Source organism: Streptomyces sp. 5-10, from assembly GCF_014712245.1.
GTDB lineage: Bacteria > Actinomycetota > Actinomycetes > Streptomycetales > Streptomycetaceae > Streptomyces > Streptomyces violaceusniger.
On record NZ_JACVYG010000029.1, the window covers coordinates 55,872 to 112,490 of the forward strand.

General features: G+C 70.5%; 49 protein-coding genes and 1 pseudogene (2 of these 50 running past the window's edge). 23 read left to right on the plus strand and 27 right to left on the minus strand.

The features are described 5' to 3' along the window. On the minus strand, positions 1 to 996 hold the 5' portion of the coding sequence (locus IEJ02_RS28120) for an epoxide hydrolase family protein (RefSeq protein ID WP_191067392.1). It extends 129 nt beyond the left edge of the window; 996 of the gene's 1,125 nt are visible here — the first part of the coding sequence; the start codon lies at positions 994 to 996; the stop codon falls past the left edge of the window. 524 nt (positions 997 to 1,520) lie between these two features. Here IEJ02_RS28120 and IEJ02_RS28125 point away from each other — a divergent pair. The 5 genes from IEJ02_RS28125 to IEJ02_RS28145 are packed head-to-tail and all read left to right on the plus strand — an operon-like array spanning position 1,521 to position 7,266. Further along, the gene (locus IEJ02_RS28125) at positions 1,521 to 3,248 is read left to right on the plus strand and encodes a peptide ABC transporter substrate-binding protein (protein WP_223864530.1); all 1,728 of its coding nucleotides are present in this window, start codon (positions 1,521 to 1,523) and stop codon (positions 3,246 to 3,248) included. A gap of 3 nt (positions 3,249 to 3,251) precedes the next feature. Beyond that, positions 3,252 to 4,175: an ABC transporter permease gene (locus IEJ02_RS28130; RefSeq protein WP_137979392.1), complete on the plus strand. Its 924-nt coding sequence runs from the start codon at positions 3,252 to 3,254 to the stop codon at positions 4,173 to 4,175. Continuing rightward, complete coding sequence (locus tag IEJ02_RS28135) at positions 4,168 to 5,220, plus strand: ABC transporter permease (protein ID WP_191067393.1); 1,053 nt, start codon at positions 4,168 to 4,170, stop codon at positions 5,218 to 5,220. The genes IEJ02_RS28130 and IEJ02_RS28135 overlap by 8 nt, the downstream gene beginning before the upstream one ends. 2 nt (positions 5,221 to 5,222) lie before the next feature. Continuing rightward, positions 5,223 to 6,236: an ABC transporter ATP-binding protein gene (locus IEJ02_RS28140; RefSeq protein WP_223864531.1), complete on the plus strand. Its 1,014-nt coding sequence runs from the start codon at positions 5,223 to 5,225 to the stop codon at positions 6,234 to 6,236. A gap of 4 nt (positions 6,237 to 6,240) precedes the next feature. Continuing rightward, positions 6,241 to 7,266 (plus strand): ABC transporter ATP-binding protein, encoded by a 1,026-nt coding sequence (locus IEJ02_RS28145; RefSeq protein ID WP_191067433.1) that lies wholly within the window; start codon positions 6,241 to 6,243, stop codon positions 7,264 to 7,266. A 253-nt stretch (positions 7,267 to 7,519) separates the two neighbouring features. Here the strand turns inward: IEJ02_RS28145 and IEJ02_RS28150 are convergent, their stop codons facing one another. Continuing rightward, positions 7,520 to 7,726, minus strand: coding sequence for a DUF397 domain-containing protein (locus IEJ02_RS28150; RefSeq protein ID WP_191067394.1), 207 nt, complete (start codon positions 7,724 to 7,726; stop codon positions 7,520 to 7,522). 12 nt (positions 7,727 to 7,738) lie between these two features. After that, on the minus strand, positions 7,739 to 8,629 hold the full coding sequence (locus tag IEJ02_RS28155; RefSeq protein ID WP_191067395.1) for a helix-turn-helix domain-containing protein: 891 nt from the start codon (positions 8,627 to 8,629) through the stop codon (positions 7,739 to 7,741). A 156-nt stretch (positions 8,630 to 8,785) separates the two neighbouring features. Here IEJ02_RS28155 and IEJ02_RS28160 point away from each other — a divergent pair, with 156 nt between their 5' ends. Continuing rightward, positions 8,786 to 9,223, plus strand: coding sequence for an ATP-binding protein (locus IEJ02_RS28160; protein WP_191067396.1), 438 nt, complete (start codon positions 8,786 to 8,788; stop codon positions 9,221 to 9,223). A 195-nt stretch (positions 9,224 to 9,418) separates the two neighbouring features. Here IEJ02_RS28160 and IEJ02_RS28165 read toward each other — a convergent pair whose 3' ends face one another. The 7 genes from IEJ02_RS28165 to IEJ02_RS28195 form a co-directional block, all read right to left on the minus strand. After that, a complete protein-coding gene (locus tag IEJ02_RS28165) occupies positions 9,419 to 10,576 on the minus strand; it encodes an ABC transporter ATP-binding protein (RefSeq protein ID WP_191067397.1) in 1,158 nt (385 codons plus the stop codon). After that, a complete protein-coding gene (locus IEJ02_RS28170) occupies positions 10,569 to 11,627 on the minus strand; it encodes an ABC transporter ATP-binding protein (protein ID WP_191067398.1) in 1,059 nt (352 codons plus the stop codon). The genes IEJ02_RS28165 and IEJ02_RS28170 overlap by 8 nt, the downstream gene beginning before the upstream one ends. A gap of 11 nt (positions 11,628 to 11,638) precedes the next feature. Beyond that, positions 11,639 to 12,619 (minus strand): ABC transporter permease, encoded by a 981-nt coding sequence (locus IEJ02_RS28175; protein WP_191067399.1) that lies wholly within the window; start codon positions 12,617 to 12,619, stop codon positions 11,639 to 11,641. Continuing rightward, a complete protein-coding gene (locus tag IEJ02_RS28180) occupies positions 12,612 to 13,538 on the minus strand; it encodes an ABC transporter permease (protein WP_137980914.1) in 927 nt (308 codons plus the stop codon). The genes IEJ02_RS28175 and IEJ02_RS28180 overlap by 8 nt, the downstream gene beginning before the upstream one ends. A 149-nt stretch (positions 13,539 to 13,687) precedes the next feature. Then, positions 13,688 to 15,331, minus strand: coding sequence for a peptide ABC transporter substrate-binding protein (locus IEJ02_RS28185; protein ID WP_191067400.1), 1,644 nt, complete (start codon positions 15,329 to 15,331; stop codon positions 13,688 to 13,690). 637 nt (positions 15,332 to 15,968) lie between these two features. Continuing rightward, the gene (typA, locus tag IEJ02_RS28190; protein ID WP_191067401.1) at positions 15,969 to 17,864 is read right to left on the minus strand and encodes a translational GTPase TypA; all 1,896 of its coding nucleotides are present in this window, start codon (positions 17,862 to 17,864) and stop codon (positions 15,969 to 15,971) included. Between the two features lie 1,606 nt (positions 17,865 to 19,470). Then, the gene (locus tag IEJ02_RS28195; protein WP_191067402.1) at positions 19,471 to 21,612 is read right to left on the minus strand and encodes an ABC transporter family substrate-binding protein; all 2,142 of its coding nucleotides are present in this window, start codon (positions 21,610 to 21,612) and stop codon (positions 19,471 to 19,473) included. A gap of 307 nt (positions 21,613 to 21,919) precedes the next feature. On the opposite strand from IEJ02_RS28195, the gene IEJ02_RS28200 reads away from it, so the two are divergent. The 4 genes from IEJ02_RS28200 to IEJ02_RS28215 all read left to right on the plus strand — a co-directional run bounded on the left by IEJ02_RS28200 (position 21,920) and on the right by IEJ02_RS28215 (position 25,869). Then, positions 21,920 to 22,204: an Rv0250c family protein gene (locus IEJ02_RS28200; protein ID WP_137979382.1), complete on the plus strand. Its 285-nt coding sequence runs from the start codon at positions 21,920 to 21,922 to the stop codon at positions 22,202 to 22,204. Positions 22,205 to 22,279: 75 nt separating this feature from the next. Continuing rightward, positions 22,280 to 23,131 carry a succinate dehydrogenase subunit SdhC gene (gene sdhC, locus IEJ02_RS28205; RefSeq protein ID WP_191067403.1) on the plus strand — a complete coding sequence of 284 codons (852 nt, stop codon included), beginning with the start codon at positions 22,280 to 22,282 and terminating at the stop codon, positions 23,129 to 23,131. A gap of 15 nt (positions 23,132 to 23,146) precedes the next feature. Next, positions 23,147 to 25,102 carry a fumarate reductase/succinate dehydrogenase flavoprotein subunit gene (locus IEJ02_RS28210; RefSeq protein WP_191067404.1) on the plus strand — a complete coding sequence of 652 codons (1,956 nt, stop codon included), beginning with the start codon at positions 23,147 to 23,149 and terminating at the stop codon, positions 25,100 to 25,102. After that, positions 25,099 to 25,869 (plus strand): succinate dehydrogenase/fumarate reductase iron-sulfur subunit, encoded by a 771-nt coding sequence (locus IEJ02_RS28215; protein ID WP_191067405.1) that lies wholly within the window; start codon positions 25,099 to 25,101, stop codon positions 25,867 to 25,869. Before IEJ02_RS28210 ends, IEJ02_RS28215 begins: the two co-directional genes overlap by 4 nt. Positions 25,870 to 26,355: 486 nt before the next feature. Here the strand turns inward: IEJ02_RS28215 and IEJ02_RS28220 are convergent, their stop codons facing one another. The 6 genes from IEJ02_RS28220 to IEJ02_RS28245 form a co-directional block, all read right to left on the minus strand. Next, positions 26,356 to 29,055 carry a SpoIIE family protein phosphatase gene (locus IEJ02_RS28220; protein WP_191067406.1) on the minus strand — a complete coding sequence of 900 codons (2,700 nt, stop codon included), beginning with the start codon at positions 29,053 to 29,055 and terminating at the stop codon, positions 26,356 to 26,358. A 244-nt stretch (positions 29,056 to 29,299) separates the two neighbouring features. Continuing rightward, on the minus strand, positions 29,300 to 29,728 hold the full coding sequence (locus IEJ02_RS28225) for a (deoxy)nucleoside triphosphate pyrophosphohydrolase (protein ID WP_137979379.1): 429 nt from the start codon (positions 29,726 to 29,728) through the stop codon (positions 29,300 to 29,302). A gap of 201 nt (positions 29,729 to 29,929) precedes the next feature. Next, the gene (locus IEJ02_RS28230; protein ID WP_046090308.1) at positions 29,930 to 30,115 is read right to left on the minus strand and encodes an SPOR domain-containing protein; all 186 of its coding nucleotides are present in this window, start codon (positions 30,113 to 30,115) and stop codon (positions 29,930 to 29,932) included. Positions 30,116 to 30,262: 147 nt separating this feature from the next. Beyond that, positions 30,263 to 31,921 (minus strand): APC family permease, encoded by a 1,659-nt coding sequence (locus IEJ02_RS28235; RefSeq protein ID WP_191067407.1) that lies wholly within the window; start codon positions 31,919 to 31,921, stop codon positions 30,263 to 30,265. A 144-nt stretch (positions 31,922 to 32,065) separates the two neighbouring features. Next, positions 32,066 to 33,832: a purine-cytosine permease family protein gene (locus tag IEJ02_RS28240; RefSeq protein WP_223864532.1), complete on the minus strand. Its 1,767-nt coding sequence runs from the start codon at positions 33,830 to 33,832 to the stop codon at positions 32,066 to 32,068. Between the two features lie 203 nt (positions 33,833 to 34,035). Then, positions 34,036 to 34,788: a GntR family transcriptional regulator gene (locus IEJ02_RS28245; protein ID WP_191067408.1), complete on the minus strand. Its 753-nt coding sequence runs from the start codon at positions 34,786 to 34,788 to the stop codon at positions 34,036 to 34,038. 401 nt (positions 34,789 to 35,189) lie between these two features. Here IEJ02_RS28245 and IEJ02_RS28250 point away from each other — a divergent pair, with 401 nt between their 5' ends. Both IEJ02_RS28250 and IEJ02_RS28255 read left to right on the plus strand, forming a co-directional pair. Then, positions 35,190 to 36,632 (plus strand): M1 family metallopeptidase, encoded by a 1,443-nt coding sequence (locus IEJ02_RS28250; protein ID WP_223864533.1) that lies wholly within the window; start codon positions 35,190 to 35,192, stop codon positions 36,630 to 36,632. Positions 36,633 to 36,684: 52 nt separating this feature from the next. Next, entirely contained in the window at positions 36,685 to 37,275 is a 591-nt protein-coding gene (locus tag IEJ02_RS28255) for a Uma2 family endonuclease (RefSeq protein ID WP_191067410.1), read from the plus strand. A gap of 66 nt (positions 37,276 to 37,341) precedes the next feature. Here IEJ02_RS28255 and IEJ02_RS28260 read toward each other — a convergent pair whose 3' ends face one another. From IEJ02_RS28260 to IEJ02_RS28275, 4 genes are all read right to left on the minus strand, one after another. Continuing rightward, entirely contained in the window at positions 37,342 to 37,968 is a 627-nt protein-coding gene (locus tag IEJ02_RS28260; protein ID WP_137979375.1) for an NADPH-dependent F420 reductase, read from the minus strand. A gap of 100 nt (positions 37,969 to 38,068) precedes the next feature. Further along, complete coding sequence (locus IEJ02_RS28265; RefSeq protein WP_191067411.1) at positions 38,069 to 38,440, minus strand: DUF3140 domain-containing protein; 372 nt, start codon at positions 38,438 to 38,440, stop codon at positions 38,069 to 38,071. 333 nt (positions 38,441 to 38,773) lie between these two features. Beyond that, positions 38,774 to 40,672 carry a propionyl-CoA synthetase gene (locus IEJ02_RS28270; RefSeq protein ID WP_191067412.1) on the minus strand — a complete coding sequence of 633 codons (1,899 nt, stop codon included), beginning with the start codon at positions 40,670 to 40,672 and terminating at the stop codon, positions 38,774 to 38,776. 43 nt (positions 40,673 to 40,715) lie between these two features. Next, complete coding sequence (locus IEJ02_RS28275) at positions 40,716 to 41,438, minus strand: creatininase family protein (RefSeq protein WP_263407988.1); 723 nt, start codon at positions 41,436 to 41,438, stop codon at positions 40,716 to 40,718. A gap of 186 nt (positions 41,439 to 41,624) precedes the next feature. Here IEJ02_RS28275 and IEJ02_RS28280 point away from each other — a divergent pair, with 186 nt between their 5' ends. From IEJ02_RS28280 to IEJ02_RS28300, 5 genes and pseudogenes are all read left to right on the plus strand, one after another. Beyond that, positions 41,625 to 42,281 carry a TetR/AcrR family transcriptional regulator gene (locus tag IEJ02_RS28280; RefSeq protein WP_191067435.1) on the plus strand — a complete coding sequence of 219 codons (657 nt, stop codon included), beginning with the start codon at positions 41,625 to 41,627 and terminating at the stop codon, positions 42,279 to 42,281. A gap of 335 nt (positions 42,282 to 42,616) precedes the next feature. Further along, a pseudogene (locus tag IEJ02_RS28285) lies at positions 42,617 to 42,724 on the plus strand (cold-shock protein); the annotation flags it as partial. Positions 42,725 to 42,881: 157 nt separating this feature from the next. After that, entirely contained in the window at positions 42,882 to 44,399 is a 1,518-nt protein-coding gene (locus tag IEJ02_RS28290; protein WP_191067414.1) for a DEAD/DEAH box helicase, read from the plus strand. A 48-nt stretch (positions 44,400 to 44,447) separates the two neighbouring features. Further along, positions 44,448 to 44,846 (plus strand): CBS domain-containing protein, encoded by a 399-nt coding sequence (locus IEJ02_RS28295; RefSeq protein ID WP_223864535.1) that lies wholly within the window; start codon positions 44,448 to 44,450, stop codon positions 44,844 to 44,846. A gap of 46 nt (positions 44,847 to 44,892) precedes the next feature. After that, complete coding sequence (locus tag IEJ02_RS28300) at positions 44,893 to 45,201, plus strand: SCO5918 family protein (RefSeq protein WP_191067415.1); 309 nt, start codon at positions 44,893 to 44,895, stop codon at positions 45,199 to 45,201. Positions 45,202 to 45,338: 137 nt separating this feature from the next. Here IEJ02_RS28300 and IEJ02_RS28305 read toward each other — a convergent pair whose 3' ends face one another. Next, positions 45,339 to 45,713: a GvpU-like protein gene (locus tag IEJ02_RS28305; protein WP_164429824.1), complete on the minus strand. Its 375-nt coding sequence runs from the start codon at positions 45,711 to 45,713 to the stop codon at positions 45,339 to 45,341. A gap of 628 nt (positions 45,714 to 46,341) precedes the next feature. Between IEJ02_RS28305 and IEJ02_RS28310 the strand changes: the two genes are divergently transcribed. After that, positions 46,342 to 46,680 carry a helix-turn-helix domain-containing protein gene (locus tag IEJ02_RS28310; protein WP_164429822.1) on the plus strand — a complete coding sequence of 113 codons (339 nt, stop codon included), beginning with the start codon at positions 46,342 to 46,344 and terminating at the stop codon, positions 46,678 to 46,680. A gap of 254 nt (positions 46,681 to 46,934) precedes the next feature. Here IEJ02_RS28310 and ychF read toward each other — a convergent pair whose 3' ends face one another. Continuing rightward, a complete protein-coding gene (gene ychF, locus IEJ02_RS28315) occupies positions 46,935 to 48,023 on the minus strand; it encodes a redox-regulated ATPase YchF (protein WP_191067416.1) in 1,089 nt (362 codons plus the stop codon). Between the two features lie 202 nt (positions 48,024 to 48,225). Between ychF and IEJ02_RS28320 the strand changes: the two genes are divergently transcribed. After that, positions 48,226 to 48,906: a DUF6542 domain-containing protein gene (locus IEJ02_RS28320; RefSeq protein WP_191067417.1), complete on the plus strand. Its 681-nt coding sequence runs from the start codon at positions 48,226 to 48,228 to the stop codon at positions 48,904 to 48,906. Here the strand turns inward: IEJ02_RS28320 and ppgK are convergent. Both ppgK and IEJ02_RS28330 read right to left on the minus strand, forming a co-directional pair. Continuing rightward, positions 48,812 to 49,603 carry a polyphosphate--glucose phosphotransferase gene (gene ppgK, locus IEJ02_RS28325; RefSeq protein ID WP_191067418.1) on the minus strand — a complete coding sequence of 264 codons (792 nt, stop codon included), beginning with the start codon at positions 49,601 to 49,603 and terminating at the stop codon, positions 48,812 to 48,814. The genes IEJ02_RS28320 and ppgK overlap by 95 nt on opposite strands. Then, on the minus strand, positions 49,600 to 50,661 hold the full coding sequence (locus IEJ02_RS28330) for a 4-hydroxy-3-methylbut-2-enyl diphosphate reductase (protein ID WP_191067419.1): 1,062 nt from the start codon (positions 50,659 to 50,661) through the stop codon (positions 49,600 to 49,602). The genes ppgK and IEJ02_RS28330 overlap by 4 nt, the downstream gene beginning before the upstream one ends. 85 nt (positions 50,662 to 50,746) lie before the next feature. On the opposite strand from IEJ02_RS28330, the gene xseA reads away from it, so the two are divergent. The 3 genes from xseA (at position 50,747) to IEJ02_RS28345 (ending at position 53,693) form a co-directional block, all read left to right on the plus strand. Further along, a complete protein-coding gene (gene xseA, locus IEJ02_RS28335; RefSeq protein ID WP_191067420.1) occupies positions 50,747 to 51,967 on the plus strand; it encodes an exodeoxyribonuclease VII large subunit in 1,221 nt (406 codons plus the stop codon). A gap of 10 nt (positions 51,968 to 51,977) precedes the next feature. Next, the gene (locus IEJ02_RS28340; protein WP_191067421.1) at positions 51,978 to 52,292 is read left to right on the plus strand and encodes an exodeoxyribonuclease VII small subunit; all 315 of its coding nucleotides are present in this window, start codon (positions 51,978 to 51,980) and stop codon (positions 52,290 to 52,292) included. Positions 52,293 to 53,102: 810 nt separating this feature from the next. After that, entirely contained in the window at positions 53,103 to 53,693 is a 591-nt protein-coding gene (locus IEJ02_RS28345) for a malonic semialdehyde reductase (protein WP_137979365.1), read from the plus strand. 170 nt (positions 53,694 to 53,863) lie between these two features. On the opposite strand, the gene IEJ02_RS28350 is transcribed toward IEJ02_RS28345, so the two are convergent. Then, positions 53,864 to 54,403, minus strand: a complete 540-nt coding sequence (locus IEJ02_RS28350) for a DUF4245 domain-containing protein (protein ID WP_137979364.1) — start codon at positions 54,401 to 54,403, stop codon at positions 53,864 to 53,866. Positions 54,404 to 54,591: 188 nt separating this feature from the next. Between IEJ02_RS28350 and glpX the strand changes: the two genes are divergently transcribed. Continuing rightward, on the plus strand, positions 54,592 to 55,623 hold the full coding sequence (glpX, locus tag IEJ02_RS28355) for a class II fructose-bisphosphatase (protein WP_020868721.1): 1,032 nt from the start codon (positions 54,592 to 54,594) through the stop codon (positions 55,621 to 55,623). A gap of 86 nt (positions 55,624 to 55,709) precedes the next feature. On the opposite strand, the gene IEJ02_RS28360 is transcribed toward glpX, so the two are convergent. Both IEJ02_RS28360 and IEJ02_RS28365 read right to left on the minus strand, forming a co-directional pair. Then, positions 55,710 to 56,066, minus strand: a complete 357-nt coding sequence (locus IEJ02_RS28360; RefSeq protein WP_191067422.1) for a WhiB family transcriptional regulator — start codon at positions 56,064 to 56,066, stop codon at positions 55,710 to 55,712. A gap of 178 nt (positions 56,067 to 56,244) precedes the next feature. Further along, a protein-coding gene (locus IEJ02_RS28365) for a DUF1707 SHOCT-like domain-containing protein (protein ID WP_191067423.1) crosses the window boundary here: on the minus strand, positions 56,245 to 56,619 show its 3' portion. It continues 327 nt past the right edge of the window; the window shows 375 of its 702 coding nt (coding positions 328-702); the start codon falls outside the window, past its right edge; its stop codon occupies positions 56,245 to 56,247.

Below are 56,619 nucleotides of genomic sequence, written 5' to 3' on the forward strand. Positions count from 1 at the left end.
GCGGATCGCGGTGTCGCCCGCGAAGACCGCGACGCCGGTGGGGACCCCGGAGCGCTCGGGCGGTGCACCCCAGGCCGAGGCGGCCTCCTTGTAGAGGCGGGCCGACGGGCCCGCCGTGTTGGTGAACCAGTACAGGGAGACGTTCGTCAGGACGGCGTCGCGGTCCAGGGCATCGGGCTTGTCGCCGTGGGCGGCGAACCAGTCGGCGTTCCAGGCCAGCTGACCTACGGGCGAGTCGGCCAGGCCGTAGGACAGGGTCTGGGGGCGGGTGCTCTGGATGGCGGCGTAGCCGGACAGCTCGCGGCGCCAGCGTTCGAGCCCGGCGAGGCGTGAGCGCTCCGCCGGGGTCGGGTCCTCCAGTCCGGCCGGGTCGGCCGACCCGGCGGTCACCAGGGCGTTGAGGTGGACGCCGACGACCCGGGACGGCGCCACCCGGGCCACCTCGGGGGAGATCAGCGAGCCGAAGTCGCCGCCCTGCGTGCCGTAGCGCTCGTACCCCAGGCGCCGCATCAGCTCCGTCCACGCGGTGGCGATGCGGCGGATGCCCCAGCCGGGCTCGCGCGGCGGGGCGGAGAAGGCGAAACCGGGGAGGGACGGGATCACGACGTGGAAGGCGTCGGCCGGGTCGCCGCCGTGTCCGCGCGGATCGGTCAGCGGGCCGATGACCTCGGTGAACTCCGCGACCGAACCCGGCCAGCCATGGGTGATCAGCAGCGGCAGGGCATCCGGCTCGGGCGAGCGGGCCTGGAGGAAGTGCACCCGCTGCCCGTCGATCTCGGTCGTGAACTGCGGGAACGCGTTCAGCCGCGCCTCTCGCGCCCGCCAGTCGAACTCGGTGGCCCAGTACGCGGCCAGCTCGCGGACGTGGTCGAGCGACGCCCCGTCGGACCAGCCGGCGCCCGGAAGCCGCTCCGGCCAGCGGGTGCGTTCCAGGCGTCGGCGCAGATCGTCGAGGTCGGCTTCGGGGACGGCGATGCGGAAGGGACGGATCTCCATGGGCCGCACGGTAAGCGCGGTCGCGGACGGGGAGTGTCCGCGACGCCCGGCGCGGGCGGCAGTTCGTCCGTCGCGTACGACAGGGGAAGTGTTGTGCGGCGTCGGCGTCGGCGTCGCCCGAGGCTGGGGTGAAGCGATGAAATCTTCGGTAACAGGGCTTGAAGGAGAGCCCGTTGATACGGGAAAGTGTTCGAGAAAGCGCTTGCCGAGCGCGGGACGTACCGCTCGGCTCGCGCTTCACCAAATCTCCCTCGCCTCCGGCCTCGCCACCCCGGACAGCGGTCATCGACGTGCGCCGCCGCCGCGGCGGATGTCAGATGGGCCTAGGTGGTGTCCGACGGATCTTGCCGCCTACGGCGGGCTGCTCCCCCTCCCCGCCCCTTCCCGCAGCATGCATGTGCGGCTCCGCCGCGTGGCAGGGACTCCGCCCCTGGCCCCCGGGTCAGGGCGGAACCCCAGTTTCGGGGAAGGATCCGCCGGATGCCCCATAAGGCCGATCTTGGACCGGATCGTCGGGAGGCGCCATGCGTCGCGGAACCCCGTATCCCCCGCATGCCCGGCCGTCCCCGCATGCCCGGCCGTCCCTGCGCGCCCGGCATCCCCTGCGCGCCCGGCATTCCGTGCGGGCCCGGCATCCCCTGCGCGCCGTCGTCCTGATCGTGACGGCCGCGACCACCGCCACCACCCTCACGGCCTGCGGCGGCGGGGACGGCGGCGCCGACGCCGGGGTCGTCCGCTCGTCCTGGGGCGATCCCCCCAATCCGCTGGAGCCCGCCAACACCAATGACGTCCAGGGCGGCAAGGTCCTCGACATGATCTTCCGGGGGCTCAAGCGCTACGACCCGAGGACCGGCGAGGCCGAGAACGCGCTCGCCGAGCGGATCGAGAGCTCCGACCAGCGGAACTACACCATCACCCTCAAGAAGGGCTGGCGGTTCGCCAACGGGGAGAAGGTCACCGCCGCGTCCTTCGTGAACGCCTGGAACTACGGCGCCCGGATCGACCACAAACAGCGCAACGCCTACTTCTTCGAGTACATCGAGGGCTATGACAAGGTCCACCCCGCCTCCGGCGGCGCCCCCACCGCCAAGACCCTCTCCGGGCTGCGGGTCAGGAACGACCGGACCTTCACCGTCCGGCTCACCCAGAAGTTCTCCACCTGGCCCAAGACGCTCGGCTACAACGCCTATGTGCCGCTGCCCCGGGCGTTCTTCGAGGACCACGCCGCCTGGCTGCGGAAGCCCATCGGCAACGGCCCGTACCAGGTGCGGTCGTACGCCAAGGGCTCGGTGATGAAGCTGCGGGCCTGGGACGGCTACCCCGGCCCGGACAAGGCCCGTAACAAAGGCGTCGACCTACGCGTCTACACCGATAGCAACACCGCCTACACCGATCTCCAGGCGGGCAATCTCGATCTGGTCGACGATGTCCCGGCTCAGCAGCTGAAGTTCGTCCGCTCCGATCTCGGCAACCGCTACATCAACCAGCCCGCCGGGATCATCCAGACCCTCACCTTCCCGATGTACGACCGCGCCTGGAGCGGCCCGGCCAGGGCCAAGGTCCGCCGGGGCATCTCGATGGCGATCAACCGCGCGCAGATCACCGAGCGGATCTTCCAGGGCACCCGCACCCCCGCGACCGACTGGACCTCGCCGGTGCTGCGCCGCCAGGGCGGCTATCAGCCGGGTCTGTGTGGGGACGCCTGCCGCTACGACCCGGTCCGGGCGCGCAAGCTGATCAAGGCGGGCGGCGGGCTGCCCGGCGGCCGGATGACGATCACGTACAACGCCGACACCGGCTCCCACAAGGACTGGGTGGACGCGGTCTGCAACAGCGTCAACACCGTGCTGCGGAGCGACCGGGCCTGTGTCGGCAAACCGGTCGGCACCTTCGCCGACTACCGCAACAAGATGGCGGGGAAGAAGATGACCGGGCCGTTCCGGGCCGGCTGGCAGATGGACTATCCGCTGATCCAGAACTTCCTCCAGCCGCTGTACTACACCGGCGCCTCCTCCAACGACGGCCACTTCAGCGACACCGGCTTCGACCGGCTGGTCAACCAGGCCAACGCGGCCTCCGCCGACGGCCGGGCCATCGCCGGTTTCCGGGCCGCGGAGAAGATCCTCGCCGAGCAGATGCCCGCCATTCCGCTGTGGTACCAGAACGGCAGCGCGGGCTATTCGCAGCGGCTCAGCGAGGTGGCGCTCAATCAGTTCAGCGTGCCGGTCTACTCACAGATCAGGGTCGGCTGAGCCATGGGCCGCTATACGCTGCGGCGGCTGCTGCAGATGATCCCGGTCTTCATCGGCTCCACGTTCCTGATCTTCTTCATGGTGTACGCGCTCGGCGACCCGGTGGCCGCGCTCTTCGGCGACAAGGCGCCCGACCCCGCCACCGCCGCCCGGATCCGTAAGGACCTCTACCTGGACGAACCGCTGTGGCGGCAGTACGCGCACTACATGGGGCAGATCTTCAGCGGGCACTTCGGTACGGCCTTCAACGGGCAGCCGGTGACCGAGCTGATGGCAAGCGCTTTCCCGGTCACTCTCCGGCTCACCCTCGTGGCGGTCGCCTTCGAGATGGCGCTGGGGGTCACCCTCGGCGTCCTCAGCGGGCTGCGCCGGGGCCGGGGCCTTGACACCTCGGTGCTGCTGCTCACCCTGGTCGTGGTCTCGGTCCCGACCTTCGTCAGCGGCACGGTGCTGCAGTATCTGTTCGGCGTGAGCTGGGGCTGGACCAGGCCGTCGGTCTCGCCGGAGGCGCCGCTGGACGAGCTGCTGCTGCCCGGGGTGGTGCTGGGGCTGGTGTCGCTCGCGTACACCAGCCGTCTCACCCGTACCTCCGTCGTGGAGAACGCCCGCGCCGACTACGTCCGCACCGCCGTGGCCAAGGGGCTGCCGCGCCACCGGATCGTCACCCGCCATCTGCTGCGCAACTCGCTGATCCCGGTGGTGACCTTCATCGGCACGGACATCGGCGCGCTCATGGGCGGGGCCATCGTCACCGAGCGGATCTTCAACATCCACGGTGTGGGCTACCAGCTCTACCAGGGCATCCTGCGCCAGAACTCGCCGACCGTCGTCGGCTTCGTGACCATCCTGGTGATCGTCTTCCTGCTCGCCAATCTGCTCGTCGACCTCCTCTACGCCGTGCTCGACCCGAGGATCCGGTATGCCTGAGCCCTTCCCTGAGCCCTTTGACACGCGCTACGACATGACCGAGGCGATCGCACCGGCCGGCGGGGGCGGCGGCGGTCCGATGCAGCCCGCCGCCTCCGGCCCACAGAGCCTGAAGGGCGGGCCACGGCGCGGCCCCTGGCGCCTCCCGCACCCCTGGCGCGGGGAGCCCGGCCGCCGCTCCGGCGGACCGGCCGCGCCCACCGGGCGGGGGCTGTGGACCGACGCCTGGCACGATCTGCGCCGCAATCCGATCTTCATCGTCTCCGCGCTGATCATCCTCTTTCTCGTCGTGATCGCGATCTGGCCGCAGCTGATCGCGAGCGGAAACCCGTACCACGGCGACCTCGCCAAGGCACAGGACGGCCCGGCCCCCGGCCACCCCTTCGGCTACGACCTCCAGGGCCGCGATGTCTACACCCGCACGGTCTACGGCGCCCGCGCGTCCATCACCGTCGGCATCTGCGCCACCCTCGGCGCGGCGCTGCTGGGCAGCATCCTGGGCGGGCTCGCCGGGTACTTCGGCGGCTGGTGGGACGCGCTGCTCTCGCGGATCGCCGATGTCTTCTTCGGCATCCCGATCCTGCTGGGCGGGCTGGTCTTCCTGTCGGTGGTCACCAGCGGCTCGGTCTGGCCGGTGGTGGGCTTCATCGTGCTGCTGGGCTGGCCGCAGATCTCCCGGATCGCGCGCGGCTCGGTGGTGACCGTCAAGGAGCACGACTACGTCCAGGCGGCGCGGGTGCTCGGCGCGAGCAGCGGGCGGACGCTGCTGCGCCATATCGCGCCCAACGCCGTGGCCCCCGTGATCGTCGTCGCGACCATCGCGCTGGGCACCTACATCTCGCTGGAGGCCACGCTGTCGTTCCTCGGCGTGGGGCTCAAACCGCCCACCGTCTCCTGGGGGATCGACATCTCCTCGGCCGCGACCCAGATCCGCAACGCCCCGCACATGCTGCTGTGGCCGGCCGGGGCGCTGTCCCTCACGGTCCTCGCGTTCATCATGCTCGGCGACGCGGTGCGCGACGCCCTCGACCCCAAGTTGCGCTAGCCATGGCTGCGCCAGCCATGACGGCCCGCCTGCTGGACGTACGCGACCTGCGCGTGGAATTCCGCACCCGGGACGGGATCGCCGAGGCCGTCGGCGGTGTCTCGTACGCCGTCGACGCCGGTCGGACGCTGGCCGTGCTCGGCGAATCGGGGTCCGGCAAGTCCGTGACCGCCCACGCGATCATGGGCATCCTCGACTCCCCGCCCGGCCGGATCACCGGCGGGCAGGTCCTCTTCCAGGGCCGGGACCTGCTGACGATGGGCGCGGAGGAGCGCCGCCGGATCCGGGGCGCCGCGATGGCGATGATCTTCCAGGACGCGCTCTCCGCCCTCAACCCGGTGCTTCCCGTGGGCGCCCAGCTCGCCGAGATGTACGAGGTGCACCGCGGGATGTCCCGCAAGGACGCCCGGCGGCGGGCGGTCGAGCTGATGGACCGGGTGCGCATCCCGGCGGCGGCGCAGCGGGCCGGGGACTATCCGCATCAGTTCTCCGGCGGGATGCGCCAGCGCATCATGATCGCCATGGCGATGGCGCTGGAGCCGGACCTGATCATCGCCGACGAGCCGACGACCGCGCTGGACGTCACCGTCCAGGCCCAGGTCATGGACCTGCTCGCGGAGCTGCGCCGGGAGTACGCGATGGGGCTCGTCCTCATCACCCATGACCTGGGCGTGGTCGCGGACGTGGCCGACACCATCGCCGTGATGTACGCGGGGAGGATCGTGGAGACCGCGCCGGTACGCGACCTCTACCGCCGCCCGGCCCACCCCTACACCCGCGGGCTGCTGGACTCCGTGCCGCGCGTGGACCATCAGGGCGAGCGGCTCTACGCGATCAAGGGCGCGCCGCCCAGTCCGCTCGCCCTGCCGCCCGGCTGCCCCTTCCACCCCCGCTGCCCGCGCGCCCAGGAGGTCTGCCGCGTCGAACGGCCGCCGCTGTACGAGGTGACGGAGGACGCCGGGGCCGACGGACGGACCAGCGCCTGCCACTTCTGGAAGGAGGAGCTGCATGCCTGAGCACATGCCCGAGCCGGATGGGCCGGTCCTGGAGGTCCGCGACCTGGCCAAGCACTATCCGCTGACGCGGGGGGTGCTGGTGAAGCGGCGGATCGGCGCGGTCCGGGCGGTCGACACGGTCTCCTTCGCCCTGCGGCGCGGGGAGACCCTGGGCATCGTCGGCGAGTCCGGCTGCGGCAAGTCCACCGTCGCCAAGCTGCTGGTCAGTCTGGAGCGGCCGACCGCCGGGACGATCCACTACCGGGGCGAGGACATCGCCCGGCTGTCGGGCCGCGCGCTGCGCGCCGTACGTCGCAACATCCAGATGGTCTTCCAAGACCCGTACACCTCGCTCAACCCGCGGATGACGGTGGGCGACATCATCGGGGAGCCGTTCGAGATCCACCCCGAGGCGGCCCCGAAGGGCAACCGGCGGCAGGCGGTCCAGGACCTCCTGGACGTCGTGGGGTTGAACCCCGAGCACATCAACCGCTACCCCCACCAGTTCTCCGGCGGCCAGCGCCAGCGCATCGGCATCGCCCGGGGCCTGGCGCTACGACCGGAGATCATCGTCGCGGACGAACCGGTCTCGGCGCTGGACGTCTCCGTCCAGGCCCAGGTGGTCAACCTGATGGAGGCTCTACAGGACGAGTTCAACCTCTCCTACATCTTCATCGCCCACGACCTGTCGGTCGTCCGCCACATCTCCGACCGGGTCGCCGTGATGTACCTGGGCCGCTTCGCCGAGACGGGCACCGGCCGAGAGATCTACGACCACCCCACCCACCCGTACACCCAGGCCCTGCTGTCGGCCGTCCCGGTCCCGGACCCGGAGCCGCGCGCCCGCCCGACCCGCATCCTGCTGACGGGCGACGTCCCCTCCCCCGCCACCCCGCCCTCCGGCTGCCGCTTCCGCACCCGCTGCTGGAAGGCGCAGGAGCGCTGCGCGGTGGAAGTGCCGACGCTGACGGTCCCGCCGGGACTGTCGGGCCCGGCTGCTCATGCGTCGGCGTGCCACTTCGCGGAGGAGCGCGCGGAGGTCAGCGCATGATGTCCAGCACGGCAGTCACGCCACGACCCTATGAGGCGCGGCGCGGCGCCGTCTCGCGCCTTCGGCGCAATTGAGCATGGGTCGGGGGGTGGGGGGCGGGGCGCCGTCGCCGGGCGCCGGCCTCGGGGGGTGAGCGCTGGTGGCGGCGCCCGTGCCCGGGGGTCGAGGCCGTCGCCGGACCGCCGGGCCGACTCCGGATTGCCGGGGGTGGGGTACCCGTCCGGAAAACGTTTGACGAATTAGTTGCGCCAGATCAAGCACTTTCGGAAGGGCGGTCCAGTGTCCCCGCCCTCGCGGCCCGCAGGAACGCGCGGAGCGCGGCGGGAGTCGTGGATATGACGACCTCCGGGTCGTCGCTCTCGCGGAGGTGGGGGCGGCCGGTGGAATCGGCGGCGAGTTCCACGCAGTTGGCCGCATCGCCGGTGCTGAAGCTGGACTTGCGCCACTGAAGGGGAGACATTCGGGCCTTCTCCTAGAGCAGGGGGTACAGGATGTGCTGGAGGAGTCCGAGCGAATCTTTCCCGGTCCGGGCCTCCGGGGCGGCTTCGGCATCGATGGACGGCAAGGCCAGCTCGCTCAGCCGTTGGAAGGATTGCCGATAGTCGGTGACCGCGTCCAGATCGTCAAGGAACTCCGATCCGCCGAACTGGTCCACGAGCACTGTACTCAACTCCACCACGCTCGGTTCGATCACCATGAAGGGGTGGCTGAAGGCCGCGCTTCCCTCGTTGTCGATGGGCACGATCTGGATGGTGACGTTCGGCAGCCGCGATGCCTGGATGAGCCGCAGTAGCTGATCGCGCATCACCGTGCGGCCTCCATAGAGGACACGCAGTGCCGCCTCGTGGACGATGGCGTGAAAGCGGGGAGGCCGCTCGCCCGACAGAACCAATTGGCGCCGCAGCCTGAACTCGATCGCCCGGTCCTGCACTTCGCGTACGGCTTCCGAGAAGCCGCTGCCGTGGACCGCCGTAGCGTATTCCCGGGTCTGGAGGAGTCCGGGAATGAACAGCAGCTCGTAATTGCACAGGGCCTGAGCCCCGGACTCCTGCTCTGCGAGGTCCACGTGAGACGCCCCGAGCACCTTGCGGTAGTCACTCCACCAACCGCGTCCGGACTCCTGCCCCATCGTCTGCAGGGCGGCCAAGAAGGTTGCAGTTGTACCCTCCACTTCGTGCGCGAGCATGTCGAGCCGTTCGGCCGACAGGCTCGTGCGCCCCGCCTCGACGTTACTCAGATGCGGACTGTGCATCTCCATCAGGCGCGCGGCCTCCCCGACGGTCAGCCCAGCTCGCTCGCGCAGCTTGCGCACTTCCGCGCCGAACCGGCGCTGCCGGTAGGTGGGATTCGCTCTCAGCCCCATGTGAACTCCCCTCTCCGGGAGGCGAGTGTTGCGTACCGTGCCTGGATGCGTCCACTCCGCTATCACACCTCAGGCCACAGGTTGTAGTTGTAACCCCGCAGCCGCTACCTTACGTATGGCGCCAGTCACAGAAGGCACTCACCTGGAGGCTGCCCCATGCGCACGCCCGAAGAGCCCTGGTCCTACGGCCTGTTCATCCCCCACGACCCACGCGCCGTGGGCGTCGTACGGGCCACCATCCGTCACATCCTCAGGGCGGCGCGGCTCGACTGCATCGTCGACACGGCCGAACTGCTCGTGTCGGAGCTGGTCACCAACGCGTACCGGAACACCACCACCGACGCGTACGTCAGCATGGACTGGGAGCCGTCGCCGTCCGACTTCCGGGTCACCGTGTGGGACTCCGGGTGCGGACTGCCGCAGCCGGGGGCGGCCGCCGCCGAGGACGAGAGCGGGCGCGGGCTCACGCTCGTCGAGTCGTGTTCCGACACCTGGGGCGTGCACGACTACACCGACAAGGACGCGGGCGTCACCGGCAAGGCCGTATGGTTCACGCTGAACCCGCCCACCGCGCTTCCCCACCACCTTGGATGACCGTTGATCGAAGCCGAAGCATTGCTGGCGTACCGGCGGGACGTATTCGTCGCGCTGCGGCGCGATCCCGAACGGGCTCGGTTGGACGCCGCGCGTCGCGAGGTCGCAGCCTGAACGACGACGAGGGCCGCCCGGACCGTGGGGATCACGGTCCGGGCGGCCCTCGTCGTTCACACTGCGGCCCGCGCGGTGGCGCTAGGCGTGGACCACGTCCTTCTCCTCCGCGAAGTGGCACGCCGACTCGTGCGCCGCCGGCGAATCCGTGCCGGTGAAGCGCTCGGGGATGGCGAGGAGGGGGACCTCCTTGGCGCACTTGTCCTCGGCCTTCCAGCAGCGGGTGCGGAAGCGGCAGCCGGAGGGCGGGTTGGCCGGGGAGGGGACGTCGCCGGTGAGGATGATGCGTGTCCGGCCCTCGCGCGACTCCGGGTCCGGGACCGGGACGGCCGACAGCAGCGCCTGGGTGTAGGGGTGCGTCGGGTGGTCGTAGATCTCGGTGTCGGAGCCGATCTCGGCCATCTTGCCCAGGTACATCACGCCGACCCGGTCGGAGATGTGCCGGACGATGGACAGGTCGTGGGCGATGAAGATGTAGGACAGGTTGAACTCGTCCTGCAGCCCCTCCATCAGGTTGATGACCTGTGCCTGGACGGAGACGTCGAGCGCGGAGACCGGCTCGTCGCAGATGATGATCTCCGGGTTGAGGGCGAGGCCGCGCGCGATGCCGATGCGCTGGCGCTGGCCGCCGGAGAACTGGTGGGGGTAGCGGTTGATGTACTCCGGGTTCAACCCCACCACGTCCAGGAGTTCCTGGACCTTGCGGCGGCGGTCGCCCTTCGGGGCCACCTCGGGGTGGATCTCGAACGGCTCCCCGATGATGTCGCCCACCGTCATCCGCGGGTTGAGCGAGGTGTACGGGTCCTGGAACACCATCTGGATGTTGCGGCGTACGGCCCGCAGCGCGCGGCCCGACAGCTTGGTGATGTCCTGGCCCTTGTAGAAGACCTCGCCCGCGGTGGCGGTCTCCAGGGTCATCAGCAGCTTGGCGACGGTGGACTTGCCACAGCCGGACTCGCCGACGATGCCGAGGGTCTCGCCCTGGTAGAGGTCGAAGGAGATGCCGTCGACCGCCTTGACGGCGCCGATCTGCCGCTTGAAGAGGATGCCCTGGGTCAGCGGGAAGTGCTTGACCAGATTGCGCACCTGGAGGATCGGCTCGCCGCGGTCGACCTTGGCCTCGATCGCGGCGACCGCCTCGTCCTCGGTGGCCGCCTCGACCGTCTCCACCTCGGTGACGTTGGGGGTGGCGTCCGCGGCCGGTTCCATGGCCTTCTCGTTCTTCTCGGCGTCAGCCATGGAGGGTCTCCTTCCAGAAGTGGCAGGCGCTGCCGCGGCCCGGCAGCTCCGTGCCGTCCTGCTCGGTGACCGGCACCAGGGCGGGGACGTCAGTACGGCAGATGTCCTCCGCCTTGGGGCAGCGCGGGTTGAAGGCGCAGCCCGTGGGGATCTTGAGCAGATTGGGCGGCAGCCCCTTGATCGCGTAGAGCTCCTGGCCCTTGCGGTCCAGGCGCGGGATGGAGTCCAGCAGACCCCGGGTGTAGGGGTGGGCCGGGCGCTTGTAGAGCTCGTGCACGGGGGCGGTCTCGACGATCCGGCCCGCGTACATCACGGCGATCTTGTCGGCGACGTCCGCCACCACACCCAGGTCATGGGTGATCAGGATCAGCCCCATGTGGTACTCGCGCTGGAGCTCCGCGAGCAGGTCCATCACCTGGGCCTGGACGGTCACGTCGAGCGCCGTGGTCGGCTCGTCGGCGATGATCAGGTCCGGCTCCAGCGCCATCGCCATGGCGATCATGATGCGCTGGCGCATACCGCCGGAGAACTGGTGCGGATAGTCGTTCACCCGCTCCTTGGCGGCCGGAATGCGGACCCGGTCCATCAGCTCGATGGCCTTGGCCTTGGCCTCCTTCTTGGACAGGCCCTGGTGGACCCGGAACATCTCGCCGAGCTGATAGCCCACGGAGAGCACCGGGTTCAGCGCCGAGAGCGCGTCCTGGAAGATCATGGCGATCTTGCGGCCGCGGATCTTCCGGCGCTCCTCGCCCGACATGGTGAGCATGTCCTCGCCCCGGAACAGGATCTGCCCCTGCGGGATCCTCCCGGGCGGCATGTCGAGGATGCCCATGATCGCCTGGGCGGTCACCGACTTGCCGGAGCCGGACTCGCCGAGGACGGCGAGCGTCTCACCGGCGCGCACGCTGTAGTTGACGCCGTTGACGGCCTTGGCGACACCGTCCCGGGTGTGGAACTCCACGTGCAGGTCGCGGACTTCCAGCAGCGGGGTGCCGTCGTCTCCGGCGCCCTCGCGGACGGCGTCGTCCGCGGTCTTCTCGATGGTGGTCACGTACGCCCTCCTCAGCGCAGCTTGGGGTCGAGGGCGTCGCGCACCGCGTCGCCGAGCGTGATGAATGCGAAGACCGTGAGGCTCAGCATTCCGGCCGGGAACAGCATCACATGCGGGTTGTCCCGGATGGCGTCCTTGGCGTCGGAGATGTCGATGCCCCACGAGATGGTGGGGTCGGCGAGGCCGAGGCCGAGGAAGGACAGCGTGGCCTCGGCGGAGATGTAGGCGCCGAGCGCGATGGTCGCGACCACGATGGTGGGGGCCAGCGCGTTCGGCAGGACGTGCCGGAAGAGGATCCGGCCGGTTCCGGCGCCGAGCGCCCGCGCCGCGGTGACGTAGTCCGCCTGCTTGGCGGTGATCACCGAACTGCGCATCACCCGGGCGATGGTGGTCCAGCCGAGGAAGGCCAGGGCCGCGATCACCACGTACACCTTGCGCTCGGTGAACGCGTTCAGCACGACCATCGAGCCGAGCAGGAACGGCAGACCGAAGAAGATGTCGACGATCCGGGAGATGATCGAGTCGATCCAGCCGCCGAAGTACCCGGCCACCATGCCCAGCAGACCGCCGACGAGGGTCACCACCGCGGTCACACCGACGCCGACCATGATCGAGGCGCGGGTGCCGTAGATGACCCGGGCGTAGATGGAGCGGCCCTGGCCGTCGTAGCCGAACCAGTCGGCCTGGAAGAAGTGGGTCAGCTCGGGCTTGGTCAGGAAGTGGTTGGTCAGATCGCCGTTGCGCGGGTTGGCCCCGGTGAACAAGCCGGGGAACGCCGCGATGGCCAGCAGCAGCACGAGCAGCACCGCCGAGACCCAGAACAGCGGCCGGTGGCGCAGTTCGTACCAGGCGTCGCCCCAGAGCGAGCGCGGCTTGCCCTGGGAGACATCGCCGGGGGCCAGGGCGGCGTCCGCGGCGGCCTGCACGGGCCCGGCGTCGGCTGCCGTGTCGACCGCCGTGCCGCCGGACTGGGATTTGGTCATGTCAGGCATACCGGATCCTCGGGTCCAGGACCGCGTACAGCAGGTCGACGAGCAGGTTGATCACGAGAATGACGAGGACGAAGATGGTCACGACCCCGACGATGGTGCTGCCCTCACGCTGCCCGAGCGCCTTGAAGAGCAGGTTGCCGACGCCCTGGACGTTGAAGATGCCCTCGGTGACCACCGCGCCGCCGACCAGCGCGCCGACGTCGGTGCCGAGGAAGGTGACCACCGGGATCAGCGAGTTGCGCAGCAGGTGGACGCCGACGATCCGGCGGCGCGGCAGCCCCTTGGCGAGCGCGGTGCGCATGTAGTCGGCGCGCAGGTTCTCCGCGAAGGTGGTCCGGGTCAGCCGGGCCACGTACGCCATGGAGAGCATCGCGAGGACGAATCCGGGCAGCAGGAGCTGCTGGAGGTCCATCGAGTCCTGGACGTTCGGCGGCAGCCAGCCGAGCTCGTCGGCGAAGATGAACCGGGCGAGGTAGCCGAGGACGAAGACCGGCATCGAGATGACGATCAGCGTGAAGATCAGGACGCCGGTGTCCACGGCGCGGCCCGCCTTGAGGCCGGCCCAGGCGCCGAGCCCGATGCCGACGATGATCTCGATGGTGAGGGCCACCGCGGCGAGGCGGAGGGTCACCGGGAAGGCCATCCCCATTTCCTCGGAGACCGGACGGCCGCCGAAGGTCTTGCCGAAGTCTCCCTTGAAGAGGTCGACCATGTAGTCGATGTACTGCTTCCACAGGGGCTGGTCCAACCCGAACTCATGGCGGAGAGACGCGACCTGCGCGGGGTCCGCTGCCTTGTCGCCCCACATCGCCCGGATGGGGTCACCGGGCAGTACGTGGACCATGAGGAAAATAATCAGAGTAGTCCCGATGAAGACCGGGATCATCTGGAGCAGTCGCCTGGCGACATAGCGCCCCATCATGCCTCCATGCCGTTGGGGGGCGGCGGAGGCCACGTCTCGTCTGCGCCACGCGGGTGGGGGGATGAGCTGCGGGCCTCACGCCTGCGGGCCGGTGCCGCCGCTCCCCGGTTGGGAGAAGCGGCGGCACCGGCCGGCGGTCCCGATGATTACTTCTTCTTCACCTGGACGTCGGTGAAGATGGGGTCGCCGTCCTGGCCGTAGGGGATCTTCCCCAGGACCTTGTTGGACTGGCCGCTGTTGACCTTGTAGAACCACAGCGGGATCGCCGGCATGTCCTTCGCGAGGACCTGCTCCGCCTGCTGGTAGAGCTTCACGGTCTCGTCGAGGGTGGCGGCCTTGTCGGCCTTGTTGGCGAGCTCGTCGAACTGCTTGTTGGCGTAACCGCTGGTGTTACCGGCCGCCTTGGAGCCGTAGAGGTCCCTCATGAAGTTCGAGTTGACCGGGTAGTCGAGCACCCAGCCACCGCGGTACATGGACTTGACCTGGTGCTTGTCACGCGCGTTCAGGTCGGCCTGGAAGTCGGGCTTGGAGTCGCCGACGCAGTCGACGCCGGTGGCCTTGCGGATGCTGTTGCAGACCGCGTCCACCCAGGGCTTGTGGTCCTGGTCGGCGTTGTACTGGATCGAGATCTTGTTGCCCGGGACCCCGCCGCCCTCCTTGATGAGGGCCTTGGCCTTGGCCGGGTCGTAGGTGACCTGCTCCTTGAGCGCGCCGGCCTTGTAGCCGAGCACGCCGCGGGCGACATAGCTGTCGGCCGGGGTGCGGGAGCCGTGGAGCACGGTCTTGGTGATCGTGTCGCGGTCGATCGCCATGGACAGACCCTGGATGACCTTGGGGTCGATGTCCTTGAACTGCTTGGTGTAGAAGGCCGGGACGATCGACTGGACCGCCGAGTACTCCTCGTCGATCGCGCGCTTGCCCAGGTCGGACTTGTAGTTGGTCAGCGCGGTGGTCGGGACCTGCTCGATCCAGTCGAGGTTGTTGGAGCGCAGGTCCGAGTAGGCGGCGTCGGCGGTGGTGTAGTTCTTGAAGTCGATGCCGCCGTTCTTGGCCTTGTTCGGGCCCTTGTAGCCGTCGAACTTGCGGACCTTGATCATCTTCTTGTGGTCCCAGGAGACGAACTTGTAGGGACCGTTGCCGACCGGCTTCTCACCGAAGGCCTTGGGGTCCTTGAAGAAGCCCGTGGGCAGCGGGGCCCACACGTCGTAGCCCAGCTTGTAGGCGAAGTACGAGACCGGGCTGTTGAGCTCGACCTTGAACTCGTTGTCGTTGACGACCTTCAGGCCGGACATCTTGTCGGACTTGGGCTTGCCCTTGTCCGGGTGGACGTCGGAGTAGCCCTTGATGTCCTGGAACCAGCTGGAGTTGGTCTGGTTGTTCGTGACGTTGGCCGACCAGTTCCAGGAGTCCACGTAGGACTTGGCGGTCACGGTCTCGCCGTTGTGGAACTTCCAGCCCGGCTTGAGCTTGACGGTCCAGACGGAGGAGTCCTTGTTGGGGGTGACGGACTCGGCGTTGACGTACACCAGCTTGCCGGTGCCCGGCTCGTAGTCCACCAGACCCGAGAAGATCGTGCGGAGCACCCGGCTGCCCTGGCTCTCCTTGGCGTTCGCCGGCTGCAGCGGGTTCTGCGGCTCGCTCAGCTGGGCGGTGAGTATCCCATTCGGGTCCGCCGTGCCCTTGTTCATGTCATTGCTGCCGCTGTCGCTGTCGTTGCCACCGCAGGCGGTCGCGGCCAGCGCCACGACCGCCGCCAACGCGACCCACTTGGCGCTCTTGGCACCGCGCATGGGTTTGCCTCCTCAGGAGTCCACTGTCACTACGAGAGGGGGCGCCCGGAGACACGCTGACACCCCTGACAGCGAAAGGGACCGGAACCCCCCAGATGCGCTCGTAGGTCCGCGCTCCCCACAGCGTGTGACCCATTGACCCGAGCTCAATGGACCCCATGATTGAGCACGTCCGGCCCTTAAACCACACCTTATGGGTCTCGCTTTGGTCACAGCATCTACGCGCGGAGCTTTGAAATCCGGACAAAACTGCCCCAGACAGACACACGCGAAACGGACTGTTAACACATCATGCGGAGCTCGGACGCCGATATTCGGACAGGGAGATCCGGATAACCGTTTGACTGGCACGTTGCTGACATGGCAACGGCCCGGACCGCCGCCGCGGAAGCGGTGGATCCGGGCCGTGGGCAGCTCACCGAGGCACGGTGGGGCGCCTACGCTCCGTGATCGGCGCGGTGGTGCGCATTGGCGCGGTGGTGCGGTGGTGCGGTGGTGCGCATTGGCGCGGTCGTGCGCATCGGCGTCCGGAGCGGGCCCCGGCGCCGGGCGCCCTGAGGTGAGCGTCAGCGCTCGGCGCCCGGGCGCGAGCCTCAGCGCCCCGCGCCCGGGCGGGCCCGCGCCCCGTGCGGGCGGGTCAGCGCTTGGCGCGGGCGGCGGTGCGGGCGCGCTCCTTCTGGTCCAGCACCACCTTGCGGATCCGCACCGTCTCCGGCGTCACCTCGACGCACTCGTCGTCGCGGCAGAACTCCAGGGACTGCTCGAGCGAGAGCAGCCGCGGCGGGACCAGAGACTCGGTCACATCCGCGGTGGAGGACCGCATGTTGGTGAGCTTCTTCTCCTTGGTGATGTTGACGTCCATGTCGTCGGAGCGGGAGTTCTCGCCGACGATCATGCCCTCGTACACCTCGGTGCCCGGCGAGACGAACAGCACCCCGCGCTCCTGGAGGTTGGTCATCGCGAAGGCGGTCACCGCGCCCGAGCGGTCGGCCACCAGCGAGCCGTTGTTACGGGTCTTCAGCTCGCCGAACCACGGCTCGTGGCCCTCGTGGATGGAGTGGGCGATACCGGTGCCGCGGGTCGCGGTCAGGAACTCGGTGCGGAAGCCGATCAGACCGCGGGAGGGGACGATGAACTCCATGCGGACCCAACCGGAGCCGTGGTTGGACATGTTGTCCATCCGGCCCTTGCGGGTGCCCATGAGCTGGGTGACCGCGCCCATGTGCTCCTCGGGCACATCGATGGTGATGCGCTCGATCGGCTCGTGGACCTTGCCGTCGACCTCGCGGGTGACCACCTGCGGCTTGCCGACGGTGAGCTCGAAGCCCTCCCGGCGCATGGTCTCCACCAGGATCGCCAGCGCCAGCTCGCCGCGGCCCTGCACCTCCCAGGCGTCCGGGCGGTCGGTGGGCAGCACGCGCAGCGAGACGTTGCCGATCAGCTCTCGCTCGAGCCGGTCCTTGACCAGCCGCGCGGTGACCTTGCGGTCCTTCACGGCGGACTTGTCGGCGCCCTTGCCGCCGGGGCCGCGGCCGACCAGCGGGGAGGTGTTGGTGCCGATGGTCATCGAGATCGCGGGCTCGTCGACGGTGATCAGCGGCAGCGCGATCGGGTTCTCCGGGTCGGCCAGGGTCTCGCCGATCATGATGTCCGGGATGCCCGCGACCGCGCAGATGTCACCGGGGCCCGCCACCTCGGCGGGCTTGCGGGTGAGCGCCTCGGTCATCAGCAGTTCGGTGATCCGGACGTTGGAGATGGTGCCGTCGCGCTTGATCCACGCGACCGTCTGCCCCTTCTTCAGCTCGCCCTGCTCGACCCGGAGCAGCGCGATACGGCCGAGGAAGTTGTCCGCGTCCAGGTTGGTGACATGGGCCTGGAGCGGCGCGGTCGCATCGTACTCGGGGGCCGGGACGGTCTCCAGCAGGGTGGAGAAGAACGGCTGGAGGCTGTCGCTGTCGGCCGGGACGGTGCCGTCCTCCGGCTTGGTCAGCGAGGCCACGCCGTCACGGGCGCAGGCGTAGACGATCGGGAACTCGATCTGCTCCTCGGTCGCGTCCAGGTCCAGGAAGAGGTCGTACGCCTCGTTGACGACCTCGTCGATCCGGGAGTCCGGGCGGTCCGTCTTGTTGATGCACAGGATCACCGGCAGCTTGGCCTGGAGCGCCTTGCGCAGCACGAAGCGGGTCTGCGGCAGCGGGCCCTCGGAGGCGTCCACCAGCAGGACCACCGCGTCGACCATGGACAGACCGCGCTCGACCTCACCGCCGAAGTCGGCGTGGCCGGGGGTGTCGATGATGTTGATGGTGACGGGGTCGCCGCCGTCCGCCGGGTGGTACTTCACGGCGGTGTTCTTCGCGAGAATGGTGATGCCCTTCTCGCGCTCCAGGTCGTTGGAGTCCATGACCCGGTCGTCCACCTGCTGGTGGGCGGCGAACGCGCCCGCCTGCTTGAGCATGGCGTCGACGAGGGTCGTCTTACCGTGGTCGACGTGGGCGACGATGGCGACGTTACGAATGTCGTGGCGCGTGGGCATGAAAGCGCGCTTCTCCCGGTTGTTGGGTGGCGGCGCGCTCCTTGGGCGGCGCGCCTTCCGCCGGGCTGATCACGCCTCGGCCTCACCCCCATGGTACGGGGACGGCGCGAGGACGAATGCCGCAGCCCGTCTCGTGGCCCCTCCCGCGGCCTGTCCTGCGCCGATCGCCGCGCCCGGCGGCACCGCGGGCGGCTGCGCCTGCGGGCGGATCTTTCCCCGTCCCCGCCCCTTCCCGATACCAAGGGCTCCGCCCCTGGACCCCGCTGCGCGGCGGAGCCGCATATCGATGCCGCGGGAAGGGGCGAAGCACGGGTCCGCGGCCCGGGGCAGAGCCCGGACGGGAGGGAAGGGGCACAGCTCCGCCTCGGGGGCCTGGGGGGTCTGACACGAAGCCTCGGTCTGGGGCTCGGAGCAGGGCACCGGTTCGGAGACCTGGGGCGCAGCCCCGGCCCGGAGCGTGGGGCGCAGCCCCGATCCCGGGCCAGGGGCACAACCCCCGCCCGGGATCTGGGGCGCAACCCAGCCCGGGATCAGGGACGTACCCCCCGGCCCGGGGGCCTGGGGCCGATCCAGGATCAGGAACCCCAGCCCGGAGCCTGGCACGTGCCCCCGGGCCCGGGGGCCTGGGGCACACACCAATCCGGGGCCAGGGGCACACCCCCAGCCCGGGATCTGGGGCACACCCCCAGGCCCGGGATCAGGGGCACACCCCCCGCCCGGGACCTGGGGCACACCCAGCCCGGGATCAGGGACGCACCCCCCAGCCCGGGGGCCTGGGGCCGATCCAGGATCAGGAACCCCAGCCCGGAGCCTGGCACGTGCCCCCGGGCCCGGGGGCCTGGGGCACACACCAATCCGGGGCCAGGGGCACACCCCCAGCCCGGGATCTGGGGCACACCCCCAGGCCCGGGATCAGGGGCACACCCCCCGCCCGGGACCTGGGGCACACCCAGCCCGGGATCAGGGACGCACCCCCCAGCCCGGGGGCCTGGGGCCGATCCAGGATCAGGAACCCCAGCCCGGAGCCTGGCACGTGCCCCCGAGCCCGGGGGCCTGGGGCACACACCAATCCGGGGCCAGGGGCACACCCCCAGCCCGGGACCTGGGGCACACCCCCAGGCCGGGATCAGGGGCACACCCCCCGCGCGGGCCCTGAGACGCACCCCCACCCGGGGCCTGAAGCACACCCCCCACGCGGGACCTGAGGCACAACCCCCACGCGGGGCCTGAGGCACAAACCCCCACCCGGGACCTGAGACACACCCCCCAGCCCGGGCCCTGAGACACACCCCCCAGCCCGGGGCCTGAGACACACCCCCCAGCCCGGGCCCTGAGACACACCCCCCGCCCCGGAGCCTGAGGCACACCCCCCGCGCGGGGTCTGGGGCGGAGCACCAGTTTCGGGGAGGGGCGGGGTGGGGGAGGCCCGCCGTAGGCGTCGCCGCCCGTCGGGCGCGGCCTCAGCAGGTCGGAGGAAGTCCGCTCTGGTTCGGCAACGCCCCGAAGGGGCGCGGGGCTGTGTCGATGTGCGGCTCCGCCGCGTGGGACCAGCCACGACGGCGCCGCAGACGGCCGACGACGCCTCGCGGCACTTCCAGCGGAGCGCTCAGCGGCGGAAGCCGATGTCCTGGTAGCGGGGGGTCGCGAAGCCGAAGGCGCCCGCGTTGACCAAGCCCTTGCGCATCGCGATCAGCTGAGGTCGCTGGTAGAGCGGAATCGATCCGGCCGCCGCCCAGATCCGGGCGTCCGCCCGGCTGACCAGGGAGCGCGAGGCGCCGCCGTCCAGCTCGGAGAGCGCCTGGTCGAAGAGCTGGTCGATCTGGTCGGTGCCCACCCGGGTGTAGTTCTGCTCGACCACCAGGGAGCCGTCGGCGGCGGGCTGCGGCTTGGCGTAGATGGGACGGGCGTCGGTGGCCGGGTAGGCGGAGGCGGGCCAGGAGTACAGGGCCAGGTCGTAGTCGCCGGTGGCGATGTGGTCCCGGAAGTAGCTCTCGCCGGAGACCTTGGTGATCTCGGTCCGGACGCCGATCTTCTCCAGCATCCGCGCGATGCGCTCACCGACCGTGCCCAGCTGGGCGGCGGTCCGGTCGTCGGGGAGGACGAAGCGCAGCACCAGCGGCCGGCCCTTCTTCCGTACGACCGCCGTCTCCCGGAGCCGTCCGGACCGCCCGGCGTCACCGGCCGCGGGGGAGGCACCGGAGGCGCTGTCGGTGGCGGAGTCCGTGGCGCTGTCGGTGGCCGCGTCCGTGGCCCCGTCCGTGGCGCTCTCGGTCGCGGTGGCGGTCGGGTCGCTCTGCCGCCTGCCCCGGTCGTCCGTCTTGCCGTCCAGCGCCTTCTGCCGGCCGGTGCCGCCCGCCCGCCAGCCCGCGTCGGCGAGCAGCGACTGCGCGGCGTTGGTGTCCGGGTCGCCGAGGGCGCCGCTGTGGTCCTTGTAGCCCGGCTGGCCCGCCATCAGCAGATGGTTGCCGAGCGGTTCGGACGGCAGCCCCATCGGCTTGAGCACCAGCTTGGCCAGGGCCTTCCGGTCGATCGCGCGGGCCACCGCGCGGCGCACCCGCTCATCGGCGAGCGGGCCCTTGGTGCCGTTGAGGGCGAGCTGGGTGTAGGCCGGGCCCAGGGCCTTGCGCAGGGTGAACCTGCTCAGCGCCCGAGTCGTCCGTGAGCGGTTCTTGTCGGCGTCGCCGGTGGCCACTCCCTCGGCTCCCTCGGCTCCCTCGGCTCCCGCCGCTTCCCGCCCCGCTCCGGTCCGCGTCGCCTCGTCCGCCTCCCGCCCGCCGGAGGCCGTCTCCCGCCCGCCGGTCGACGTCTCCCGCCCGCCCGCCGACGCCTCCGGCGCACCCGCCTTGCCCGGGGCCGAGGAGCCCCGCTTGGCGCCCGCGGCCTGCTTGCCCGGGGCGGTGGCCTGGATGCGCCGGGCGGTGGTCCGGTCCACCTCGGCCAGGTCCAGCCGCCCGGCCATCAGCGCCTCGGCCCGTTTCTCGGCCGGGACCGCCTTGAAGACCACCCGGCTCAGCCGCGCCCGGTCGCCCCACCAGCGGGGGTTGCGGACGAGCGTGACCTCGGAGTCCGTGACCCGGCGGACCATGAAGGGCCCGGCGCCGACCGCGAGCCCCTTGCTCGCCGCCGCGGTGAAGACCGCCGGGTTGCCCATCACGCTCTTCGGGTACAGCGGCGTGAACAGCGAGCGCCAGTCGGTGTACGGCTTGGCGAAGGTGACCTTGACCTCGTGTTCCTTGTCCCCGGGCTCGACCTTGGCGATCCGGTCGTATCCGGCGTTCCGCGCCGTCCCGTACTTCTCGTCGGTGCCGCGCAGCGCCTTCCACTGGGCCTGGAAGTCCTCCGCGCCGATCGGGCGCCCGTCGCTCCACACCGCCTTGGGGTTGAGCTTGAAGACCACGACCTGCTTGGGGTCGGTCGAGGTGACGTCGGCGGAGGTCAGATAGTCGCCGTTGCGCTGGGGCCGACCCCGGGCGTCGAGGGTGTAGAGGGCGGGCAGCACGGCGCCCGCGATCCGCTGGGTGCCCGTGTCCGCGGTCTTCGAGAAGGCGTTGAGCGTGGTGGGCGCCGCGTCCAGGGCCCAGCGCAGGGTCCCGGTGCCGGCGGTCCCGGAGCGGGGTGCGGAGGCGATGTCCCAGGCGGCGCGCGGCGGCGGGCCGTCGTCGTCCGAGCTGCAGCCGGTCAGTACGGGCAGCGGCAGCATCACTCCCGCGGCGAGCAGCATGGCGCGGCGGCGCTTGGTGATGGGCATGGCTCGTACCTCCGCAAGGTGACGGATATATGCGCATTTGGCATAGTGTGACGCTGATCGCATATACTCCTCACTCAAAGCGACGGTTCATGGGACAGCACGTCGAGACGGCCATGGAGACGGCCATGAGGGGAAAGGATCACCCGCCCGGGTCAATGCGGCGGGCGCGCGATCCGGTGCGCGGCGGCGGAATCCCGCCGGTGGCTCCGCCAATCGCGACAGATCCCTTCACAACCACGACCGTGGCGCGTAACACTCGCTGTCGCATGAGCGTCGCCAACCGCAACCGCGGAAGTGAGGGCAAGTCATGTCCTTGAACGACGACTTGACGGCCGTCCAACGCTGTCTCGATGACCTGGTCCGTTCCGTCTCCCGGCTGGAGCAGCGGGTGGGCGCCGGCGGGCTGGAGATACGCCGGGTCCGCACCGACGCGGACCACCTGCGCGAGAGCCTCGCCCTGCTGCGCGAGACGGCTCCCGTGGAGCGATCACGCCCCGAAATGGTTCCGGTCCCCGACGCCCCGTACAACAGTGCGCTGTGGTCGGACGTCGACGACGAGGGCCTCGGCGCGCGCGATCGCCACGCGCCCTAGGGACGGCCCGGCGCGCCTCCCGTCACGGGGTGCGTCCCCACCGTCCCCCCACACCACTCCACCGCGGAGTTCCCCTTGGCCACAGGCACCGACCCGCAAGCCACCACGCCCGCACCCGCAGACTCCCGCACGGCCCCGCACGGCGTGCACAGCCCCTCGCGCGCCGCCATCCCCGGCCGCCATCTGCGCAGCGACCGCTGGTGGCTCTCCCCCGCCATCACCGCCGCCGGACTGTTCGCGTTCATCGTCTACTCGACCTGGCGGGCCTTCGCGGGGGACGACTACTACGCCGAGCCGTACGTCTCCCCCTTCTACTCGCCCTGCATCGCCCAGAACTGCGTGCCCATGAAGGGCGGCGCCAACTGGGAGATCTTCGGCGCGTGGTGGGGCCTGTCCCCGGCGCTGCTGATCCTGATCTTCCCGCTGGGGTTCCGGCTCACCTGCTACTACTACCGCAAGGCGTATTACCGGGGCTTCTGGGCCTCACCACCCGCCTGCGCGGTCGCCGAGCCGCGCGCCAAGTACACCGGCGAGACCCGCTTCCCGCTGATCCTGCAGAACATCCACCGCTACTTCTTCTACTTCGCGGTGATCGTCGCGGGGATCCTCACCTACGACACCGTGCTCGGCTTCCGGGACGAGCACGGCCGCTGGGGCCATATGGGCCTGGGCACCCTGGTGCTGCTCGTCAACATCGTGCTGATCTGGGCGTACACCCTCTCCTGCCACTCCTGCCGCCACATCGTCGGCGGCCGGCTGAAGCACTTCTCCCGGCATCCGGTGCGCTATCGGCTCTGGGGCTGGGTCAGCGAGCTCAACATGCGCCATATGCAGCTCGCCTGGGCCTCTCTCATCAGCGTCGCCGTCGCGGACTTCTACGTCTATCTGGTGGCGAGCGGTGCCTTCGACGATCCCCGCTTTTTCTAGGAGAGGTGCTCATCGATGACGCAAGTCGAGCGGCAGGCGTGGGACGTGGTCGTGATCGGCGCGGGCGGCGCCGGGCTGCGTGCCGCGATCGAGGCCCGCGAGCAGGGCATGCGCTGCGCCGTCATCTGCAAGTCGCTGTTCGGCAAGGCCCATACGGTGATGGCCGAGGGCGGCATCGCCGCCAGCATGGGCAACGTCAACGAGCGCGACAACTGGCAGGTGCACTTCCGCGACACCATGCGCGGGGGCAAGTTCCTCAACCACTGGCGGATGGCCGAGCTGCACGCCCAGGAGGCCCCGGACCGGGTCTGGGAGCTGGAGACCTGGGGCGCGCTCTTCGACCGCACCCCGGAGGGCAAGATCTCCCAGCGGAACTTCGGCGGCCATGAGTACCCCCGCCTCGCCCATGTCGGGGACCGCACCGGCCTGGAGCTGATCCGCACCCTCCAGCAGAAGATCGTCTCCCTCCAGCAGGAGGACAAGGCCGCCACCGGCGACTACGAGTCCCGGCTGAAGATCTTCCAGGAGTGCACGGTCACCCGGATCGTCAAGGACGGCGACCGGGTCGCCGGGGTCTTCGGCTACGAGCGCGAATCGGGCCGTTTCTTCGCCCTGGAGGCCCCGGCCGTGGTGCTGGCCACCGGCGGTATCGGCAAGTCCTTCAAGGTGACCTCCAACTCCTGGGAGTACACCGGCGACGGCCACGCGCTGGCGCTGCTCGCGGGCGCCCCGCTGATCAACATGGAGTTCGTGCAGTTCCACCCGACCGGTATGGTCTGGCCGCCCTCGGTGAAGGGGATCCTGGTCACCGAGTCGGTGCGCGGCGACGGCGGGGTGCTGCGCAACAGCGAGGGCAAGCGGTTCATGTTCGACTACATCCCGGACGTCTTCAAGGAGAAGTACGCCCAGTCCGAGGACGAGGCCGACCGCTGGTACGAGGATCCGGACCACAACCGCCGCCCGCCCGAGCTGCTCCCCCGCGACGAGGTGGCCCGCGCCATCAACGCCGAGGTGAAGGCGGGCCGGGGCTCCCCGCACGGCGGGGTCTTCCTCGACGTCTCCACCCGGATGTCCCCCGAGGTCATCAAGCGGCGGCTGCCCTCGATGCACCACCAGTTCAAGGAGCTCGCTGACGTCGACATCACCGCCGAGCCCATGGAGGTGGGCCCCACCTGTCACTACGTGATGGGCGGGGTGGACGTCGACCCGGACACCGCGGCCGCCACCGGCGTGCCCGGCCTCTTCGCCGCGGGCGAGGTCGCGGGCGGGATGCACGGCTCCAACCGGCTCGGCGGCAACTCCCTCTCCGACCTGCTGGTCTTCGGGCGCCGCGCCGGGCTCCACGCGGCCCGCTACGCCCAGGAGACCGCGGCCTCCGGCACCCGTCCGGTGCCGGACGAGGCGCAGCTGGACCTGGCGGCGGCCGAGGCGCTGCGCCCGTTCAGCGCCGAGGCCGGTGAGCCGGACGAGACCGCGGGCCCCGCCGGGCCGCCGGAGAACCCGTACACCCTCCACCAGGAGCTCCAGCAGTCGATGAACGACCTGGTGGGGATCATCCGCAAGGCCGAGGAGATGGAGGAGGCGCTGCACCGGCTGGCCGGTCTGCGGGTCCGGGCGCGCCGCGCCGGGGTCGAGGGCCACCGGCAGTTCAACCCCGGCTGGCACCTGGCGATCGATCTGCGCAACATGCTGCTAGTCAGCGAGTGCGTGGCCCGCGCCGCGCTGGAGCGGACCGAGAGCCGCGGCGGGCACACCCGCGACGACTGCCCGGAGATGGACCGCGCATGGCGGCGGCTCAATCTGGTCTGCCGGCTCTCCGACCCCTCGGGCGGTCTGGCGGCCCCCGACGCCGGGCACGGCCAGATCCGGCTCGAGCGGCGTGAGATGCCGCCGATCCGGCCCGACCTGCTGAACCTGTTCGAGAAGGACGAGCTGGTGAAGTACCTGACGGACGAGGAGCTGACCCAGTGAGTGCGTACGAGGCCCACTTCCGGGTGTGGCGGGGCGACCAGGACGGCGGGGGTCTGAAGGACTTCCACGTCGAGGTCAACGACGGCGAGGTCGTGCTCGACATCGTCCACCGGCTGCAGGCGACCCAGGCCCCCGACCTGGCGGTCCGCTGGAACTGCAAGGCGGGCAAATGCGGTTCGTGCAGCGCCGAGGTCAACGGCCGACCGCGGCTGCTGTGCATGACCCGGATGTCGGTGTTCGAACGGAACGAGACGATCACCATCACCCCGCTGCGGGCGTTCCCGGTGGTGCGGGACCTGGTGACGGATGTGTCGTTCAACTACACCAAGGCCCGTGAGGTGCCGTCCTTCGTGCCCCCGGAGGGGCTGGGTCCGGGCGAGTACCGGATGTGGCAGGAGGACGTGGGCCGGTCGCAGGAGTTCCGCAAGTGCATCGAGTGCTTCCTGTGCCAGGACACCTGCCATGTGGTGCGGGACTTCGAGGAGAACAAGGAGGCGTTCGCCGGGCCGCGGTTCCTGATGCGGGTCGCGGAGCTGGACATGCATCCGCTGGACGCGGCCGCCGACACCGGGCTCGACCGCAAGCGCGCCGCCCAGGAGGAGCACGGGCTGGGCTACTGCAACATCACCAAGTGCTGTACGGAGGTCTGCCCCGAGCAGATCAAGATCACGGACAATGCGCTGATCCCGCTCAAGGAGCGGGCGGTGGACCGTAAGTACGACCCGCTGGTCTGGCTCGGCAACAAGATCCGGCGCCGGGGGCAGTAGCTCCGCTGGGGCGCTTAGGGGTGTCCGACGGGGTGTGCCGCCTGCGGCGGGCTGCTCCCCTCCCCGCCCCTTCCCGAAACTGGGGCTCCGCCCCAGACCCCGGGGCCCAGGGGCAGAGCCCCGCCACGCGGCGGAGCCGCATACCGATGCCGCGGGAAAGGGCGAAGCCCGGCCCCGGGGCCTGGGGCGAAGCCTCGCTCCGGGGAGGGCGAAACCCCGCTCCGAGGTCGGGGGCGGAGCCCCGATCCGAGAGTCGGGGGCGGAGCCGCAGTTTCGGAGTCGGGGGTGGAACACCGGTCCGAGGTCGGAGGCGAAGCCCCAGACTCGGGGTCGCGGGCGAAGCCCCAGACTCGGGGTCGGGGGCGGAGCCCCAGCCTCGGGGTCGGGGGCGGAGACCCGGATTCGGGAAGGGGTGGGGAGGGGAAGGAGCCGCCGGAGCAGTAGCTGTCGCGGGCCCGCAGCCGTGCCGTAACGGACCGCAGCCCGTCACCACAGGCTGAGCAGCGCCTCCACCGAGTCCGGCCCCGAGGACTGGCCGTCCGGAAGGGCCAGCTCGAACCAGACGGTCTTGCCGAGCGGGGTCCTGCGGCTGCCCCAGCCCGCGCTGAGCAGCCCGACCAGCTGGAGCCCCCGCCCGCCCTCGTCGGTGTCCCGGGCGCGCCGCCGCCGGGGCTGCACCAGACCGCCGTCCCAGACCTCGCACACCAGCGTGCGGTCCAGCAGCAGCCGCAGCCGGATCTCGCCCTCGCCGTACCGCAGGGCGTTGGTCACCAGCTCGCTGACCAGCAGCTCGGTGGTGTCGACCAGATCGTCCAGACCCCAGGACTCCAGCTGCTCCCGGGCCAGTTCGCGAGCCCGGCCCACGGACTGGGGGGCGCTGGGAAGGTGCCAGTCGCCGACCGACTCGGCCGACAGGCCCTGCACCCGGGCCATCAGCAGGGCGATGTCGTCCTCGCCGTGGTGGGTGTCGAGGGTGCTCAGGACGTGGTCGCAGACGTCCTCGAGGGATCCGGCCGCGGCGTTCCCGCCGTCGGCGCCGTCCGGAGTGTTGAGGGCCGCGCGCAGGGCTTGAAGCCCCTCGTCGAGGGTGTGGTCGCGGGACTCGACCAGACCGTCGGTGTAGAGGGCCAGCAGCGCGCCGTCGGGGAGCTCGACCTCGATCTCCTCGAACGGCTCACCGCCCACGCCGAGCGGCAACCCGGGTGGGACCTCCATCAGCAGGGCGTCCTCGCCCGGCTCCACGAGGACGGGGGGCGGATGCCCGGCGTTGGCGAACGTGCAGCGCCGGGTGACCGGGTCGTAGACGGCGTAGACGCAGGTGGCGAGGTAGACCTCGGTCAGATCGGAGGAGTCGTCGGCCTTGCCGTCGCGCATGAGGGCGCGCGAGCCGGGCCGCGCGCCGGCGTGCGAGCCGCCCGGTGTGCCGAGGCCCCGGGCGATCTCGTCCAGCGCGGAGAGCACCTCGGCGGGCTCCAGGTCGAGCAGGGCGAGGGTGCGTACGGCGGTGCGCAGCTCGCCCATGGCCACGGCGGCGCGCAGCCCCCGCCCCATGACGTCGCCGACCACCAGCGCGGTGCGGTGCCCGGGCAGCTCGATCACGTCGAACCAGTCGCCGCCCACCTCGGTCGCCGCGTTCCCCGGCAGATAGCGGCAGGCGATATCGAGCCCGGCGGCCTCCGGGTCGCCGGGCGGGAGAAGGCTGCGCTGGAGTATCAGCGCGCGTTCGTGTTCTCTGCGGTACAGCCGGGCGTTGTCGATGCTGACGGCGGCGCGGGCGGCCAGTTCGACGGCGAGCGCGCGGTCCCGTTCGCCGAACGGCTCGCTGCCCTTGGTGCGGGAGAACTGGGCCAGGCCGACGACGGTGTCCCGCGCGACCATCGGCACCACGAGGGTGGACTGGAGCATGGCCCCGAGCTCCAGGGCCTCGCTGCCGTCCCGCCCGGGGACGACGCGGACCTGGGCGGTGCGCAGGGCGTGGGCGCACAGCGAGTTGAAGGGGTAGCGGTGCACCTCGCCGACCTGGATGGGCTTGGGGTCCTCCACGGTGTTGACGCGGCAGATGTCGCCGAAGGCGACCGGGCCGTCGGAGACCGCGCTGGCGAAGGCGACGCGGCGCAGCTCGGCGCTGCCGTCGGCGAGCCCGGGCGGGGTCTCGTCGCCGGAGAGCAGCCCCTGGTAGAGGTCGACCGAGGCCAGGTCGCAGAACTGCGGTACGGCCACGTCCAGCAACTCGCGGGCGGTGGTCTCCAGGTCGAGCGAGGTGCCTATTCGGGCCCCGGCCTCGTTCAACAGCGCCAGATTGCGCCGTACGCCCGCGGCCTCCTGTTCGGCGCGGCGGCGGCCGGTGACATCCGTCGCGAGCCCGGCGACGCCGATGGGGCGGCCGGAGCCGCTGTGCAGCCGGTAGAGCGAGACCGACCAGCGGCGGCGGTCGGGGCTGCCCGGCGCGTGGCCCACGATGGGCATGTCGGTCAGCGACTGCCCGGAGTCCAGGACCTGGCGCAGGGCGGCGGCCAGCCGGTCGGCCTCGCCGCGCGGCAGCAGATCGTGCGGGGTCGTGCCGCGGTACTCCTCGGTGGGGCGACCGAAGACCTTCGCAAAGCGCTCATTGACGCGGAGGATCCGCAGATCGGTCCCGAAGAGGAAGAACCCGAGCGGAGATTGACCGAAAACGGCCTGTGAAGAAGCAAGATCGGTTTCCAGCCCGCGCAACGCGCTGACGTCCACCGCGATGCAGAGCGCGGCCCGCTTCCCGTGCTCGTCCTGAGCGGGCATCACATAGACCTCGGCGATTCCATGCCCGCTCGGCGTCTTGGGGTTACGGTAGGGGACCAGCCCGGTCCACTCCCGGCCGTCGAGGATGTCGGCCACCGCGCGCTGGCCCGTCTCCTGGAACTCCGGCGGTACGAACGCCTCCACCGGATCCTTGCCGATGGCCTGGCTCGCCGTCAGCCCCAGCAACTCCGCGGCCCGTTCGCTCCACTGCGCGATCCGGCCGTCGGGCCCGAGCGCGAAGGAGGCGACCCGGATGTAGTCATAGATCGAGCCGGGAGGACTGCTCTGCCACACCGCCGACATCGAGGACACGGGCGACATGTCCGACATCGAGGACCCCTGTGACATCGGCGACACCTGCGAACCCACCGTCTCCTCGGGCATATCCGCCCCCGCTGGCTTCTCGCTCATGCGCCGTCCCCTCCGGCTCAGGTGCTCCGACCGGCTTCAGATAGCCGAGTATCCAGCACTTCGGCCATCCCGAGTACGGTCTTCACGATCACAGCACTATCTCAGCCCGCCATCAGTGTCCGTCCCGGCTTTTGGTGAAGCGCTCATGATCAGCGCTCCCCCTCACTCCTAACCGGACGGAGGCGGCTCGAACCCCATGGATTTTCCCGTTCGGGGCCTCGGACGGCCCCCGTGCGGGACGGCTTCAAGGGGTGCGCGGACGGGTACCCTCGGCGGCCCCGGCCGCGCGCAGTCGGCGGACCGCCTCCGCCACCGCGGGGCGGTCCGCGTCCAGCCAGTCCACCTCGTCCACCCGGTCCGGGGGCAGCCAGCGCAGCTCGTCGTGGTCCTGGAGCGGGCGCGGCTCACCGGAGCGCAGGGCCGCGGTCCACACCCGCAGCACGAAGCCGGGCTTCAGGGGCCACTCGCCCGGCAGTGGTTCGAGCGGTTCGACCTCGACCCCGAGCTCTTCGCGCAGTTCGCGGACGAGGGCCGCCCGCGGGGTCTCCCCGGGCTCGGCCTTGCCGCCGGGCAGCTCCCAGCGGCCCGCCAGCTCGGGCGGGGCGCTGCGCCGCGCGGCCAGCAGCCGCCCCCGGTCGAACACCGCTCCGCCCACCACCACGCGCACGCTCATGATCCGCACCCTAGCCTGCGCGGAAGCACATCAGAGCCCCGGGGCGGGAGCGCCCCGGGGCTCGGGAAGAGGTACGCGTTCGCGCGGACCGGATGTACGTATTCCTGCGGGCTGACCGGACTCGGGCCGGCCGGACTCGTGCCGGCCGGACTCGTGCCGGCCGGACTCGGGCCGGCTGGACTCGTGCTGACCGGACTCGGGCTAACCGGACTGACGGGACGCGGCGGTCCGCTCGACCACGTACAGCTGCTCCTGGCCCTCACCCTCCAGTCGGTCGGCCACCTCCTGGGCCTCCGTTCTGGTGGCGTAGCGCCCGACGCGGTAGCGGTTGCCGTTGGTGTCCTGGCGGATCACGAGCCAGGGCAGCACGGCGTTCCCGTCACTCATCTCCCCGCCCCCTCCGCTGTGGCGCGCCCGGGCGCACGACTCCGCGACACCGTTAAGGAAATCCCGATCCGCATATGCCCGAGCCTACGCCCTACCTTCACGCAGCGGATACGGGTTCTTACAAGGAGGCACTCATCCGGCCATGTCTCAGACGCCGACTCCGGCCTTCACCCGGTCGCCGTCGCCGCCCTCGCCCGCCTCGTCGGCCGCGGCGGTGCCCAGCTCGCGCTCGGCCTCCAGCAGCGTCGGATTGCGCCATGCGCTGCGTACGCCCCAGAAGTAGAAGGCCAGCCCGATCAGCGCGACGATCACGATGTCCCAGCCGCCCGGCAGATAGCCGCGGCCGCCGAACTCCGTGCCGCCGGCCCACGACACCGCCGCCATCACCAGCAGATACGTCACCATCCAGGCGCCGGCGGCCAGATGCGGCCGCAGCTCCGCCCACGGCTTGCGCAGCTCGTACCAGGCCCAGATCGGCAGCCCGATCGCCATGATGAAGATGACCTTGCCGGTGAGCGGCCAGCGGGCCCAGTACAGCACCAGCGAGCCGAAGACCATCGCGATCGGCGCGATCACCGGCATCGCGCGCAGCCGCACCGGGCGCGGCAGCTCCGGCGAGAGGCGGCGCAGCGACATCACGGCCACCGGGCCGGTGATGTACGAGATCACGGTCGCGACGGAGACGATCTCGGCCAGCGAGCCCCAGCCGCGGAAGACCGCGAGGAAGATGAAGGCGATCGCCAGGTTGAGCAGCAGCGCCGGGCGCGGAATGCCGGTCTTGGGATCGACCTTGCCGAAGATCCCCGGCAGATGGCCGTTCTCCTGGACGCCCTGGATCATGCGCGAGGTGGTGGCCGCGTAGATCATGCCGGTGCCGGACGGGGAGATGAAGGCGTCCGCGTACAGCAGCATCGCCAGCCAGTTCAGGCCCCAGGCCAGGGAGAGATCGGCGAGCGGGGAGTTGAAGGAGAGCCCGGACCAGCCGCCGTGCCGCAGATCGGCGGCGGGGACGGCGGTCAGGAAGGCGATCTGCAGCGCGACGTAGATCACCAGCGCGATGAGGATCGAGCTGATGACGGCCTTGGGCAGCGACTTCCCCGGGTTACGGGCCTCGCCCGCCATGTTCAGCGGCGACTGGAAGCCGTTGTAGGCCCAGACGATGCCGGAGACGGCGACCGCGGTGAACACGGAGTTCCAGCCGTTCGGGGTGAAGCCGCCGTTGCCGGTGACATTGCCGGTGTCGAAGTGCGACAGCAGCAGCGCCCCGGCGGTCAGGGTCGGCACGACCACCTTGAAGACGGTGATCGCCGTGTTGGTCTTCGCGAAGAGGGTGATCGCGAACCAGTTGAGGAAGAAGTAGAAGAGCAGCAGCACGGACGCGAGCGCGACACCGCTGCCGGTCAGCTCCTTCCCGTCGTACAGCGCCTTGGCCCAGCCGAAGTCCCAGGAGGACATGTACTGCACGGAGGCGGTGGCCTCACCGGGGATCACGGAGACGATGGCGATCCAGTTGGCCCAGGCGGCCAGATATCCGGCCAGCGAGCCGTGCGAGTACTGGCCGTACCGGACCATGCCCCCGGCCTTGGGGAACATCGAACCCAGCTCGGAGTAGGTCAGGGCGATGGTCAGGGCGACGGCGGCGCCGATCACCCAGGCCAGAATGGCGGCGGGCCCGGCCAGCGCGGCGGCGCGCTCGGCGCCGAACAGCCAGCCGGAGCCGATGATCGACCCGAGCCCCACGGCGGTGAGGGCCACCGGTCCGAGTGACCTTCGGTAATGCGAGTGGGAACCCTGCTCCGTGCTCAAGTTCCTGGCACTCCTTTCGCCCCCCAACGACCGGACACAAACCGATCCATCGTAAGAGCGAAATGGATGATCCCCTTCCAGTAACCCCTTTCACCTGCTCTGATGTGAGTTTCGCAACAGGGCGGGGCCGGAACCTGGCTCAGTTCACGTGCTCACGGAGGGGCCGCCCACCGTGGGAAGCGGCATCAGCACCGGCTCACCCGTGGGCGCCTTGCGGCACACATCCCCGCACTCGGCGTCCAGTGAGCAGCACAGCGAGCAGACGGCCCCCGCCCGCACCGGGCAGTCGGCGATGTCCGGCAGCTCGTACGCCGTCTCGCACGAGGCGCACACGTGGGTGGCGGTGATGTCCGGGATGTCGGCACCCGGCCCGTTCACCGGGTTCTTCCGGGCCAGGTAGTAGCGGCCCCCGGTGAGCCATGCCAGCAGCGGGCAGAGCACCAGCGCGAGACCGCAGGCGATGAAGGTCGAGAACGCCTCGGCAACCTCCCCGAAGACCCCGAAGAAGGCGACGATCGAGACCGCCGAGGCGATCACCATCGCGCCGAATCCGGCGGGGTTCACGGGATGCAGATACGCCCGCTTGAACTCGATGTACTTCGGGCTCAGCCCGAGCGGCTTGTTGATGACCAGATCGGCGGCGACGGCGGCTATCCAGGCGATGCCGACGTTGGAGTAGAAGCCCAGCAGCTTGTTGAGCGCCGCGAACATGTTCATCTCCATGAGCGCCAGCGCGATGGCGAGGTTGAGGAAGATGTACCAGACCCGGCCGGGGTGGCGGTGGGTGACCCGGGAGAAGAAGTTGGACCAGGACAGCGAGCCGCTGTAGGCGTTGGTCACATTGATCTTGATTTGGGAGACCACCACGAAGAGCGCGGCGGCGGGCAGCGCGACCGAGCCCAGCCAGGGCTTCAGCGCCTCGATCTGCGGGGCGATCGGCTCCAGCGCATGGGTCTTGCCGACCGCGTCGAGTGCCACGAACGCGAGGAAGGCGCCACCGATCTGCTTGGCCGCGCCGATGACCACCCAGCCGGGGCCCGCGGCCAGGACCGCCAGATTCCAGCGCCGCCGGTTCTCCTCGGTCTTCGCGGGCATGAACCGCAGATAGTCGGCCTGCTCACCGATCTGTGCGATCAGCGAGAGCGCGACACCCGTGCCCAGGCCGTATCCGATCCAGTCGAAACCGGAGCCCGCGCCCTCGGTCCCGCCGAAGGAGGCGAACGCGCCCCAGGAGTCCGGCGCCTCGAAGGCCAGCACCACGAACGGCAGGGCGAGCCCGATCAGCCAGATCGGCTGGGTCCACGCCTGCACCTTGGCGAGCGCGCCCATACCGCGGAAGACGATCGGGATCACGATGAGGGTGGTCAGCAGATAGCCGACCGGCAGCGGGATATGGAGGGCCTGGTGCATGGCCTGCGCCATGATCGAGCCCTCCAGCGCGAAGAAGATGAAGGTGAAGCTCGCGTAGATCAGCGAGGTCAGCGTCGAGCCGAAGTAGCCGAATCCGGCACCGCGGGTGATCAGATCCATGTCCAGGCCGTAGGTCGCACAGGCGCGGGCGATGGGGATGCCGGTCAGGAAGATGATCGTCGCCGCGGTGAGGATCGAGGCGATACCGCTGGTGAAGCCGTAGGTGAAGACGATGGACGCGCCGATGGCGAAGTCCGCGAGATAGGCGATGCCGCCGAGCGCCGTGGAGGCGACCATGGTGGGCGACCATCGGCGGTAGGAGTGGGGTGCGTAGCGCAGCGAGTAGTCCTCACGGCTCTCGTCCGCCGCCAGCCGGGCGTAGCCGCGCCGCGGGACGGGTCTCGGCGCTCCCGCCTGTGCCGGCGCTCCCGCCTGTGCCGGCGCTCCCGCCCGTGTCGGCCCTCCCGCCTCAGGTGTGACCGTATCGACCGAATCCGTCATACCGGCTTCCCCTGTCGCTCGGGCCGTTCTCTTACGCCCGAGGACGGTAGGAGCCGGAGGTGACGGGCGGCCTCGATACGCCATTGCCGGGCCGTTACGGCGGCGGGGCGGCGGTTAACTCGCGGTAAGACGCCCCGGATCGGACCGCCCGACTATCGGTGAGCACTGACGGCTACCGGTGAGCGCCGACCGCGGGCGAACGATTACTTCACCGGCAGCCGGTAGGCGATCCGATAGCGCTCGGCCAGCACCACCACATCGGCGGTCTCCACCGGGCGCCCGCCCGCGAAGTACGTACGCGAGATGACCAGCACCCAGTGGCCCGGCACTCCGCCGAGCGCCAGCACCTCCTCGGCCCGGCCGGGGCGCGCGCCGACCTCCTCCGCCACGTTGTCCACCACCAGGTCGAGGGCGGCCATCCGGTCGACGACCCCGCGCCCGGCCAGCGGGCCCTCCTCGGGCAGCAGCACGGGCGTACGGCCGGTGAGCGCGAGCGGCTCCCAGGAGGTGGAGAGCATCACGACCTCGCCCCGCGACCGGAACACATAGCGGGTGCGCATCACCCGCTCCCCCACCTCGATCCCCAGCCGCTCGGCGATCTCGCCCCCGGCCTCCTCCTGCTCGCTCTCGGCCTCCCAGGTGCCGGTGATCCGGTCGTCGGTCTGCTCCTGCCGGAACGGCGTGGTCTCCCCGGCGGTGTGGAACCCACCCCGGACCACCCGCCGCGGCACCGGCTGCGCCCGCACATACGTCCCCGACCCGGAACGCCCCTCGACCAGCCCCTCGGCCATCAGCACCTTGCGCGCCTCGAGCGCGACGGTGTCCGAAACCCCGTACTCCTCCCGGATCCTGGCCTGGGAGGGGAGACGCGCATGCGGCGGCAGCTCACCCGCGGCGATCTTCTTCCGCAGATCGTCGGCGACGCGGAGGTATGCGGGCTGGTCACCAAAGGCCACGTGCACTCCCTGGGTTGACAGTCAGCAACAGCTTGGCAACTCAGGGTTGCCGATTGCAACTGAAGGCCAGAGCTTCACTAGAAGTGGTGAACTGCAGCTCAGAGACGTTTAAGTCGCTCAGAGGTCGGTGAGCGGCCCGACGCCGGACGCCCACCGGCCTTTGCGACCGTGACGCGGTGTCGTGCCATCGGCGGTCCCGCACGTTTCGCCCCGTCGGCCGCATTACCCTCCTGAGAAGTAGCCGCCGAAGCGTAGGGACGCGAGATGGACGACGAACCGCTGCCGGAGTGCGCGGAATCCCCGGCGCCCGGGCCGGAGCGGGGATGAGCGGATCACGCGCGGCGGCGGGGAGCGGGTCACGCGCGGCAGGGATGCGCCGATCACGCGCGGCGGCCGCGGGGATGCGCCAATCACGCGCGGCGGCCGCGGCGACTCGCCGCCTCTCGCGGGTGCTGCCCGGTGTGCTGCTCCTCGCGCTGTGCGCGGGGTGCACCGGTGGCGCCGGGGCGCGGGACGCGGGCGGGGTGCCCGGTGCCGGGGCGGGTGGTGCGGGGGTCGGCGACGCGCTCTTCCCGCGGCTCGGCAACGGCGGCTACGACGTGCGGGGCTACCGGCTCGCCCTCGACTACACCCCTGGCTCGCGACACCTCAAGGGCACCGCCCGGATCACCGCCCGCGCGGACCGCGCGCTGAGCTCCTTCCACCTCGACCTCGCCGGGCTGCGGGTGCGGAAGGCCACGGTGAACGGCCGTCCCGCCAAGGCCGCCCGCAGCGGCACCGAGCTGGTGCTCACGCCCGCCGCGGCCCTCCCCAAAGGCCGCACCTTCACGGCCACCGTCGTCTACGACGGCAAGCCGAAGACCCTCACCGGCGAGGACACCGGGAAGGAGGGCTGGATCCGCACCCACGACGGCGCGGTGGCCCTCGGCGAGCCGACCGGCTCCATGACCTGGTTCCCCGGCAACCACCACCCCTCCGACAAGGCCGCCTACGACATCGCCGTCACCGTTCCGCAGGGCTACACCGCCGTCTCCAACGGCGAGCTGAAGGGCCAGGAGACCCGGGGGCGCCGCACCACCTTCCGGTGGCACAGCGGCGAGCCCATGGCCAGCTACCTGGCCACGGTCGCCATCGGCCGCTTCGGGATCCGTACGACGACCACTGGGAAGGGCCTGCCCGCGTACGTGGCCGTCGACCCCACCGAGGCCGCCGGCGCCAAGGACATCGCCCAGCAGGTCGACGACGTCATCACCTGGGAGAGCGGCACCTTCGGCCCGTACCCCTTCTCCTCCACCGGCGCCGTCGTCGGCCACCTCCCCGGTCTCGGCTACGCCCTGGAGACCCAGACCAAGCCGTTCTTCGACGCGGCCCCGGACAAGACGCTCGTCGTCCACGAACTCGCCCACCAGTGGTTCGGCAATTCGGTCACGCCCCGGGTCTGGAAGGACATGTGGCTCAACGAGGGCTTCGCGACCTACGCCGAGTGGCTGTGGGAGGAGGACCACGGCGGCCGCACCGCCCAGCAGGTCTTCGACGACTTCTACGACGGCACCGACGACGAGAGCGAGGGCATCTGGGACTTCCCACCCGCCGACCCCCCGACCGTCGCCAGCGTCTCCGACCCGCCCGTCTACGGCCGCGGCGCGATGGTGCTCCACCAGCTCCGCCGGACCGTCGGCGACCCGGCCTTCTTCACCATCCTCCGCACCTGGCTCAAGGACCACCGGCACGGCAACGCCGACACCAAGCAGTTCATCGAGCTGTGCGAACAGAAGTCCGGCAAGGACCTGACCCGCCTCTTCGACGTCTGGCTCTACGGCGAGGGCAAGCCGAAGAAGCCCTGACGGCGGGGGGAGGTGACGCCCTCCCCCCGCCCGAGACCGCTACCGTTGAGCCATGACCGCACTGCCCGACTGGATGCGCCCACCGCGCGCGGAAGGCTGGTTCGCGGAGGACCTGGACCGCCTCCCCGAGGCGCCGCGCCACACCGAGCTGATCGACGGAGCTCTCGTTTTCATGATGTCCCCGCAGAGGTGGTGGCACGGCCACCTCGTCACGATGCTCACCGTCGCACTCATGGAACAGGTACCCGCCGAGGCGAGGGTCGGCCGCGAGATGACGATCAAGCTGGATCAGCGCAACCGGCCCGAACCGGATCTGCTGGTGACAACAGCCGACTTCGACAGTGACCGCACCTGGTTCGCACCGGACGAAGTGCCACTCGTGATCGAGGTCGTCTCCCCCGAATCAGCCCACCGAGACCGCACGGTCAAGCTCCGCAAGTACGCCGAAGCCGGGATTCCCCACTACTGGTGCATCGAGGACGAGGACGGGGTGCCCGTCGTCCACGTCTATGAGCTCGACGAGCCGACCGGTGCCTATGCCCCGGCCGGGATCTTCCGCCACCACCTCCAGCGGACGGTTCCGTTCAAGATCGACATCGATCTGAACGGCCTCACCCCCGGCAAGAACAAGCGTGGCCGGTAGAGCCATCGGACCGGCGCAGCGTCCGCGGCGCACAGACGCGGGGCCCTCGGGCGCCGGGCCCTGGGCTCAGGCGACGCTCAGGAGGGCGCTGGTCTCGGCGGAGGACATCTCGGTCGCGTAGACGCGGCTGCCCGGCTGGTGCTTGCGGCCGCCCTCGCCCAGGTGGCCGGCGTCCACGGGGTCGAAGCCGATGTCGCGGATCAGCCCGGCCACGGCCGCCTTGGCCTCCTCGTCGTTGCCGGACAGTGGGATGGCCACCCGGTCGGTGGCGCCCTTGGGGCGGGCGTGGTCGCGGAGGTTCTCCCAGTAGATCGCGTTGAACGCCTTGACCAGGTTGGCGCCGGTGTGGGCCTGGATCTTCTCGCTGGAGGTGGTGGCGTCGGCGTCGAGCTCCGGGTCGTTTCCGTCCCGCTCGGGGTAGTAGTTGCAGGTGTCGATGACGACCTTGCCGCGCAGCGGCTCGGTCGGCAGTTCCCGATAGCGGCCGTACGGAATGGACACGACCACCGCCTCGCCGATCCGGGCCGCCTCCTCGGCGGTCACCGCGCGGATCGGGCCGCCGATGTCGGTCACCAGGTCGGCCAGGGTGTCCGGGTCGCGGGAGTTGGCGATCGCCACCTCGTAGCCGATCGAGGCGAAGTGGCGGGCCAGCGTCGAGCCGATGTGGCCCGCTCCGATGATTCCGATGCGCACGGCGTTGCTCCCCTCCTCGTCTGTGGTGGGTCCTGGGCGGGTTACCGGCACCCCGCGGATCATGCATTCCCGGCGGGGCAGGATGGTCGGCGGCCCGCGCTCAGCGGCGGCGGGCCTGCGACTGCTCCGAGGCGAGCGGCTTGAGCGGGTCGTGCCCCAGGTTCATCATCCGGTGGCGCCAGTCGGCGTCCCCCGCCGTCGGGTCCAGGTCGTCGCCCCGCTCGGCGGTGACGGTGTCGACGACCCCGCGCATGACGCCGATGTCGTCGTCGGTGAGGTCCCCGCGCCGCTTGCCCAGCACCTCCAGCACATGGCGCCCGGTCTCCGGGCCCATCTCCTCCGGCAGCCTCTCGGTGACCTCACCGGCGGACTCGGTCATCAGCCATTCGTGCAGTTCGCGCGAGGTCATGTTCACCACCGAGTGGAACTGGTTCCAGACCTCGTCCAGCTCCTGCTCCGATATGTCCGCCATGGGCCTTCTCCCTCTTGTGCCTGCGGTCGGCTGTGGTTTCGACAGCCAGGGCACTCCGGGTTGCCGCCGCTGACGCCACGAAACGGCCGTCCGTACGACCGGTACCGCCCGGTCCGGGCCGGTCCGGGTCGTCCGGGCGGGTCCACACGAGGACCATCCACACGAGGACCATCCGCATGAGACCTAAGCCGCCTCATTGAAGTCCGGTGCGGTTCGGGTGCGCCCCGAAGGGGCGCGGGGCTGTGTTGATGTGCGGCTCCGCCGCGCGGGCGCGACCAGCCACGACGGCGCCGCGGACGATCGACGACAGGTCAGGGACTTCCAGCGGAGCGCTTAGCCGTCGTCGCGGAGTACCGGTCGCAGCGCCTCGATCACCGCGGGATCGTCGATGGTGGAGGGCAGCTCGGTGTCCCGGCCGTCGGCGATGTCGCGCATCGTGCGGCGCAGGATCTTGCCCGAGCGCGTCTTGGGCAGCGCCGCGACCACGTCGACCCGGCGCAGCGCCGCCACGGGGCCGATCGTCTCCCGGACGGCGGCGACGAGTTCCGTGGCGATGTCCCGCGGATCGCGGTCGAGGCCCGCCTTGAGCACGACGAGACCGCGCGGCACCTGCCCCTTGAGCGGGTCGGCGACGCCGACGACAGCGCACTCGGCGACATCCGGATGAGCGGCGAGCACCTCCTCCATCGCGCCGGTGGACAGCCGGTGCCCGGCCACGTTGATCACGTCGTCGGTGCGGCCCATGACGTACACGTAGCCGTCGTCGTCCTTACGGCCGCCGTCGCCGGTGAGGTAGTAGCCGCTGTAGGCGGACAGGTACGAGCGCACATACCGTGCGTCGTCCTGCCACACGGTGAGCAGCGTGCCGGGCGGCAGCGGCAGCCGGATCGCCACCGCGCCGTCGGCGCCCGGCGGCACCTCGCGGCCCGTCGGGTCGAGGATGCGCACGTCGTAGCCGGGCATGGGCACGGTGGGCGAACCGGCCTTGAGCGGGTGCGGCTCCAGGCCCATGGGGTTGGCGACGATCGGCCAGCCGGTCTCGGTCTGCCACCAGTTGTCGACCACCGGAACGCCGAGCAGGTCCGTGGCCCAGTGGTAGGTCTCCGGGTCCAGGCGCTCGCCGGCCAGGAACAGGTGGCGCAGCGATCCGATGTCGTGGGCGTGCAGCAGCGCTCCGCGCGGGTCCTCCTTCTTCACCGCGCGGATCGCCGTCGGCGCGGTGAACAGTGCCGTCACCCGGTGTTCGGCGACCACCCGCCACAGCGCACCGGCGTCCGGGGTGCCGACGGGCTTCCCTTCGTAGAGGACCGTGGTGCAGCCGGTGAGCAGCGGCGCGTAGACGATGTAGGAGTGGCCGACGACCCAGCCCACGTCCGAGGCCGCCCAGAAGACCTCACCGGGGTGGGTGTCGTACACGTTCTCCAGGGACCAGCGCAGCGCCACCGCATGGCCGCCGTTGTCGCGCACCACGCCCTTGGGGCGACCGGTGGTACCGGAGGTGTAGAGGATGTACAGCGGGTCAGTGGCGGCCACGGGGACGCAGTCGACCGGCTCGGCGGTCGCCATGACCTGGTCCCAGTCGAGGTCACGGCCGGTCATATCCGCGGCGCACTGCGGCCGCTGGCGGATGACGCAGTGCTCCGGCCGGTGTGCGGCCAGCGCGAGGGCATCGTCCAGCAGCGGCTTGTACGGCACGACGCGGGCCGGTTCGATGCCGCACGAGGCGGCGATGACGAGCTTGGGGCGGGCGTCGTCGATGCGCACGGCGAGCTCACGCGCGGCGAATCCCCCGAAGACGACCGAGTGGACGGCGCCGATGCGGGCGCAGGCCAGCATGGCGACGACCGCCTCGGGAACCATCGGCATATAGATCACGACGCGGTCGCCCTGGGCCACCCCGAGCCCGGCCAGCGCCCCGGCGAACCGCGCGACCTCGTCACGCAACTCCCGGTAGGTGTACGCCGCCTTGCGGCCGGTGACCGGGCTGTCGTACACCAGCGCGAGTTGCTCGCCGCGCCCGGCGTCGACGTGGCGGTCCAGGGCGTTGTGGCAGGTGTTCATCCGCCCGTCGGGGAACCACCGGTACAGCGGGGCCTCCGACGCGTCGAGGGCCCGGGTCGGGGCGACGGTCCAGTCGATGGCACGGGCGGCGTCCAGCCAGAAGCCTTCCGGATCCTCCAGGCTGCGCCGGTACTCAGCCGCATAGCCGTCCTGCTTCGGCGCCTGCGTCATGTCGATGCCCCTTTGCTCGTTCCGTCCGCGCCCTGCCGCAGGGTCATTTCATCAGCCATTCGGCGATGGCTTCCGCGCATGCGTCCAAAATGGCGTCCCCCTTCTCGGCGGACGCCCTGCGCGCGTCACCCGCCACACCCGACGACGTGACCGTGTGGAACGGCCGTGGTACGTGGATCGCCTCGCTCGGATCCGACTGGAGCGCGATCTCCGGGCCGACCGCCTCGGCGAGCCGTCCCTCGTCGACGAGGTCCGGCGCGATCGCCATCGCCATGGACGTCTCGCCCTCGCAGGCGTGCATCAGGGTGTCCTGGTCCTCCAGGATCTCCGCGATCCGCGCCTGCCCGGCCAGGAAGTAGCTGGTGACGGCGATGGGCGCGGACAGTTCCCGGGAGATGTCACCGCTGATGGCGTTCAGGGCCGTGATGTTGCCGCCGTGGCCGTTGACGATCAGGATCTTGCTGAAGCCGGCCATGAGGATGGAGCGGCACACATCGCGCAACAGCGCGTGGTACGTCGCCAGTGTGAGGGTGAAGGTGCCGCCGAACTCGACATGATGGTCCGCCAGCCCGCACCAGAGGGACGGAGCGACGGCCACAGGCCTGCCCTGAGCGACCATGATCCTGGCTGCCCGGCGGCACGCCTCCGCGCTGAGGAAGTCATCGACACCGGTGGGCAGGTGCGGACCGTGCTGCTCGGTGGAGCCCACGGGAAGCAGCACCGGTGCGTCCTGGGCCGCCAGTTCCTTGAGAGCGCGAGCGGTCATGCGGTTCCAGAGGATCTCTGGCATGGGGTGTCCCTTTCCTGACGGTTTGGCGGAGGTGCGGCCTCCACGAATTTGACTGGACAGTACAGTCCAAGTTTGGGGTTGACAAGGATCCCGGCGGACCCCGGATCCACGCGTGGGGCCGCACTAGACTGGTGCGTCCAGTACAGAAAGAGGTGCTTGACGGTGATCCCCGCGCCCTCCCAGCCCGCCCGGCAAGGCAAGGGCCGCTCCCGCAACAGAGTGAAGATCCTCGCGGCGGCGAAGGCGCTCTTCCTGCGGGACGGCTATGACGGCGTGAACCTCGAACGGGTCGCCACCCAGGCCGAGGTCGCCCGGCAGACGGTCTACAACCAGTTCGGCAGCAAGGAGGCGGTCTTCCGCGCGGTGATGGAGCACCACTGGTCCGGCCTGCCGCTCGGAGACCTGTCGACGCGCCTCGAACGGAGTCTGGGGAGCGACGGCGACCCGGCCGGATTCCTGCGGCAGTTCTCCCAGATCCTGCTGACCTTCATCGAGGACACGGACCAGGTCGCCTTCACCCGGCTGGTGATCGCCGAGTCCCGCCGCAGCCCCTGGATCGCCGAGGAGTTCTACCGGGTCGGCAAGGAGCCGTTGACCAAGGCACTCGCCGACTGCCTACAGCGTCTGCACGAGACCGGGAAGATCGACTGCCCGTCCCCGGGACTGGCGGCACATCAATTCCTGGGGCTCCTCCAGGAATTCATCATCTGGCCGCAGGTCATGGCGATCGGACCGGACGTCATGAACATCCCGCCGTTCGACGTGGTCGTCGAAGAGGGAATCGCCATGTTCCTCGATCGCTACGGTGTCCGCGACTAGGCGCGGACGACCCGGCCCGCCCGCCTGCGGTCTGAAGTCGGCGGCAACAAGGAGCGGGTGGCGCGACCACTGCCTGCGCCGGGCCGCTCGGGCCGCTCGGCCGTGCCCCGGGTGGACCGAATATCTGTGGTGGCGAAATGAGAAATCCGCGCGACCCGCGATGAAACTTTCTGAGATGATAAACGGAGCGCAACGATTTAGCATATACGGCCACCTGCGCCGTGCTACTGTTGCCCCCGGTTGCTGTTGTGGTTCCCAAAATCTTCATATTCCGGGCTGGGTAATCATCGCGCGACACGGAGGCCGCAGAGCGCGGTCTCCGGGTACTGCCCCACGCCGACCATGGTTTCCGCGAACTCCTGGAAGGCCAGAAGGTGAGCTTCGACATCACGCGGGGCCAGAAGGGCCCGATGGCCGAGAACATCGTTCCCGCCCGGAGTTGACACCCGCAGCGTGAAGCTGAGGCCCGCGCCGTGGAGTGCGAGCCCCGACTCGTACCGGACCCATTTTCGGCGTTTTTCTGGCCCGTTCTTGCGATTTTCTGCACTGCTGAGTGCTGCGGGAATTCCTTGATGCGTGCCGCTTCCAGGAAGGTTCCGCATGAACCGCACACGTACGAACGACCGTTCCGCCCCGGCCCGTACCGGCAATTCCGGCTCCCGGAAGGGCGGCGGCCGCTCAAGGGCCACGGTCTCCAAGCGCTCCGGTGGTCCGAGCCGTTCGCGCGGTGACGGGGGCGGCCGCCCCGTACCGCCGGGGGAGTTCGCCCCGCCGGTGACGAGCAGCCCCGCACTCCCCGCCGCCGAGACGTTCGCCGATCTCGAGATGCCCCGGCAGCTGCTGGCCGCGCTCGTCGCCGAAGGGGTGACCGTACCGTTTCCGATCCAGGCGGCGACCCTGCCGAACTCCCTCGCGGGGCGTGACGTACTCGGCCGCGGGCGCACCGGATCCGGCAAGACCCTGGCCTTCGGCCTGGCGCTGCTGGCCCGTACGGCCGGTCGGCGGGCCGAGCCCCGGCAGCCGCTGGCGCTGGTGCTGGTGCCCACCCGGGAGCTGGCACAGCAGGTCGCCGATGCGCTCGCTCCGTACGCCCGCTCCGTGCGGCTCCGGCTGGCCACGGCGGTCGGTGGGATGTCGATCGGCAAACAGGCCGGTGCGCTGCGTGGCGGGGCGGAGGTGCTCGTCGCGACGCCGGGCCGTCTGAAGGACCTCGTCGAACGAGGCGCCTGCCGCCTGGACCAGGTCGGCATCACCGTCCTGGACGAGGCTGACCAGATGACCGACATGGGCTTCATGCCGCAGGTCACAGCGCTGCTGGAGCAGGTGCGCCCGGAGGGGCAACGGATGCTGTTCTCCGCCACCTTGGACCGCAACGTCGACCTTCTGGTCCGCCGGTACCTGGTCGACCCGGTGGTCCACTCCGTCGACCCGTCCGCGGCGGCGGTCACCACGATGGAGCACCATGTGCTGCATGTCCACGGCGCGGACAAGCACCAGGTGACAACGGAGATCGCGGCACGAGAGGGCCGCGTGATCATGTTCCTGGACACCAAGCACGCCGTCGACCGGCTCACCGACCACCTGCTGGAGAGCGGTGTCCGGGCCGCCGCACTGCACGGTGGAAAGTCACAGCCGCAGCGCACAAGGACCCTGGCCCAGTTCAAGAAGGGGCAGGTGACGGTCATGGTGGCGACCAATGTCGCGGCACGCGGGATCCATGTCGACAACCTCGACCTGGTGGTCAACGTGGACCCGCCCAGTGACCACAAGGACTACCTCCACCGGGGAGGCCGCACGGCCCGCGCCGGCGAGTCCGGCCTCGTCGTCACCCTGGTGACGCCCGCCCAGCGCCGCGGCGCGGTCCGTCTCATGGCGGACGCCGGAATCCGCCCTCGGACCACCCGGGTCCGCTCGGGTGAGGCCGAACTGAGCCGCATCACCGGCGCGCGCACTCCGTCGGGCATTCCGGTCGCCATCACGACAGCGGGGGTGGAGCGCCCCCAGCGCGGCGCCCCCGACTCCCGCGGTCGGCGCAGCCGTGCCGCCGGGGGCCGCCGGACCGGCGCGGTGGCACACCATAAAGCTCGGCGGCACTCCGCCCTCGACGCGGCGGCTTAGGCCCTTCCTCGACTCAGGACTTTTACCCGTTCCCCCAGGAGGCACCTTTTGACGCTGGTCCAGACGACGCCGCACCCGGCGGATTCAGCCGCCGAGACCGTGACCGACGCCATGGACGCGCCCGGCCCGCAGGTCTGGGACGACATGACCGTGGAGGTGGCCCTGTCCGTCATGGCCAGTGCCCGTTCCGGGCATCTGCTCGTCTACGACGAGGACGGCCGGTGTACGGGGCTGATCGCCCAAGCCCAGCTCAACGTCGTCCGCGACAGTTCCGCGTACACGGACCGGGTCCGCCTGCGGGACGTTTTCGGCCACGACGGACCGTTCACCTCGCCCATGACCACGATCGCCGAAGCCGAGCGCACGATGCGGCACGGGCGCCTCGCGGCCTTGCCCGTCATCGACGAACAGGGCCGCGCCGTGGGCATTCTCGCCCTCTCACGCTGATCCGCCTTCCGCGCTCAGCCCCTCTCCCACCATCTGTGAGGCACCCATGCGCTGCGTCATCGCCCGTTTCCCGTTCGACCTGACCAGAAGTGGGGTGCTGGCGTCGATGAAGGGCGTCACGCCCGAGCTCGTCACGGGTGACTCCGTGATCATCGGCCGCCGCCAGTACCCCGTGAAGCAGGTGGGCGAGGTCATCACCGGGCAGGACCGTCGTGACTTCACCGCCGGTGAAGTCACCAGGGCCATGACCCGTCTCGGCTTCACGTGCCGAGCCCTCCCCGACACCTCACCCGCGCGCGGTCTCACTCCGCTCGAGGAAGCGTCGGCCCAGCTCGGCACCCCCACTCCCCGGTAACCGGCGGAAGAGGCGAAAGCCGAGACCAGGACAGCGTTGAGGGCTCGACCGGCACGTGCCGGTCGAGCCCTCAACGCTTTCGGTTCAGTGTCCGGTCGGCAGGACAGCGCCTCCAGGGCCGACCAGGGGTCAGTGACTCATGAGTCGGAGTAGCTGAAGTCGCCAACGGTCCAGGCACTGACGTCCTTGATCGCGACGCGGTACATCCCACCCGTTTCGGGAATCCCCATGCTTCCCTGCAGGATCCGGGCGACGTGGAAGTGCAGATGCGTGGGTGGCTCGCCGCGGTCGGGCCGGCCCTGTGTCTCGTCGGCGGTGAAGACGCCGGAGAAGGGGCCGAGGCGGTCCGAGTCCCTCAGGATCTCCGACACACGCTGCCTCCACACGGCTTCGGGAGCCAACCGACCGGTGATGACAGCGCCGCCGGTGACCACGGTCAGGGACATCTGGTTGCTCTTCTCGGACTCCACCATGGCGGCCACGTCAACGAGCAGTTCGTCAGCGTTCGACATGAGAGCCGATTTTATTCGTCGGTCCGGCCCGCTGTACCCCACTGGACGCGGCGGCGAACGTGCCGGCGCCTCCCGCCGGGGTGCGGCCCTGAGCCGGGCCGGGTGACCAGGCGCACGCCCGCCGCTACGCGCCGTAGGTTATCGAGGACCCACGCAGGACAAAATCTATGCTCGCCAGAGTAGACATTGGCCAGTGAGCCGGTTAAGGTTTTTCTCGTAGACAGAGTCGAACGAGACCCGGCAGACACGAACTGGCGGGTAGAAGTACGTGAAGTTCGCAGGTCGGTGCGGCTGTCGAGTCGCGCAGCCAGGTAGTTCGCAGGAAGGCGACGGGACTGGCAGCCGCACCGTGCAACCCGAAGTGGATGACTTGGCAGAGAAGGAGGAAGCGGACGCCATCAGGATCGCCCGGGCACGGGGAACCGGCCCGGGTACCGCAAGACCCCGGATGGGAAGGTGGTCCCCGGTCACGCAACCGCGATCCCCGCGATCCCGCCCTCCTCGGGCGGCGTAGCGGAAGACAGAAGGTCGGCAGAGCAGTAGGGCCGACAGATGGTGTTGAATTTCCTTCGGGGCCCTGGTGCGCACGGCACCAGGGCCCCTCGACGCGTTGCTCAACGAGGTGAGAATGACAGCAGACAATCCGCTCAGTGGTCGTCTGGACGACGACGACTACCCCGCCTACACCATGGGACGGGCAGCAGAGATGCTCGGCACCACCCCCGGCTTCCTCCGCGCCATCGGTGAGGCCCGCCTCATCACCCCGCTCCGCTCGGAGGGCGGGCACCGCCGGTACTCCCGCTACCAACTGCGGATCGCCGCCCGCGCCCGCGAACTCGTCGACGAGGGCATGCCGGTCGAGGCCGCCTGCCGCATCGTGATCCTCGAGGACCAACTCGAGGAAGCCCAGCGCATCAACGCGGAGTTCCGCCGCGCCGCGGCCGAACAGCACGACGACTCACCATGAGCCTTCCGGGCACAGCCGGCGCCGCGGCACGCCCGGAAGGCAGGCGGAACACGGCGCCTTCACTCCCGAGGAACTCGCCGCCGCCCGTGCCGACATGGCCGCCGCCGACGCCCCCATCCTGACCATCCCGCCCGGCCTGTGCGACGAACTCGTGGACCATCCCAGCGTGTTCACCGTCAGCCCCCTGCTCACGGGTCCGGACCCCGCCTGACCCGCAGAGGCGCCCGACCACCGACGTGGTGGTGCGGAATCCGCTAGACGTTGAAGCGGAACTCCACCACGTCCCCGTCCCGCATCACATAGTCCTTGCCCTCCATGCGCGCCTTACCGGCCGCGCGGGCCTCGGCGACGGAGCCCGTCTCGACCAGGTCCTCGTAGGAGATGACCTCGGCCTTGATGAAGCCCTTCTGGAAGTCGGTGTGGATGACACCGGCCGCCTCCGGGGCCGTGGCGCCCTTCTTGATGGTCCAGGCGCGGGACTCCTTGGGGCCGGCGGTGAGGTAGGTCTGGAGGCCGAGGGTGTTGAAGCCGACGTGGGCGAGGGTGGCGAGGCCGGGCTCGTCCTGGCCTACGGACTGGAGGAGCTCGAGGGCCTCGTCCTCGTCGAGCTCGGCGAGGTCGGCCTCCAGCTTGGCGTTGAGGAAGATCGCCTCGGCGGGGGCGACGAGGGCGCGCTGCTCGGCCTTGAAGGAGTCGTCGGTGAGCTCCTCCTCGTCGACGTTGAAGACGTAGAGGAAGGGCTTGGTGGTGAGCAGGTGCAGCTCGTGGAGGAGGGCGGCGCGCTCGCTGCCCTGGACGATGCCGGCGGAGAAGAGGGTGCGGCCCTCGTCGAGGATGGCCTTGGCCTCCTCGACGGCCTTGACCTGGGGCTGCTTGTCCTTCTTGATGCGGGCCTCCTTGACCAGGCGCGGCAGCACCTTCTCGATGGTCTGGAGGTCGGCGAGGATCAGCTCGGTGTTGATGGTCTCGATGTCGCTCTTCGGCGAGATCTTGCCGTCGACGTGGACGACGTTCTCGTCCTTGAAGGCGCGGATGACCTGGCAGATGGCGTCCGACTCACGGATGTTCGCCAGGAACTTGTTGCCCAGGCCCTCGCCCTCCGAGGCGCCCTTGACGATGCCCGCGATGTCGACGAAGTCGACGGTGGCGGGCAGCTTGCGGGCCGAGCCGAAGATCTCGGCGAGCTTGTCCAGGCGGGGGTCGGGGACGCCGACCACGCCGACGTTGGGCTCGATGGTGGCGAACGGGTAGTTGGCCGCCAGCACGTCGTTCTTGGTGAGGGCGTTGAACAGGGTCGACTTGCCGACATTCGGCAGACCGACGATTCCGATCGTGAGCGACACGTTGACGACTTCCCGTAGCTTCCCGTGGCGGGGATGTGAGGACCGATGACGGGCCCCGGTGGAGCCGGGGCCGGTCCACCAGTCTACGGGGCCGCCCTCGATCACCCGGCCGGGCTGACAATCGGTCGAACACACTGCCAAGGTCCTGCGAAGGGCGTGTCCAAGACCGGATTCTCGCCCTCCGGCGACCTACGTTGGTCGGGTGGAGCATTACAGCACGCGTACGCCCCGCCGCGCGGCGGCACCACCGCCCCGCCCGGCCGCGGACGACACGTATCCGGGACGCGGCAGAGGCACGGGGCAGGGCCGGGGGCGGTCCGGGGGCGCGGCCCGGGCGCCTCGGCCCGCCGACAAGCGGCGAACACGCCGTACGGGGCCGTCCGGAGCGGCCGCGGCGCTGCCCGCCGTCCTGCGGCGGGCCCGGGGGCTGTCCTTCCCGGACCCCCGGCTGACCGGGCTGGGCGCGGGGCTGCTGACCACGCTCACCATGCTCGGCATCGGCTGCCTGGACGCGCTGCTGTTCTCCGGCTCCCCCACCGTCTACAGCGTGCTCTTCCTGCCCGTCTGCGCGGCCTGCGGGCTGTGGGTGCGGCCCGCCGACCTGCTGGCGGCGCCGGTGACGGCGCCGCTGGCGTATACGGTCGGGCTGCTGCCGGTCAACGAGGGTTCGGCGGGCTTCAGCGGACAGGCGGTGGGGGTGTTCACCGCGCTGTCGCTGCAGGCCGGCTGGCTCTACGCGGGGACGCTGCTGACCGTGGTGATCGTGCTCGTACGGCGGGCCCTGCTGGTCACCCGGCGTCGCCGGCAGCAGCGGCCGCGGCCATCCCGGCACCCACGATCCCCGCGTTGTTCTGAAGCTGCGCCGGCACGATCCCGGCCCTGACGCCCTCGATCAGCGGCAGGAACTTGTCCGCCTTACGGCTCACACCGCCGCCCAGCACGAAGAGCTCGGGAGAGAAGAGCATCTCCAGGTGATGGAGGTACTTCTGCACCCGGCGCGCCCAGTGCGACCAGCTGAGGTCGTGGTCGTCCTTGACCTTGGTCGAGGCCCGCTTCTCCGCCTCGTGGCCGTCCAGCTCCAGATGGCCCAGCTCGGTGTTGGTGAGCAGATGCCCGTCGGTGAAGACCGCGCTGCCGATGCCGGTGCCGAGGGTGAGCACGATCACGGTGCCCTTGACGCCGCGGGCGGCGCCGAACGTCGCCTCCGCGACCCCGGCCGCGTCGGCGTCGTTCAGCACCGTGACCGGGCAGCCCAGCCGTTCGGCGAGGCGCGACGCGAGATCGGTGCCGATCCAGCTCTTGTCGACATTCGCGGCCGTAAGGGTGACACCGTCCTTCACCACGCCCGGGAAGGTCACCCCGACCGGCCGCCCGGACCAGTCGAAGTGCCGGACGACCTCCACCACACCGTCCAGGACCGCCTCGGGCGTGGACGGATGCGGGGTGAGCACCTTATGGCGCTCTTCGGCGAGCTCGCCCCGGTCCAGGTCCACCGGGGCGCCCTTGATGCCCGAACCGCCGATGTCGATGCCGAACACCTTCGCCGCGGACGCCCCCGTGGCCCCCTGGCCGTAGGTCACAGCTGGGACCCCTCCGGCCGGGCGGCGACCGCCGGTGCCTCGGGCTGACCGGCGGCCGCCTGCGCCTCCTGCTCACCCGAGACCGCGGCGGCCTCCGCCCGCAGGTCCCGGCGCAGCTCCTTGGGCAGCGAGAAGGTCAGCGACTCCTGCATGGGCTGGACGACCTCGACGTCGCCGAAGCCGCGCTCGGCCAGCCACTCCAGGACGCCCTCGACGAGCACGTCCGGAACGGAGGCGCCCGAGGTCACGCCGACCGTGGTGACGCCCTCCAGCCACGCCTCGTCGATCTCGCTCGCGTAGTCGACCAGATGGCCCGCCTTGGCGCCCGCGCCGAGGGCGACCTCCACCAGCCGCACCGAGTTGGAGGAGTTCTTGGAGCCGACCACGATCACCAGGTCGGATTCGGCGGCCACCTGCTTGATGGCGGTCTGGCGGTTCTGCGTGGCGTAGCAGATGTCGTCGCTGGGCGGGCTGATGAGCTGCGGGAAGCGCTCCTTGAGGGCGTCCACGGTCTCCATGGTCTCGTCGACCGAGAGGGTGGTCTGGGAGAGCCAGACGACCTTGGACTCGTCCCGCACCTCGACGTTCTTCACATCGTCGGGGCCGTCGACCAGGGTGATGTGCTCGGGGGCCTCACCGCTGGTGCCGATGACCTCTTCATGGCCTTCGTGGCCGATCAGGAGGATGTCGTAGTCCTCCTTGGCGAACCGGACTGCTTCCTTGTGGACCTTGGTGACCAGGGGGCAGGTGGCGTCGATGGTGGCCAGCTTGCGCGCGGCGGCCTCCTCGTGGACCACCGGCGCGACACCGTGCGCCGAGAAGATCACGATGGAGCCCTCGGGCACTTCCTCCGTCTCGTCGACGAAGATGGCGCCCTTCTTCTCCAGGGTCTGGACGACGTACTTGTTGTGGACGATCTCCTTGCGCACGTAGATCGGCGCGCCGTACTGCTCCAGGGCCTTCTCTACGGCGATCACGGCACGGTCGACACCGGCACAGTAGCCACGAGGGGCCGCGAGCAGGACCCGGCGGGCGGAGGTTGCAGTCATGTCCCCCATGGTAGGGGCGATGGCCGCGGGCTCGGCCGGTTGGTGGGGGCGATGACCGCCGCTGCTGTCGGTGGTGGCCGATACCCTCGCGGTCATGGCTGTCAACACGTCCGCGGAGGCGCCGATCCCGGTCGGCGAGGTGTCCCGGCTGATCGGGGGCTGGATCGACCGGCTCGGCGCGGTCTGGGTCGAGGGGCAGATCACCCAGCTGTCCCGGCGCCCGGGCGCCGGTGTGGTGTTCCTGACCCTGCGCGACCCCAGTTACGACATCTCGCTGACCGTCACCTGCTTCCGCGCCGTCTTCGACAAGATCGCGGACACGGTCACCGAGGGTGCGCGGGTCGTGGTGCACGCCAAGCCGGAGTGGTACGCGCCGCGGGGCCAGCTGTCCCTGCGGGCCGCCGAGATCCGCCCGGTGGGCGTGGGCGAACTGCTCGCGCGGCTCGAGCAGTTGAAGAAGGCGCTGGCGGCGGAGGGGCTGTTCGCGGCCGACCGCAAGAAGCCGCTGCCGTTTCTGCCGCAGCTGATAGGGCTGGTCTGCGGGCGCGCCTCGGCCGCCGAGCGCGATGTGCTGGAGAACGCGCGGCTGCGCTGGCCCGCCGTCCGCTTCGAGGTGCGCAATGTGGCCGTGCAGGGGGTGCACGCGGTGCCGCAGGTGATCGAGGCCGTCAAGGAGCTCGACGCGCTGCCGGAGGTGGACGTGATCGTGGTGGCGCGCGGCGGCGGCAGCGTGGAGGACCTGCTGCCGTTCTCGGACGAGCAGCTGGTCCGGGCGGTGGCCGCGTGCCGTACGCCGGTGGTCTCCGCGATCGGCCATGAGCCGGACTCGCCGCTGCTCGACCTGGTCGCCGATCTGCGCGCCTCCACGCCCACGGACGCGGCGAAGAAGATCGTGCCGGATGTGGGCGAGGAGCTGATGCGCGTCCAGCAGCTGCGGGAGCGGGCGCTGCGCAGTGTGCACGGGCTGCTGGACCGGGAGGAGCGGGGGCTGGCCGCCGCGCTGGCCCGGCCGTGCATGCGGGAGCCGCACCGCATGGTGGACGAGCGCGAGGAGCGGATCACGGCGGTGCTGGAGCGCGCCCGCCGCTGCCTGGGCCATCTGCTGGACCGGGCCGACTCCGAGCTGACCCACACCCAGGCGCGGGTGGTGGCGCTCTCCCCCGCCGCGACGCTGCGCCGCGGCTATGCGGTGCTCCAGCACCCCGACGGCTCGGTGGTGCGGGCGGCCGAGGAGGTCGCGGAGGGCGAGGAGCTGCGGGCGCGGGTCTCCGAGGGCGAGTTCCGGGTGCGGGTCGCTGTCGGACCCGCTGAATAGGGTGAGGGGTATGGCGAAGACGGACGAGCAGACCGGGCAGACGGCTGGGCAGACCGGGCAGGCCGGGCAGAGCGCGCGGGCGGAGACCACGCTCGGCTATGAGCAGGCGCGGGACGAGCTGGTCGAGGTGGTCCGCCGCCTGGAGGCGGGCGGCACCAGCCTGGAGGAGTCGCTCGCGCTGTGGGAGCGCGGCGAGGAGCTGGCGAAGGTCTGCCGCCACTGGCTGGAGGGCGCGAGGGCCCGGCTGGACGCGGCGCTGGCGGATGACGAAGACGCGAAGGGCGCCGAAGGCGCCGAGGAAGCGGAGAGCGCCGGGCAGGGCTGACCGCCCACCGTCCGGCGCCCGCCGCCGAACGGTGGGCGGTCGCGGTGCCCCGTACGCCGAGGACGACGCGGAGAGCCCCCACCGAGGCCCGACCGGCCGCCGCTCAACCCAGGCCACCGACCGGCCACGCTCGACCAGCACTCGGCGCCGACCAGCCGCCATCGGCCCCGCACGCCGAGGGCTTACCGGCCGCCGCACAGCGCAAGCCGCCGAACGGCCACGCTCGACCAGCACTCGGCGCCGACCAGCCACCGCCGGCGTCGCTCCCCGCCGATCGGCCACCGCACTCGGACGAACCGTCCACAAAGGACACGCAGAGCCCCCACCGAGACCCGACCAGCCGCCGCGCAGCCCAGGCCGCCGAACGGCCACGCTCGACCGACGCTCGGCGTCGACCGGCCGCCATCGGCCCCGCCCGCCGTCGATCGGCCGGACCCGANACGCTCGACCGACGCTCGGCGTCGACCGGCCGCCATCGGCCCCGCCCGCCGTCGATCGGCCGGACCCGACCTGCGGGGCGTCGATCGGCCGCCGTGTCGGCCTTGCCCGCCGTCCACCGGCGGCACTCGATCCGCCGCCCTCGACCGGCCGCGACCGCCCGCGCCGCTCGCGCGGCGGTGGCGCGCATCGGCTGCGGCCGACTCGGGATCGTCCCGGTCGGCGCCCCCTCCGGGGCCGGGCTTCGCGCCCTGGCACTGTGATTCAGAGCACCTTGCCCACCTCGCGCCCAACTTTTTAGTTGAACATTAATCTAAGCCCCGTACAGTGGAGCCCGTCAGCGATATCCCCGCTTATGCAGAGGTTTCTTCCATGGCACTCGTTCTCGACTCCGCCGCCCAGGACCTGCTCTTCCGCGAGGCCCGCACTGCCAACACCTTCACCGATGAGCCGGTGACCGAGGAGCAGGTGCAGGCGATCTACGACCTGATCAAGTACGCGCCGACCGCGTTCAACCAGTCGCCGCTGCGTATCGTGCTGGTCCGCTCGCCCGAGGCCCGTGAGCGGCTGGTCCAGCACATGGCGGAGGGCAACCAGCCCAAGACCTCCACCGCCCCGCTGGTCGCGATCCTCGCCGCGGACAACGAGTTCCACGAGGAGCTGCCCGCGCTCTTCCCGCACTTCCCGCAGGCCAAGGACGTCTTCTTCGCCGAGCGTGCCGCCCGTGAGCAGGCCGCGGCGCTCAATGCCTCGCTGCAGGCCGGTTACTTCATCCTGGGCATCCGCGCCGCCGGTCTCGCCGCCGGCCCGATGACCGGCTTCGACCCGGCCGGGGTGCAGAAGGAGTTCCTGGACGAGGACCACACCCCGCTGATGGTCATCAACATCGGCAAGCCGGGCGAGGACGCCTGGTTCCCCCGTGGCCCCCGCCTGGACTACGACGACGTCATCACCACGGTCTGATCGACTGCTCGACCGTGATCGCGGACAAGCACCGCTTGATCACCCTCGACTGCGCTCGATCGCGCACGATCATCGCTTGATCAACCTTGATCAACCACGGGCCCTTGGCCCGGACCGCCCGCCGGTCCGGGCCAAGGGCCCCGGGCCGCCTTCGCCGGGAGGCGTCTCGCTCAGCCCTTCTTCTCGGTGAGCGCCTCGGCCATCCTCGTCAGCTGCCCGAACGACGCCGTCCCGGTGACCACCGTGGTCACGCCCGGCTCCTTGCGCACCAGCGCGTCGTACTTGTCGCCCTCGTAGCGGACCCATTCCTTGCCGTCGATCCGCTGCGTCCGCTTCGTCTCCCGCGCCTGCTGGGTGACCTCCTCCACGAACGGCACGGGCTTGCCGTCGCTCTGCTCGACCGCGAGGTACTCCTCGTCCTGGTCGAGGAAGCCGAGGTGCCAGACCGCGCCGTCCTCCGCGGCGGCCGGGCGGTAGGTCACCGAGGTCGCGCGCCAGCCCTTGGGCAGGCTCCCGGGCTCGGGGGCGGCCACCGGGTACGGGGCGGCGCGGCGGGCCGTGGCCAGCTCCACGCGGTAGTTCACCGTCTTCACCCCGGAGCCCTTGGGACCCTCGTCATGGGGGATACCGAAGAGGTAGATGGCCGCCGCGACGACGCCGATCGCCGCCAGCGACAGCACCATGTCCCGGACCGTCTCTTTGCCACGCATACCTGCCACGCCCCCTATCGTCCCTCATCCGGTCGCCGCACCTCGCAACAGGGCCGCGCTCATGCGTGGGGCTATCTGCTCACTTAGCCAATCAGCGGATAAAGTCATGAACACCCTCACCCTCCTGGTCCCCCTTGCGGGGAGGAGGGACCCTCACGGTCCGTCGCCGTACAGAAAGGTGCGCTCCGATGACCGAGCATCATCTCCCGTCCCAGCTCGAGGTCAGCCCCGAGGCTCCCGATCGCAACCTCGCCCTGGAGCTCGTCCGGGTCACCGAGGCGGGTGCCATGGCCTCCGGACGCTGGGTGGGCCGCGGCGACAAGAACGGCGCCGACGGCGCCGCCGTCAAGGCCATGCGCTCCCTCGTGCACACCGTCTCGATGAACGGCGTCGTCGTCATCGGAGAGGGGGAGAAGGACGAGGCGCCGATGCTCTTCAACGGTGAGCGCGTGGGCGACGGCACCGGCCCGGAGTGCGACGTGGCCGTGGACCCGGTGGACGGCACCACGCTCACCGCGAAGGGCATGGCCAACGCCGTCTCCGTGCTCGCGGTCGCCGAGCGCGGCACCATGTTCGACCCGTCGGCCGTCTTCTACATGGACAAGCTGGTCACCGGCCCGGACGCCGCCGAGTTCGTCGACATCACCGCGCCCCCCGGCGTGAACATCCGCCGGATCGCCAAGGCCAAGAAGTCCAGCCCCGAGGACGTCACCGTGGTGGTCCTGGACCGCCCCCGCCACGAGGGCATCGTCAAGGAGATCCGGGAGGCGGGCGCCCGGATCAAGTTCATCTCCGACGGCGATGTGGCCGGCGCGATCATGGCCGCGCGCGAGAGCACCGGCGTGGATCTGCTGCTGGGCGTCGGCGGCACACCGGAGGGCATCATCGCGGCCTGCGCGATCAAGTGCCTGGGCGGCACCATCCAGGCCAAGCTGTGGCCCAAGGACGACGAGGAGCGGCAGCGGGCCCTCGACGCGGGCCACGACCTCGACCAGGTCCTGGAGACGGACGACCTGGTCAGCGGCGACAACGTGTTCTTCGTCGCGACCGGCATCACCGACGGGGATCTGCTGCGCGGGGTGCGGTACCGCGCGGAGACCGCGACCACCCAGTCACTGGTCATGCGGTCCAAGTCCGGGACGATCCGGCAGATCGACTCCACCCACCGGCTGGCCAAGCTGCGCGCCTACGCCTCGGTCGACTTCGAACGGCCCAGCTGAGCGAGGCGGCGGCACCCACCGCGGGCGCCGCACGACAAGGGCCGGGTCCCGCCTCCCGGCGGCGCCCGGCCCAGGTCCCGAAGAGTTCAGCCGGCGGCGGCGACCCGCACCGCGCGCTGCAGCTCCGCCTCCCGGCGCCGACGGCGGGCCAGCACGACCCGGCGCTCGGCCGCGGTCAGCCCGCCCCACACTCCGTACGGCTCGGGCTGCAGCAGTGCGTGCTCCCGGCACTCGACCATGACCGGGCAGCGCGCACAGACGCGCTTGGCGGCCTCCTCCCGCGACAGCCTGGCAGCCGTGGGCTCCTTGGAGGGAGCGAAGAACAGCCCGGCCTCGTCGCGTCGGCACACCGCCTCCGAGTGCCAGGGGCCGGCCTGATCCCGCGCGGGGACGCGCTGCGGGGGCACGGCGGCTTCCAGCAGGGGCTGATGCGATTGCAGCACGGTCTACTCCTGACGACGGCTCCGGTGGTCACCCTTGCCCGCCTCGAGGTGTACGGCCCCGTTAGCACCCCCATCAGCCGTACGAGAGACGATGCACCAAGCCTTACCCGCTGTGCGCGCGCTTATGCACACCGTTGTCCCACCCGGAACTTCCCCGTGCACGCCCCTTCTTCAGGGCTTATGCTCGCAGGTTCTTCAGCCGCTTGCCCCGCTTGGGCTTGGCCTCCACACCGCCGAAAAGGGCGAACCCGGTGACATGGATCACCGGCGCGTCGGGGTCCTGCGCCTCGTACGTCGTGACGTCGAAACCGCCGAGGATGCCCGCGCCCGAACCGTGCAGCGAGACGTTCTCCGGGACCTTGATCTCCACCCCGCCGAAGGCGGCCACGACATGGATAACGATCTCCTGCTGCTCGAAGACCGCCTCGGTCAGGTCGATCTCGACGCCGCCGAAGATCGCCAGGGCGTTCGTACGGCGCCTGACCCGCCAGCGGCCCTTGCGCGTCGAACCGCCGAAGACCGCCACCAGGTTCTCCGACTCGGGGAGTGAGCG

Excerpts from the sequence above, each read along its gene's own strand:
- typA (WP_191067401.1), bottom strand. The coding sequence starts at position 17,864 with ATGCCCACGCGCCACGACATTCGTAACGTCGCCATCGTCGCCCACGTC.
- IEJ02_RS28160 (WP_191067396.1), top strand. The coding sequence starts at position 8,786 with ATGCGCACGCCCGAAGAGCCCTGGTCCTACGGCCTGTTCATCCCCCAC.
- IEJ02_RS28345 (WP_137979365.1), top strand. The coding sequence starts at position 53,103 with ATGGCACTCGTTCTCGACTCCGCCGCCCAGGACCTGCTCTTCCGCGAG.
- IEJ02_RS28265 (WP_191067411.1), bottom strand. The coding sequence starts at position 38,440 with ATGGCGGACATATCGGAGCAGGAGCTGGACGAGGTCTGGAACCAGTTC.
- glpX (WP_020868721.1), top strand. The coding sequence starts at position 54,592 with ATGACCGAGCATCATCTCCCGTCCCAGCTCGAGGTCAGCCCCGAGGCT.
- IEJ02_RS28125 (WP_223864530.1), top strand. The coding sequence starts at position 1,521 with ATGCGTCGCGGAACCCCGTATCCCCCGCATGCCCGGCCGTCCCCGCAT.
- IEJ02_RS28300 (WP_191067415.1), top strand. The coding sequence starts at position 44,893 with ATGCGCTGCGTCATCGCCCGTTTCCCGTTCGACCTGACCAGAAGTGGG.
- IEJ02_RS28180 (WP_137980914.1), bottom strand. The coding sequence starts at position 13,538 with ATGGGGCGCTATGTCGCCAGGCGACTGCTCCAGATGATCCCGGTCTTC.
- IEJ02_RS28165 (WP_191067397.1), bottom strand. The coding sequence starts at position 10,576 with ATGGCTGACGCCGAGAAGAACGAGAAGGCCATGGAACCGGCCGCGGAC.
- IEJ02_RS28150 (WP_191067394.1), bottom strand. The coding sequence starts at position 7,726 with ATGTCTCCCCTTCAGTGGCGCAAGTCCAGCTTCAGCACCGGCGATGCG.
- IEJ02_RS28130 (WP_137979392.1), top strand. The coding sequence starts at position 3,252 with ATGGGCCGCTATACGCTGCGGCGGCTGCTGCAGATGATCCCGGTCTTC.
- IEJ02_RS28220 (WP_191067406.1), bottom strand. The coding sequence starts at position 29,055 with ATGAGCGAGAAGCCAGCGGGGGCGGATATGCCCGAGGAGACGGTGGGT.
- IEJ02_RS28310 (WP_164429822.1), top strand. The coding sequence starts at position 46,342 with ATGACAGCAGACAATCCGCTCAGTGGTCGTCTGGACGACGACGACTAC.
- IEJ02_RS28210 (WP_191067404.1), top strand. The coding sequence starts at position 23,147 with ATGACGCAAGTCGAGCGGCAGGCGTGGGACGTGGTCGTGATCGGCGCG.
- IEJ02_RS28340 (WP_191067421.1), top strand. The coding sequence starts at position 51,978 with ATGGCGAAGACGGACGAGCAGACCGGGCAGACGGCTGGGCAGACCGGG.
- xseA (WP_191067420.1), top strand. The coding sequence starts at position 50,747 with ATGGCTGTCAACACGTCCGCGGAGGCGCCGATCCCGGTCGGCGAGGTG.
- IEJ02_RS28230 (WP_046090308.1), bottom strand. The coding sequence starts at position 30,115 with ATGAGTGACGGGAACGCCGTGCTGCCCTGGCTCGTGATCCGCCAGGAC.
- IEJ02_RS28145 (WP_191067433.1), top strand. The coding sequence starts at position 6,241 with ATGCCCGAGCCGGATGGGCCGGTCCTGGAGGTCCGCGACCTGGCCAAG.
- IEJ02_RS28275 (WP_263407988.1), bottom strand. The coding sequence starts at position 41,438 with ATGACCGCTCGCGCTCTCAAGGAACTGGCGGCCCAGGACGCACCGGTG.
- IEJ02_RS28255 (WP_191067410.1), top strand. The coding sequence starts at position 36,685 with ATGACCGCACTGCCCGACTGGATGCGCCCACCGCGCGCGGAAGGCTGG.
- IEJ02_RS28195 (WP_191067402.1), bottom strand. The coding sequence starts at position 21,612 with ATGCCCATCACCAAGCGCCGCCGCGCCATGCTGCTCGCCGCGGGAGTG.
- IEJ02_RS28290 (WP_191067414.1), top strand. The coding sequence starts at position 42,882 with ATGAACCGCACACGTACGAACGACCGTTCCGCCCCGGCCCGTACCGGC.
- IEJ02_RS28225 (WP_137979379.1), bottom strand. The coding sequence starts at position 29,728 with ATGAGCGTGCGCGTGGTGGTGGGCGGAGCGGTGTTCGACCGGGGGCGG.
- IEJ02_RS28135 (WP_191067393.1), top strand. The coding sequence starts at position 4,168 with ATGCCTGAGCCCTTCCCTGAGCCCTTTGACACGCGCTACGACATGACC.
- IEJ02_RS28270 (WP_191067412.1), bottom strand. The coding sequence starts at position 40,672 with ATGACGCAGGCGCCGAAGCAGGACGGCTATGCGGCTGAGTACCGGCGC.
- IEJ02_RS28330 (WP_191067419.1), bottom strand. The coding sequence starts at position 50,661 with ATGGGGGACATGACTGCAACCTCCGCCCGCCGGGTCCTGCTCGCGGCC.
- IEJ02_RS28305 (WP_164429824.1), bottom strand. The coding sequence starts at position 45,713 with ATGTCGAACGCTGACGAACTGCTCGTTGACGTGGCCGCCATGGTGGAG.
- IEJ02_RS28175 (WP_191067399.1), bottom strand. The coding sequence starts at position 12,619 with ATGCCTGACATGACCAAATCCCAGTCCGGCGGCACGGCGGTCGACACG.
- IEJ02_RS28155 (WP_191067395.1), bottom strand. The coding sequence starts at position 8,629 with ATGGGGCTGAGAGCGAATCCCACCTACCGGCAGCGCCGGTTCGGCGCG.
- IEJ02_RS28140 (WP_223864531.1), top strand. The coding sequence starts at position 5,223 with ATGGCTGCGCCAGCCATGACGGCCCGCCTGCTGGACGTACGCGACCTG.
- IEJ02_RS28350 (WP_137979364.1), bottom strand. The coding sequence starts at position 54,403 with ATGCGTGGCAAAGAGACGGTCCGGGACATGGTGCTGTCGCTGGCGGCG.
- IEJ02_RS28240 (WP_223864532.1), bottom strand. The coding sequence starts at position 33,832 with ATGACGGATTCGGTCGATACGGTCACACCTGAGGCGGGAGGGCCGACA.
- IEJ02_RS28250 (WP_223864533.1), top strand. The coding sequence starts at position 35,190 with ATGCGCCAATCACGCGCGGCGGCCGCGGCGACTCGCCGCCTCTCGCGG.
- IEJ02_RS28200 (WP_137979382.1), top strand. The coding sequence starts at position 21,920 with ATGTCCTTGAACGACGACTTGACGGCCGTCCAACGCTGTCTCGATGAC.
- IEJ02_RS28185 (WP_191067400.1), bottom strand. The coding sequence starts at position 15,331 with ATGCGCGGTGCCAAGAGCGCCAAGTGGGTCGCGTTGGCGGCGGTCGTG.